The organism is Burkholderia sp. Ac-20353 (assembly GCF_017104785.1).
Lineage (GTDB): Bacteria > Pseudomonadota > Gammaproteobacteria > Burkholderiales > Burkholderiaceae > Burkholderia.
This window is the reverse complement of record NZ_JAAGPL010000070.1, coordinates 1-40,572: the sequence shown is the minus strand read 5'-3', so window position 1 is coordinate 40,572 and position 40,572 is coordinate 1. Positions and strand designations below refer to the sequence as shown.

Annotated in this window: 39 protein-coding genes and 1 other RNA gene; 19 read left to right on the top strand and 21 right to left on the bottom strand. The window is 67.2% G+C overall.

Annotation, left to right across the window (positions count from 1 at the left end; all coding sequences use genetic code 11):
• Window positions 1–17 precede the first annotated feature (17 nt).
• Window positions 18–1,388, bottom strand: coding sequence for an MFS transporter (locus G3N94_RS20710; protein WP_205794444.1), 1,371 nt, complete (start codon window positions 1,386–1,388; stop codon window positions 18–20).
• Between the two features lie 441 nt (window positions 1,389–1,829).
• Between G3N94_RS20710 and G3N94_RS20705 the strand changes: the two genes are divergently transcribed.
• From G3N94_RS20705 to G3N94_RS20680, 6 genes are all read left to right on the top strand, one after another.
• The gene (locus tag G3N94_RS20705) at window positions 1,830–2,783 is read left to right on the top strand and encodes a LysR substrate-binding domain-containing protein (RefSeq protein ID WP_205794443.1); all 954 of its coding nucleotides are present in this window, start codon (window positions 1,830–1,832) and stop codon (window positions 2,781–2,783) included.
• A gap of 217 nt (window positions 2,784–3,000) precedes the next feature.
• The gene (locus G3N94_RS20700; RefSeq protein ID WP_205794442.1) at window positions 3,001–4,287 is read left to right on the top strand and encodes a Glu/Leu/Phe/Val dehydrogenase; all 1,287 of its coding nucleotides are present in this window, start codon (window positions 3,001–3,003) and stop codon (window positions 4,285–4,287) included.
• 231 nt (window positions 4,288–4,518) lie between these two features.
• Window positions 4,519–5,412 carry a glutamate/aspartate ABC transporter substrate-binding protein gene (locus tag G3N94_RS20695; RefSeq protein ID WP_205794441.1) on the top strand — a complete coding sequence of 298 codons (894 nt, stop codon included), beginning with the start codon at window positions 4,519–4,521 and terminating at the stop codon, window positions 5,410–5,412.
• Between the two features lie 84 nt (window positions 5,413–5,496).
• A complete protein-coding gene (locus G3N94_RS20690; RefSeq protein ID WP_205794440.1) occupies window positions 5,497–6,237 on the top strand; it encodes an amino acid ABC transporter permease in 741 nt (246 codons plus the stop codon).
• Window positions 6,237–6,914: a glutamate/aspartate ABC transporter permease GltK gene (gltK, locus tag G3N94_RS20685; protein WP_205794439.1), complete on the top strand. Its 678-nt coding sequence runs from the start codon at window positions 6,237–6,239 to the stop codon at window positions 6,912–6,914. The genes G3N94_RS20690 and gltK overlap by 1 nt, the downstream gene beginning before the upstream one ends.
• A complete protein-coding gene (locus tag G3N94_RS20680; RefSeq protein ID WP_205794438.1) occupies window positions 6,911–7,636 on the top strand; it encodes an amino acid ABC transporter ATP-binding protein in 726 nt (241 codons plus the stop codon). The genes gltK and G3N94_RS20680 overlap by 4 nt, the downstream gene beginning before the upstream one ends.
• A gap of 118 nt (window positions 7,637–7,754) precedes the next feature.
• On the opposite strand, the gene G3N94_RS20675 is transcribed toward G3N94_RS20680, so the two are convergent.
• Window positions 7,755–8,657 (bottom strand): class II glutamine amidotransferase, encoded by a 903-nt coding sequence (locus tag G3N94_RS20675; RefSeq protein ID WP_205794437.1) that lies wholly within the window; start codon window positions 8,655–8,657, stop codon window positions 7,755–7,757.
• Between the two features lie 236 nt (window positions 8,658–8,893).
• Here G3N94_RS20675 and pyrC point away from each other — a divergent pair, with 236 nt between their 5' ends.
• The 3 genes from pyrC (at window position 8,894) to rnpB (ending at window position 11,297) form a co-directional block, all read left to right on the top strand.
• The gene (gene pyrC, locus G3N94_RS20670) at window positions 8,894–9,958 is read left to right on the top strand and encodes a dihydroorotase (protein WP_205794436.1); all 1,065 of its coding nucleotides are present in this window, start codon (window positions 8,894–8,896) and stop codon (window positions 9,956–9,958) included.
• Window positions 9,955–10,851, top strand: coding sequence for a DUF3025 domain-containing protein (locus G3N94_RS20665; RefSeq protein WP_205794435.1), 897 nt, complete (start codon window positions 9,955–9,957; stop codon window positions 10,849–10,851). The genes pyrC and G3N94_RS20665 overlap by 4 nt, the downstream gene beginning before the upstream one ends.
• 32 nt (window positions 10,852–10,883) lie before the next feature.
• An RNA gene (rnpB, locus tag G3N94_RS20660) (RNase P RNA component class A) lies at window positions 10,884–11,297 on the top strand.
• 75 nt (window positions 11,298–11,372) lie between these two features.
• Here the strand turns inward: rnpB and G3N94_RS20655 are convergent.
• A complete protein-coding gene (locus G3N94_RS20655) occupies window positions 11,373–11,837 on the bottom strand; it encodes an OsmC family protein (protein WP_205794434.1) in 465 nt (154 codons plus the stop codon).
• A 420-nt stretch (window positions 11,838–12,257) separates the two neighbouring features.
• Window positions 12,258–12,569 (bottom strand): DUF1090 family protein, encoded by a 312-nt coding sequence (locus tag G3N94_RS20650; protein ID WP_241021976.1) that lies wholly within the window; start codon window positions 12,567–12,569, stop codon window positions 12,258–12,260.
• A gap of 299 nt (window positions 12,570–12,868) precedes the next feature.
• On the opposite strand from G3N94_RS20650, the gene rplM reads away from it, so the two are divergent.
• The 3 genes from rplM to erpA all read left to right on the top strand — a co-directional run bounded on the left by rplM (window position 12,869) and on the right by erpA (window position 14,315).
• On the top strand, window positions 12,869–13,297 hold the full coding sequence (gene rplM / locus G3N94_RS20645) for a 50S ribosomal protein L13 (RefSeq protein WP_009687896.1): 429 nt from the start codon (window positions 12,869–12,871) through the stop codon (window positions 13,295–13,297).
• A gap of 11 nt (window positions 13,298–13,308) precedes the next feature.
• The gene (gene rpsI, locus G3N94_RS20640) at window positions 13,309–13,701 is read left to right on the top strand and encodes a 30S ribosomal protein S9 (RefSeq protein WP_017333375.1); all 393 of its coding nucleotides are present in this window, start codon (window positions 13,309–13,311) and stop codon (window positions 13,699–13,701) included.
• Window positions 13,702–13,946: 245 nt separating this feature from the next.
• Window positions 13,947–14,315: an iron-sulfur cluster insertion protein ErpA gene (gene erpA, locus G3N94_RS20635; RefSeq protein WP_132028018.1), complete on the top strand. Its 369-nt coding sequence runs from the start codon at window positions 13,947–13,949 to the stop codon at window positions 14,313–14,315.
• Between the two features lie 95 nt (window positions 14,316–14,410).
• On the opposite strand, the gene G3N94_RS20630 is transcribed toward erpA, so the two are convergent.
• Window positions 14,411–15,562 (bottom strand): anhydro-N-acetylmuramic acid kinase, encoded by a 1,152-nt coding sequence (locus G3N94_RS20630; protein ID WP_205794433.1) that lies wholly within the window; start codon window positions 15,560–15,562, stop codon window positions 14,411–14,413.
• 141 nt (window positions 15,563–15,703) lie between these two features.
• Between G3N94_RS20630 and tyrS the strand changes: the two genes are divergently transcribed.
• The 3 genes from tyrS (at window position 15,704) to G3N94_RS20615 (ending at window position 18,151) form a co-directional block, all read left to right on the top strand.
• A complete protein-coding gene (gene tyrS / locus G3N94_RS20625; protein WP_205794432.1) occupies window positions 15,704–16,945 on the top strand; it encodes a tyrosine--tRNA ligase in 1,242 nt (413 codons plus the stop codon).
• Entirely contained in the window at window positions 16,942–17,400 is a 459-nt protein-coding gene (gene dtd / locus G3N94_RS20620; RefSeq protein ID WP_205794431.1) for a D-aminoacyl-tRNA deacylase, read from the top strand. Before tyrS ends, dtd begins: the two co-directional genes overlap by 4 nt.
• Before the next feature lie 88 nt (window positions 17,401–17,488).
• Complete coding sequence (locus G3N94_RS20615) at window positions 17,489–18,151, top strand: histidine phosphatase family protein (RefSeq protein WP_205794430.1); 663 nt, start codon at window positions 17,489–17,491, stop codon at window positions 18,149–18,151.
• 156 nt (window positions 18,152–18,307) lie between these two features.
• Here the strand turns inward: G3N94_RS20615 and G3N94_RS20610 are convergent, their stop codons facing one another.
• The 9 genes from G3N94_RS20610 to G3N94_RS20570 all read right to left on the bottom strand — a co-directional run bounded on the left by G3N94_RS20610 (window position 18,308) and on the right by G3N94_RS20570 (window position 27,609).
• Window positions 18,308–19,264 carry an oxygenase MpaB family protein gene (locus G3N94_RS20610; protein ID WP_205794429.1) on the bottom strand — a complete coding sequence of 319 codons (957 nt, stop codon included), beginning with the start codon at window positions 19,262–19,264 and terminating at the stop codon, window positions 18,308–18,310.
• Window positions 19,265–19,303: 39 nt separating this feature from the next.
• Entirely contained in the window at window positions 19,304–20,368 is a 1,065-nt protein-coding gene (ruvB, locus tag G3N94_RS20605; RefSeq protein ID WP_205794428.1) for a Holliday junction branch migration DNA helicase RuvB, read from the bottom strand.
• 108 nt (window positions 20,369–20,476) lie between these two features.
• Window positions 20,477–21,058 (bottom strand): Holliday junction branch migration protein RuvA, encoded by a 582-nt coding sequence (gene ruvA, locus G3N94_RS20600; protein ID WP_205794427.1) that lies wholly within the window; start codon window positions 21,056–21,058, stop codon window positions 20,477–20,479.
• Between the two features lie 104 nt (window positions 21,059–21,162).
• Window positions 21,163–21,705 carry a crossover junction endodeoxyribonuclease RuvC gene (gene ruvC, locus G3N94_RS20595; protein WP_174974075.1) on the bottom strand — a complete coding sequence of 181 codons (543 nt, stop codon included), beginning with the start codon at window positions 21,703–21,705 and terminating at the stop codon, window positions 21,163–21,165.
• Window positions 21,706–21,856: 151 nt separating this feature from the next.
• Entirely contained in the window at window positions 21,857–23,422 is a 1,566-nt protein-coding gene (gene purH / locus G3N94_RS20590) for a bifunctional phosphoribosylaminoimidazolecarboxamide formyltransferase/IMP cyclohydrolase (RefSeq protein WP_205794426.1), read from the bottom strand.
• Window positions 23,423–23,466: 44 nt separating this feature from the next.
• Complete coding sequence (locus G3N94_RS20585; protein ID WP_006476892.1) at window positions 23,467–23,700, bottom strand: Fis family transcriptional regulator; 234 nt, start codon at window positions 23,698–23,700, stop codon at window positions 23,467–23,469.
• The gene (gene dusB / locus G3N94_RS20580; protein ID WP_205794425.1) at window positions 23,697–24,767 is read right to left on the bottom strand and encodes a tRNA dihydrouridine synthase DusB; all 1,071 of its coding nucleotides are present in this window, start codon (window positions 24,765–24,767) and stop codon (window positions 23,697–23,699) included. Before dusB ends, G3N94_RS20585 begins: the two co-directional genes overlap by 4 nt.
• 196 nt (window positions 24,768–24,963) lie before the next feature.
• Window positions 24,964–26,142 carry a UbiH/UbiF/VisC/COQ6 family ubiquinone biosynthesis hydroxylase gene (locus tag G3N94_RS20575; RefSeq protein ID WP_205794424.1) on the bottom strand — a complete coding sequence of 393 codons (1,179 nt, stop codon included), beginning with the start codon at window positions 26,140–26,142 and terminating at the stop codon, window positions 24,964–24,966.
• A 69-nt stretch (window positions 26,143–26,211) separates the two neighbouring features.
• Entirely contained in the window at window positions 26,212–27,609 is a 1,398-nt protein-coding gene (locus G3N94_RS20570; protein ID WP_205794423.1) for an aminopeptidase P N-terminal domain-containing protein, read from the bottom strand.
• Window positions 27,610–27,789: 180 nt separating this feature from the next.
• Here G3N94_RS20570 and G3N94_RS20565 point away from each other — a divergent pair, with 180 nt between their 5' ends.
• The gene (locus G3N94_RS20565) at window positions 27,790–28,416 is read left to right on the top strand and encodes a glutathione S-transferase N-terminal domain-containing protein (RefSeq protein ID WP_205794422.1); all 627 of its coding nucleotides are present in this window, start codon (window positions 27,790–27,792) and stop codon (window positions 28,414–28,416) included.
• 91 nt (window positions 28,417–28,507) lie between these two features.
• Here the strand turns inward: G3N94_RS20565 and G3N94_RS20560 are convergent, their stop codons facing one another.
• The 3 genes from G3N94_RS20560 to G3N94_RS20550 form a co-directional block, all read right to left on the bottom strand.
• A complete protein-coding gene (locus tag G3N94_RS20560; protein WP_205794421.1) occupies window positions 28,508–30,127 on the bottom strand; it encodes an FMN-binding glutamate synthase family protein in 1,620 nt (539 codons plus the stop codon).
• A gap of 118 nt (window positions 30,128–30,245) precedes the next feature.
• Complete coding sequence (gene mnmA / locus G3N94_RS20555) at window positions 30,246–31,391, bottom strand: tRNA 2-thiouridine(34) synthase MnmA (protein ID WP_205794420.1); 1,146 nt, start codon at window positions 31,389–31,391, stop codon at window positions 30,246–30,248.
• On the bottom strand, window positions 31,388–31,897 hold the full coding sequence (locus G3N94_RS20550) for an NUDIX hydrolase (RefSeq protein WP_205794419.1): 510 nt from the start codon (window positions 31,895–31,897) through the stop codon (window positions 31,388–31,390). Before G3N94_RS20550 ends, mnmA begins: the two co-directional genes overlap by 4 nt.
• Window positions 31,898–32,175: 278 nt before the next feature.
• On the opposite strand from G3N94_RS20550, the gene G3N94_RS20545 reads away from it, so the two are divergent.
• The 3 genes from G3N94_RS20545 to G3N94_RS20535 are packed head-to-tail and all read left to right on the top strand — an operon-like array spanning window position 32,176 to window position 35,095.
• Window positions 32,176–33,315 carry a Re/Si-specific NAD(P)(+) transhydrogenase subunit alpha gene (locus G3N94_RS20545; protein WP_205794418.1) on the top strand — a complete coding sequence of 380 codons (1,140 nt, stop codon included), beginning with the start codon at window positions 32,176–32,178 and terminating at the stop codon, window positions 33,313–33,315.
• Window positions 33,316–33,326: 11 nt separating this feature from the next.
• Window positions 33,327–33,644, top strand: a complete 318-nt coding sequence (locus G3N94_RS20540) for an NAD(P) transhydrogenase subunit alpha (RefSeq protein ID WP_124604336.1) — start codon at window positions 33,327–33,329, stop codon at window positions 33,642–33,644.
• The gene (locus G3N94_RS20535) at window positions 33,641–35,095 is read left to right on the top strand and encodes an NAD(P)(+) transhydrogenase (Re/Si-specific) subunit beta (RefSeq protein WP_205794417.1); all 1,455 of its coding nucleotides are present in this window, start codon (window positions 33,641–33,643) and stop codon (window positions 35,093–35,095) included. Before G3N94_RS20540 ends, G3N94_RS20535 begins: the two co-directional genes overlap by 4 nt.
• A 16-nt stretch (window positions 35,096–35,111) precedes the next feature.
• Here the strand turns inward: G3N94_RS20535 and G3N94_RS20530 are convergent, their stop codons facing one another.
• From G3N94_RS20530 to G3N94_RS20515, 4 genes are all read right to left on the bottom strand, one after another.
• A complete protein-coding gene (locus tag G3N94_RS20530; RefSeq protein ID WP_205794416.1) occupies window positions 35,112–35,798 on the bottom strand; it encodes a YafY family protein in 687 nt (228 codons plus the stop codon).
• A gap of 73 nt (window positions 35,799–35,871) precedes the next feature.
• Entirely contained in the window at window positions 35,872–36,267 is a 396-nt protein-coding gene (locus tag G3N94_RS20525; protein ID WP_205794415.1) for a VOC family protein, read from the bottom strand.
• Between the two features lie 413 nt (window positions 36,268–36,680).
• Window positions 36,681–37,979 carry a class I SAM-dependent RNA methyltransferase gene (locus G3N94_RS20520; RefSeq protein ID WP_205794414.1) on the bottom strand — a complete coding sequence of 433 codons (1,299 nt, stop codon included), beginning with the start codon at window positions 37,977–37,979 and terminating at the stop codon, window positions 36,681–36,683.
• Window positions 37,980–38,023: 44 nt separating this feature from the next.
• Window positions 38,024–40,147, bottom strand: coding sequence for a site-specific recombinase (locus G3N94_RS20515; protein ID WP_205794413.1), 2,124 nt, complete (start codon window positions 40,145–40,147; stop codon window positions 38,024–38,026).
• Between the last annotated feature and the right edge of the window lie 425 nt (window positions 40,148–40,572).

Here is a 40,572-nt window from a genome sequence, read left to right as displayed (position 1 = left end):
ACACCACCGCGATCTCCCTACGCACCGGCACCGCGCCCCCCCACGAGCGCGGCCGGTGCCGCCCAGCGCAGCCACTGCGCGCGCAGCAGCATGAGCGCGCCGCATGCGCACGCGGCCAGCGCGCCGAACGTCGCGAAGCCGAGCTGGTAGCTGCCCGTGCTTTCCTTCGCGATGCCCATCACGACCGGCAGGTAGAAGCCGCCGATCCCGCCCGCCGCGCCGACGATGCCGGACAGCAACCCCGTCCTGCCCTGCCAGCGGTGCGGCACGAGCTGGAACGTCGCGCCGTTGCCGAGCCCGAACGCGATGTACAGGCAGATCAGCAGCGCGATGCCGCCTTCGACCGGCGGCATCCACGCGGCGAACGCGAAGTCGGCGGCGGCGATCGCCGCGAGCAGCACGAGCAGCGCGCGCACGCCGGTGACGCGGTCGGCGAGATGCCCGCCGAGCGGCCGCACGATCGCGCCGAGGAACGCGAGCAGCGACATGAAGAGGCCGGCTTCGATCTTCGGCATCTGGTAGAGCGTCGTGAGCAGCAGCGTCACGTACGACGACATGCCGACGAACCCGCCGAACGTAATGCTGTAGATCAGCATGATGACCCACGTGTCGCGTTCCGCGAGCACGGTGCGATAGCGGGCGGGCAGCACCGCTATCGCGAGCAGCGCGCCCATGACAGGCAGCAGCAGCACGCCGGTCTTGCCGGCGCCGAACAGGCCGCCGTGCACCGCGAGCACGAGTGCGACGAGGCCCGCGAGCGTGACCGCGAACGCGCCGAGCGCGCGCGGCGCGCTGCCCGACTTTTCGCCGCGGTCGTCGGCCCACGCGAACAGCGCGAAGCCCGCGATCGCGAGCAGCGGCAGCGCGGCCGCCGTCGAGAACTTCCAGCCGAGCGCGGCCGCGATGTGCGGGAACATGAAGCCGTCGAGCACCGCGCCGATGTTGCCGGCGGCGGCGAGGCCGAGCACGAGGCCCTGTACCTTCGGCGGATAGCTGCTGCCCGCCATCGGCAGCGCGACCGCGAAGCTCGCGCCGCCGATCCCGAGGAACACGCCGAGCACGAGCAGCAGCGCGTACGACGGCGTGCCGGGCAGGCACGGCAGCACGACCGCGGGCAGCGCCGACAGCAGCACGCCCATCAACGCGACGCGGCGCCCGTTCGCGGACTGGTACAGGTTGCCGAGCGTCACGCGCAGGATCGCGGCGGCGAGCACCGGCACCGCGACGAGAAAGCCCTGCTGCGCGGCGGACATCGCGATGTCCTTGCCGATGAACGGTGCGAGCGGGCCGTACAGCACCCAGACGGTGAAGCCGGTGTCGAAATACAGGAAGCACGCGAGCAGCGAGCGCCAGTTGCCGCTCTGCAGGGAAGTACGCAAGGTCTTCATCGATTTAGCCTCTCCGGGATGCCGGCCGGGGGCCGGGCGAGGTCGGACGGAACGTCGGGCGGGCGCCGTGCGGCGGTGCCGGGTTCGTGTTCCGCAATGTCCATGCCAACGGTTGGCATGTTTTGTCTGAAGTAACCCCCCGGCCTTTTGTGGCAGGCATCGCGGCAAATTGCGACTGCCAGCGCGAAAGCGGCGAGGGCACCGTGCGCGTGCGTGCGGCGCGGCGCTGGTGCGGCGATGCACAACGAGTGCGATGCGCTGCGGGATGCACCTGTTTGGGGGCGTCGTGAAGGGCGTGCCCTGTTTGTATAGGGACCCGGCTCGAGGTACTCGGACAATGCGGGGCCGACATGCCGTCATGCCGTCATCGCGCGTCGCCGGCCCCATTGCGCCGGTAAAATGCCGGCTTCTTCCCGACTGCCGCCCGCCGCGCCCGCCCGCATGGAACTGAAATGGCTCGAAGACTTCGTCTCGCTCGCGGAGACGCGCAGCTTTAGCCGGTCCGCCGAATTGCGGCACGTGTCGCAGCCGGCATTCTCGCGCCGCATCCAGGCGCTCGAGGCTTGGCTCGCGACCGAACTGATCGATCGTTCGGTTTATCCGACGCGGCTCACGCAGGCCGGCCAGATCTTCTACGAACAGGCGCTGACGATGCTGTCGCAGGCGCACGAGGCGCGCACGCTGTTGCGCGGCCACGTCGGCGCGCCGGTGCCGACGATCGAGTTCGCGGTGCCGCACACGCTGTCGCTCACCTATTTTCCGCGCTGGCTGCAGCGGATCGAGGCGAAGATGGGGCCGGTTCACACCCGGCTGCGCGCGCTGAACGTGCACGACGCCGTGCTGTCGCTCGTCGAGGGCGGCTGCGATCTCGTGATGGGCTATCACCATCCGAGCCACCCCGTCGCGCTCGACCCCGCGCGCTACGACATGCTGGCGCTCGGCAGCGAGCCGATCAGCCCGTTCTCGGCGCCCGGCCGCGCGGGGCGGCCGCGCTACACGCTGCCGGGCACGGCGGACGCGCGCGTGCCGTACCTGTCGTACACGCCGAACGCGTACCTCGGCCGGATGACCGAGGTGATCATCGCGAACGCGCCGACCCCGCTGTTCCTCGATCGCGTGTACGAAACCGACATGGCCGAAGGGCTGAAGGCGATGGCGCTCGCGGGCCACGGCATCGCATTCCTGCCACACAGCGCGGTCGAGGACGCGGTCGCGGGCGGGCGGCTGATCCGGCTCGACCGCGCGGTGCGCGGCGGTGCGCATCCGTTCACGCTGACGATGGAAATCCGGCTCTACTGCGACAAGGTCACGCTGCAGGGCGACGAGCCGCGGCAAAAGCTCGTGCGCGCGCTGTGGGATGTGGTCAGCGACGAGTTGCGCGAGGCGGCCGGCTGACGCCGACCCCCGACCCACACCCGACTGACACCCGGCCGACACGATTTTTCGCGCACCGGATCGACGGCCGATCGCGACCGTTCTTGCGTAAATCGACCGCGTATTTGCGAAAAATCGCGATCATGCAAGAAACGCATAATCGAATAAGCAAACGGCATTGGATAAAAAAAACGGGTTTTTCGACAATGTGCGCCATCCGTTGACCGTTGGAGAATCCATGTCTTCGCAATTGCAGTCCATCCCGTCCTACCTGCACGCCGACGATCTCGGCCCGTGGGGCAACTATCTTCAGCAAGTCGATCGCGTCGCGCCGTACCTCGGCTCGCTGTCGCGCTGGCTCGAAACGCTGAAGCGCCCGAAGCGCATCCTGGTCGTCGACGTGCCGATCGAACTCGACAACGGCACCGTTGCGCACTTCGAAGGCTATCGCGTGCAGCACAACGTGTCGCGCGGTCCGGGCAAGGGTGGCGTGCGTTACCACCAGGACGTGACGCTGTCGGAAGTGATGGCGCTGTCCGCGTGGATGTCGGTGAAGAACGCAGCAGTGAACGTGCCGTACGGCGGCGCGAAGGGCGGCATCCGTGTCGACCCGCGCAAGCTGTCGCGTGGTGAGCTCGAGCGCGTGACGCGCCGCTACACCAGCGAAATCGGCATCATCATCGGGCCGAACACCGACATTCCGGCACCGGACGTCAACACCAACGAACAGGTGATGGCGTGGATGATGGACACGTACTCGATGAACCAGGGCCAGACGGCCACCGGCGTCGTGACCGGCAAGCCGATCTCGCTCGGCGGTTCGCTCGGCCGCAAGGAAGCAACGGGCCGCGGCGTGTTCGTCGTCGGCTGCGAAGCGGCGAAGAAGAAGGGCCTCGAAATCGCCGGCGCGCGCATCGCGGTGCAGGGCTTCGGCAACGTCGGCGGCATCGCGGCGAAGCTGTTCCAGGAAGCGGGCGCGAAGGTGATCGCAGTGCAGGATCACACCGGCACGATCTACCAGCCGGCCGGCCTCGATTCGAACAAGCTGCTCGACCACGTCGCACGCACGGGCGGCGTCGCGGGCTTCGAAGGCTCGGAGCCGATGCCGAACGACGAGTTCTGGACGGTCGAGACCGACATCCTGATCCCGGCTGCGCTGGAAAACCAGATCACCGAGAAGAACGCGTCGAAGATTCGTACGAAGATCATCGTCGAAGGCGCGAACGGCCCGACGACGACGGCGGCGGACGACATCCTGAGCGCGAACGGCGTGCTCGTGATCCCGGACGTGATCGCGAACGCGGGCGGCGTGACCGTGTCGTACTTCGAGTGGGTGCAGGATTTCTCGAGCTTCTTCTGGACCGAAGACGAGATCAACCACCGTCTCGAGCGCGTGATGCGCGAAGCGTTCGCCGGCGTGTGGGCGGTCGCGGAAGAGCACAAGGTGTCGGTGCGTACCGCGGCGTTCATCGTCGCGTGCAAGCGCATCCTGATGGCGCGCGAAATGCGCGGTCTGTACCCCTGATCGATTGACGTCGGGATTGACGTCGATCAAGCCATGACGCAATCCATCCGATTGCGTACATGAACCTCGCGCGGGCGGCACCGGATCCGGTGTCGCCCGCGCGCGCATTCGGGCGCCGGAGCCGGGAGGAAGGCTACTTGCAGCGCGCTCCGGAGTGCGGTAAACAACCAGTACTTTCAGAAATATTACTTTGATACACTGGCGCGGGTTTTAGCCAAGGAGATGAACAAAATGAAATTCAACAAGGCAGTCCTGATGGCAGCAGCGCTCTGCGCGTTTGCAGGCGGCGCGCACGCCCAGGAGACCGGCACGCTGAAGAAAATCAAGGACACGGGCGTGATCGCGCTGGGCCACCGCGAATCGTCGATCCCGTTCTCCTACTACGACGAAAAGCAGCAGGTCGTCGGCTACTCGCGCGAATTCCAGATGAAGGTGGTCGACGCGGTGAAGAAGAAGCTGAACCTGCCGAACCTGCAGGTGAAGAACCTCCCCGTCACGTCGCAGAACCGCATCCCGCTCGTGCAGAACGGCACGGTCGACATCGAGTGCGGCTCGACGACCAACAATGCGGAACGCCAGCAACAGGCTGCGTTCTCGGACACGATCTTCGTGATCGGCACGCGCCTGATGACGAACAAGAGCTCGGGCGTCAAGGATTTCGCGGACCTGAAGGGCAAGACCGTCGTGACGACGGCCGGCACGACGTCCGAGCGTCTGCTGCGCAAGATGAACAACGACAAGCAGATGGGCATGAACATCATCAGCGCGAAGGATCACGGCGATTCGTTCAATACGCTGGAATCGGGCCGCGCGGTTGCGTTCATGATGGACGACGCGCTGCTCGCGGGCGAGCGCGCGAAGGCGAAGAAGCCGGACGAGTGGGTGATCGTCGGCACGCCGCAGTCCGAAGAAGCGTACGGCTGCATGATGCGCAAGGACGATCCGGCGTTCAAGAAGGTCGTCGACGATGCGATCGCGCAGGTCGAGAAGTCCGGCGAAGCCGAGAAGATCTACTCGAAGTGGTTCGAGAATCCGATTCCGCCGAAGGGGCTCAACCTGAAGTTCCCGCTGTCCGACTCGATGAAGAAGCTGTACGCGAACCCGAACGACAAGGCGCTCGACTGACCGCGCGTCCGTTGAAGCAGAGTTGACGCTGACGAAACGGAAGAGGCCACGCTTCTTCCGTTTCTTTTTGCTGGAGTCTTGTCCATGTCATACCACTGGAACTGGGGCATCTTGCTGAGCCCCGTGTCGACCGGCGAGCCGACCACTTATTTCGGATGGCTGATGTCCGGGTTCTGGGTGACGATCAAGGTATCGCTCACCGCCTGGGTGATCGCGCTGATCGTCGGCTCGCTGTTCGGCGTACTGCGCACCGTGCCGAACAAATGGCTGTCGGCAATCGGCACCCTCTACGTGTCGATCTTCCGGAACATCCCGCTGATCGTGCAGTTCTTCGTCTGGTACCTCGTCGTGCCGGAACTGCTGCCGCCGTCGATCGGCACCTGGATCAAGCAGCTGCCGCCGAACACGCAGTTCTTCACCGCGTCGATCGTCTGTCTCGGGCTGTTCACGGGCGCGCGCGTGTGCGAGCAGGTGCGCTCGGGCATCAACGCGCTGCCGAAGGGCCAGCGCGCCGCGGGCCTCGCGATGGGCTTCACGCAGTGGCAGACCTATCGCTACGTGCTGCTGCCGGTCGCGTACCGGATCATCGTGCCGCCGCTCACGTCGGAATTCCTGAACATTTTCAAGAACTCCGCGGTCGCGTCGACGATCGGCCTGCTCGACCTGTCCGCGCAGGCGCGCCAGCTCGTCGACTACACCGCGCAGACGTATGAATCGTTCATCGCGGTCACGCTCGCTTACGTGATCATCAACCTCGTCGTGATGGCGTTCATGCGCTGGATCGAGAGCCGATCGCGGCTGCCCGGCTATATCGGAGGCAAGTGATGCATCAGTTCGACTGGAGTAGTATTCCCGGCGCGCTGCCGACGCTGTGGACGGGGGCGATCATCACGTTGCAGATCACGCTGATCGCGATCGTGGTCGGGATCGTCTGGGGCACGCTGCTTGCGCTGATGCGGCTGTCGGGCGTGAAGCCGCTCGCGTGGTTCGCGCAGGGCTACGTGACGGTGTTCCGTTCGATCCCGCTCGTGATGGTGCTGCTGTGGTTCTTCCTGATCGTGCCGCAGGTGCTGCAGGGCGTGCTCGGGCTGTCGCCGACGATCGACATCCGGCTCGCGTCGGCGATGGTCGCGTTCTCGCTGTTCGAAGCCGCGTATTATTCGGAGATCATCCGCGCCGGCATCCAGGCTGTGCCGCGCGGGCAGGTGAATGCCGCGTTCGCGCTCGGCATGAACTATTCGCTGGCGATGCGCCTCGTGATCCTGCCGCAGGCCTTCCGCGCGATGGTGCCGCTGCTGCTCACGCAGGCGATCGTGCTGTTCCAGGACACGTCGCTCGTCTATGTGATCAGTCTCGCGGACTTCTTCCGCACGGCCGCCAACATCGGCGATCGCGACGGCACGAGCGTCGAGATGATCCTGTTCGCGGGCGCATGCTATTTCGTGATTTGCTCGGTGGCATCCGCCCTCGTCAAAGGTCTCCAGAAAAAGGTCACAAGATGATTTCCATCAAGAACGTTTCGAAGTGGTACGGCCAGTTTCAGGTCCTCACCGATTGCACGACCGACGTGAAGAAGGGCGAGGTGGTGGTCGTCTGCGGGCCGTCGGGGTCGGGCAAGTCGACGCTGATCAAGACCGTGAACGGCCTCGAGCCGTTCCAGCAGGGCGAGATCCTCGTCAACGGCCAGTCGGTCGGCGACAAGAAGACGAACCTGTCGAAGCTGCGCTCGAAGGTCGGGATGGTGTTCCAGCATTTCGAGCTGTTCCCGCACCTGTCGATCACCGAGAACCTGACGCTCGCGCAGATCAAGGTGCTCGGCCGCGGCAAGGACGAAGCGAACGACAAGGGTTTGAAGCTGCTCGACCGCGTCGGCCTGAAGGCGCACGCGCACAAGTATCCGGGCCAGCTGTCGGGCGGCCAGCAGCAGCGGGTCGCGATTGCGCGCGCACTGTCGATGGACCCGATCGCGATGCTGTTCGACGAACCGACCTCCGCGCTCGATCCCGAGATGATCAACGAGGTGCTCGACGTAATGGTCGAACTCGCGAAGGAAGGGATGACGATGATGGTCGTCACGCACGAGATGGGCTTCGCGAAGAAGGTCGCGCACCGCGTGATCTTCATGGACAAGGGCGCGATCGTCGAGGACGACCGCAAGGAAGACTTCTTCGCGAATCCGCGCTCGGACCGCGCGAAGGACTTCCTCGCGAAGATCCTGCACTGAAGCGGGGAGGGCGGCGGGGCCGCCTTCCAGCCCTTCGCGTGCCGCCGCAAACGGAAACGCCTGGCGATGCCAGGCGTTTTTTTTCGTCCGTATCCGCGGTGCGCGCGCGGGCTCGCGTTCAGAAGTCGAACGCGTCCTCGCTGACATCCGCCTCGACGGCAGGCAGCGGCCGCGAGGGCGCGGACGCCGACGCATCGAGCGCCGGGTTGCGCAGCTTCTCGAGCACGGCGGCCGGCACCGGAATCTGCATCCGCGCGGCGACGTCGCCGCACTGGAACATGATCAGCTCGCCCGGCTCGAACGCGGTCCACACTTCGTTGTCGGTGAGCGGCTGCGTCGCGATCACCGCGACCCGATCCTCGGGCGTCGTGTACTTCGCGAAATCGATCGACAGGTCTTCGTCGACGAGGTGTGCGGTCGAGAACGGCCAGCGGCGCACGAGGTAGTGCAGCCGCGTCGAGCAGTGCGCGAAGAGCGCCTGTCCGTTCGACATCAGGAAGTTGAACACGCCGTGGTCGGTGATGCCGCGGGTCAGTTCGCCGACCCGCTCGAACAGCTCGGGCAGCGGCGGCTGTGCGCCGGGGAACGCTTCACGCAGCCCCTGCATCAGCACGCAGAACGCTTTTTCGCTATCGGTCGTGCCGACCGGGTGATAGACGCTGCCTTCCATGTCGGGCGCGTAGTCCTGCAGGTCGCCGTTGTGCGCGAAGATCCAGTGCCGGCCCCACAGCTCGCGCATGAACGGGTGGCTGTTCTCGAGCAGGATGCGGCCCTGCGTGGCCTTGCGGATGTGCGCGATCGTGTTCTTCGACTTGATCGGGTAGCGCTTGACCATCTCGGCGATCGGCGATGTGGCCGATGCCTGGTGATCGATGAACAGGCGGCAGGCCTTGTCTTCGAAGAACGCGATGCCCCAGCCGTCGGCATGGTGGTCGGTGAGCCCGCCCCGGGCCGCGAAGCCGGTGAATGAGAATGTGACGTCCGTCGGCGCGGCGCAGTTCATTCCTAGGAGTTGGCACATTTTACTTGGGGGCAGCAGGCTGAAGCGGGGTAATGAACCGGTCGAACGGGTTGAGCCGGTTGATGCATTCGGCACCGGGTGAACCCCGGTACAATGTCTGCTTCTAGCATATCACCGAGCCAACAGCGGTAAAAAGCGGATTCCGCCGACGAACGGCCCCGTGTTGCGGTTAGCCGTCAGTCGGCCCGCGCCGGCGTCTTCCGGCACCGTTTTCCCGTTCCTCACGACGCCCTCCTATGACTGCCTCGAACGCATCCTCCCCGGCGACGCTGACGCTCGCCCGTCCCGACGACTGGCACCTGCACGTTCGCGACGGCGACATGCTCGCCGCCGTGCTGCCGCACACCGCGCGCCAGTTCGGCCGCGCGATCATCATGCCGAACCTGAAGCCGCCCGTGACGACCACCGAGCAGGCGCACGCATACCGCGAGCGGATTCTCGCCGCAGTGCCCGCCGGCGTGACGTTCGAGCCGCTGATGACGCTGTACCTGACCGACAACACGCCGCCTGACGAGATCCGCCGCGCGCGCGAAAGCGGCTTCGTGCACGGCGTGAAGCTGTATCCGGCCGGCGCGACGACGAACTCGGACCACGGCGTGACCGATCTCGCGAAATGCGCGAAGACGCTCGAGGCGATGCAGGAAGCCGGCATGCCGCTGCTCGTGCACGGCGAGGTGACCGACGCGTCGATCGACCTGTTCGACCGCGAGAAAGTGTTCATCGACCGTGTGATGACGCCGCTGCGCCGCGACTTCCCGGGCCTGAAGGTCGTGTTCGAGCACATCACGACGAAGGACGCGGCCGACTATGTGCGTGACGCCGACGCAGCGCCGGGCCTGCTCGGCGCGACGATCACCGCGCATCACCTGCTGTACAACCGCAACGCGATCTTCGTCGGCGGGATCCGCCCGCATTACTACTGCCTGCCGGTGCTCAAGCGCGAGACGCACCGCATCGCGCTCGTCGAGGCGGCGACGTCGGGCAACCCGCGCTTCTTCCTCGGCACCGACAGCGCGCCGCACGCACGCAACGCGAAGGAGGCCGCGTGCGGCTGCGCGGGCTGCTACACGGCGCTGCATGCGCTCGAGCTGTATGCGGAGGCGTTCGACAACGCCGGCGCGCTCGACAAGCTCGAAGGATTCGCAAGCTTCTTCGGCGCGGATTTCTACGGCCTGCCGCGCAGCAGCGAGACGGTCACGCTGCGCCGCGAACCGTGGGAGCTGCCGCTCGAGATCCTCGCGGGCGACACGCCGGTCGTGCCGCTGCGCGCAGGCGAGTCGATCGGCTGGAAGCTCGCGTGAACGCTGCGCCGCCGCGCGAGGCCGGCCAGCCGGCCGGCGCTGATGCGGCGGCATTTGCGCGGATCGACTGGTCCGCGCCGTGGCTCGCGGGGGTCGCCGCAACGGGGCGCGTTGCGCAGGCGGGCGCGCTCGACGGTGAATCCGCGCTGCTCGCCGCGCTCAATGGCGCACTGCATGGCGCACGGAATGGTGTACTGAACGGCGCGACGGGCGGCACGCCACTCGTAAGCGGTCGCGGTGCGCCGCTGCGCTTCGTGCCGCAAGCCGACCTGCCGGCCGGCGTCGCGTACGAGACCCATATCGCCGCAACGGGCGGCGTGCCGACCCGGCACAATCTGCACGACCTCTTCAATGCGCTCGTCTGGTTCGCGTATCCGCGCATCAAGGCGGCGCTGAACGCGCGCCAGGCCGCGGCGATCGACACGGCAGGCGGCGTCGGGCCCGTGCGCGGCTCGTTGCGCGACGCGCTGACGCTGTTCGACGAGAATGCCGCGTTGTTCGTGACGGCCGATCCGGCACTCGCCGACGCGCTGCGCGGCTTCGACTGGCGCGCGCTGCTGGTGGCTGCGCGCGACGCGTGGGGCGCGCGTTGCGAGGTGCGGCTCGTCGGGCACGCGCTGCTCGAGAAACTCGTCGCACCGTACAAGTCCTGCACCGCGCACACATGGATCGTCGAAGTGAGCGACGACTATTTTTCGTGGCCGGCCGCGCGCCAGGCCGGGCACGTCGATGCGCAGGTCGCGCAGATGCTCGCGACGCGAGACCTGACAAGCCGCGACTTCTCGCCGCTGCCGGTGCTGGGCGTGCCGGGCTGGTGCGCGGCCAACGCCGATCCGTCGTTCTACGACGATCCAACGGTATTTCGCAGTGGGCGGCGTGCACGACCAGTGTGACGCGCGGCGCACAGTGCTAGAATGCGCGTCGCAAAGCAGGCCAGGCAGTCGCGGCCCCGCCGCCTTCGGGCAGGCGGGGGCGAGGAAAGTCCGGACTCCACAGGGCAGGGTGATGGCTAACGGCCATCCGTGGCGACACGCGGAACAGGGCAACAGAAAGCAAACCGCCGATGGCCCGGCGCAAGCCGGGATCAGGTAAGGGTGAAACGGTGCGGTAAGAGCGCACCGCGGCGACGGCGACGTTCGCCGGCACGGTAACCTCCACCCGGAGCAATTCCAAGTAGGCAGGCGCGCATTTTCGGATGCAGGACGGGGCCCCCGTCTCGTCTGCGGGTAGGAAGCTTGAGCGCGTCAGCAATGGCGCGCCTAGAGGAATGGCTGCCACGCGCCGTGCGCCTTCGGGCGCGCGGCGTGCACAGAATCCGGCTTATCGGCCTGCTTTGCCGCTCGAATGCAAAAAAGGGCCGGCGTCTCGTCGCGAGACGCCGGCCCTTTTTACGTCCGCGCGACGGAATGCCGGTTCAGGCCGCGACGATGTCGAACGAGTGCGTGAGCTCGGCCGTCTTCGCGATCATGATCGACGCGGAGCAGTACTTGTCGTGCGACAGGTTGATCGCGCGCTCGACCGTGGACGGGTTCAGGTTGCGGCCCGTGACGGTGAAGTGGAAGTGGATCTTCGTGAAGACCTTCGGATCTTCGCTTGCGCGCTCGGCCTTCAGCGTGACCGAGCAGCCGGTAACGTCCTGGCGGCTTTTCTTCAGGATCAGCACGACATCGTAGGCGGTGCAGCCGCCGGTGCCGACCAGTACCATCTCCATCGGACGCGCTGCCAGATTGTGGCCGCCGCCTTCCGGCGCGCCGTCCATCGCGACGAGGTGCCCGCTTCCGGTCTGGGCGGCAAATGCCATGCCGTCCTGTCCCAACCAGCTCACTTTGCATTCCATGCTTGCGCTCCAGCGTTGCCTGATTCGAATTCGAACCGGCATTGTAGCCCGCGACGCAACGGTCGGCTGATGCACTGCACGATGTCGACCGACGGGTGCCGTGGTATCGCATGGGGCGGACGGCAAGTTGCCAAAAACCCGTCGTTTTTTAGGGGTTTTACTCTATTGGCGAGCTGACTGGATTTACTGTTGATGCGTGCAACTTGCTGATTTTTCGAATGAAATCCGATACGTCACGCCGATTCTGATAATTTCGTATCGTGGTGTGAGATTTCGTAATGCAAATTTTCTTGTGCTGTCGGGCGCGGGTTCGTATAATCCGTCTCATTGGTTGTCGCGCTGCGACAACCTCCGAATGTCTCCTCCACCCTCCTCCAATGGTGGATTAAGCCCGAACCAGTCGTTCGGGCTTTTTTTCGTCCTGCGCAAGGATCGACGCGCGAAATGCGCGTCACATGACCGCTATGCAGGTTGCCGGCCGGCGGCCTGCGCGGTTGAGCCTGATGCCGCGCCGCGCGGACGCGGTGCCGGTGCGTGAACGGCGGATGCGTGGCCATGGCGCTGCGAGCAGAAACGCCGGACCCGTTCGCGCACGGCGCGCAGGCGGGTGATGCGGTCTTCGGCGTGGCTTTCGCGGGCGGCGGCGATCCGCGCGTCGAGCGTCTCGAGCTTCGCGTGGCAGTCAGCCGCGTCGGCCGCGCCGGGTGTGGCGGCGCCGATCAGCAGGGCGGCCGCGAAGAAGGGCGTGAGTCGTGGCTTCAGTGGCTTCATCATGTTTGTTGTTCTCCTGTCCGGTGCGCGCAGGTGATGAACTGCGCACCGATGCATGCCCCCGGGCGCTCGGATTCGTCCGGTTTTAACGGGGCACGACCGGATTTTCGCCTATTTCGCGCGCACCGCGCAGCGAGGCGCGGATTCTCTTTGACCGCGGTGTGTCATTTCCTTTATAATTCAGGGCTTTTCCGCATTCATGCCCACGGAAAAAGAACAGGGAGAGCCTGCACCGCGCCTCGAAGCGCACCTAGACAAGCAGGAAAGAACACATCGGGCAAAGCATTTTTTTTGGATCGATCATGAAGACGTTTTCCGCAAAAGCCCATGAGGTGACGCGCGAATGGTACGTGATTGACGCGACGGATAAGGTTCTCGGCCGTGTTGCCAGCGAAGTGGCACGCCGTCTGCGCGGCAAGCACAAGCCTGAGTTCACCCCGCACGTCGACACTGGTGATTTCATCATCATCATCAACGCGAGCAAGCTGAAGGTCACGGGCAACAAGACTCTGGACAAGAAGTACTACCGTCACTCGGGCTACCCGGGCGGTATCTATGAAACGACGTTCGGCAAGATGCAAGAACGCTTCCCGGGCCGTGCGCTCGAGAAGGCGGTCAAGGGCATGCTGCCGAAGGGCCCGCTCGGCTACGCGATGATCAAGAAGCTGAAGGTCTACGCTGAAGCGACGCATCCGCACTCGGCTCAACAGCCGAAGGCGCTCGAGATCTAAGGGGAGCCCACATGATCGGTAACTGGAATTACGGTACGGGCCGCCGCAAGAGCGCAGTCGCTCGTGTCTTCATCAAGGCTGGCAAGGGCGACATCATCGTCAACGGCAAGCCTATCGCTGACTACTTCTCGCGCGAAACGTCGCTGATGATCGTGCGTCAACCGCTGGAACTCACGAACCACGGCCAGACGTTCGACATCAAGGTGAACGTGACGGGCGGCGGCGAAACGGGTCAGGCAGGCGCAGTGCGTCACGGCATCACCCGCGCGCTGATCGACTACGACGCAACGCTGAAGCCGTCGCTGTCGAGCGCAGGCTTCGTCACGCGCGATGCACGTGAAGTCGAGCGTAAGAAGGTTGGTCTGCGCAAGGCACGCCGCGCAAAGCAGTTCTCGAAGCGTTAAGCGCTTCACGGTCGTGCGCCGCTTCTGGCGGCGCCTGCCGGAAAAAACCGCCAGCTTTCACGCTGGCGGTTTTTTTATGCGCGTCCGGTTCGCCGTTGCGCGTGTACAGGCGGTCGCAGGTGCTGGCTGGCCCACGCCGGGCACCCGGTTTGACGAAATCGACAAGAACCTGTTGATTTCATGGACATCAGCACGATATTGAGATCAGCCCTACAATAGCGGCTAAAGCCTTTTGGAGAGTTCGCATGAACGCTGTTACCGAATCCGCAGCCACGACCGAAATGCCGGCACCGTTCGTCTTTACCGATGCGGCGGCCGAGAAGGTCAAGCAATTGATCGACGAAGAAGGCAACCCCGACCTGAAGCTGCGCGTGTTCGTGCAGGGCGGCGGCTGCTCGGGCTTCCAGTATGGCTTCACGTTCGACGAGGAAGTCAACGAGGACGACACCGTGATGAACAAGAACGGCGTCCAGCTGTTGATCGACTCGATGAGCTACCAGTATCTGGTTGGCGCAGAAATCGACTACAAGGACGACCTGAACGGTGCGCAGTTCGTGATCAAGAATCCGAACGCGTCGACCACCTGCGGGTGCGGTTCGTCGTTCTCGGTCTGAGCGGGATGCTCGAATGAAAAACGGGGCTTCATGCCCCGTTTTTTATGCCTGTCTGTTCGCGGCGCATGCCGCGTGCACGCCTGTTGCACGCATTGTTAATGCGGATAGAGCGCGCCGAGCACGCGGTCGCCGGCTGCGCCCGTGACCGACGCGAGATTGCCGGGCTCGCGCGCGGTGAAGCGGCGCGCGAGCCACGCGAATGCCAGCGCTTCGACCTGCTGCGGCGGCACGCCGAGCGTGGTGGTGGTGTCGACCGCCGCGCGCACGCCGCGCTCGCGCAGCGCGTTGCCTAGCGCATCGAGCAGCACCGGGTTGCGGGCGCCGCCGCCGCATGCGTAGACCGCGCAGCAGTCGGGTGCGTGGCGCGCGATCTCGCGGGCGATCGATACGGCGGTGAGCGCCGTGAGCGTCGCCTGCACATCTTCCGGCGTCACCTGTGCGAATGCGGCGAGTTTCGCGTCGAGCCAAGCCGGGTTGAACAGGTCGCGCCCCGTGCTTTTCGGCGGCGGCGCATCGAAGTACGGCTCGTCGAGCAATGCGTCGAGAAGCGGGGCGACGACAGTGCCGCGCGCGGCGAACTTGCCGCCGTCGTCGTATGGCTTGCCGAGATGGCGGGCCGCCCACGCATCGATCAGCGCGTTGGCCGGACCGCAGTCGAAGCCGCGCACGGCGCTGCCGCCTTCGCCGGGCAGGATCGTGATGTTGCTGATGCCGCCGAGATTGCAGACGACGCGCGTCTCGCCCGGTGCGCCGAACACGGTTGCGTGGAATGCCGGCACGAGCGGCGCGCCCTGGCCACCCGCGGCGACGTCGCGGCTGCGGAAATCGGCAATCACGTCGATGTGCGTCAGCTCGGCGAGCAATGCCCCATTGTTGATCTGCCGCGTATAGCCACGCTCGGGGCGATGCCGCACCGTCTGGCCGTGCACGCCGATCGCGCGCACCTGGTCGGGCGCGAGCCCCGCCGCGCGCTGCAGTTCATGACAGCACACCGCATAGCGGGCCGCGAGCGCATTGGCCGCGAGCGCTTCGCGCTCGATCTCGTCATCGCCCGGCTGCTGCAGCGCGAACAGTGCGTCGCGCAGCGACTGCGCAAACCCGACGAACGCCTCGGCGAGCACCGCCGGCGGCTTGCCGGCCTCGAAGCGCACGGCGACGCCGTCGACGCCGTCCATGCTCGTTCCCGACATCAACCCGAAGTAAACGCCGTCGGCCGGATGGCCGGGTGGCGGGCGCTTTAGCGGCACGTGATCCCTCCCGAATCGTGCGGCGCCGGCTGTTGCCGCGCGCCTTGCGCCCGATTATCCGCGCAACCGTGGCCGCCGTTAAGCGACGCGCGCGCAAGTTATGGGAAAATCCTTCTTTTTGCGACATTCCTCCTGGCACCGATGAGCACCGAACCCAGTTCCAAGCCTGTTTTCCCGATCACCGACGAAGTCCGGCATGCGCTCGCCGTCACGAAGCGCGGCGTCGACGAACTGCTGATCGAGGAAGAGTTCGCGCAGAAGCTCGCGAAAAGCGCCGCCACGGGCACGCCGCTTCGCATCAAGCTCGGCCTCGACCCGACTGCGCCCGACATCCACATCGGCCACACGGTCGTGCTGAACAAGATGCGTCAGCTGCAGGACCTCGGCCACACGGTGATCTTCCTGATCGGCGATTTCACGTCGCTGATCGGCGACCCGTCCGGCCGCAACGCGACGCGCCCGCCGCTCACGCGCGAGCAGATCGAATCGAACGCGAAGACCTACTTCGAGCAGGCCGCGCTCGTGCTCGACCGCGACAAGACCGAGATCCGCTACAACAGCGAATGGTCGATGCCGCTCGGCGCGGACGGGATGATCAAGCTCGCGTCGCGCTACACGGTCGCGCGGATTCTCGAGCGCGAGGATTTCACGAAGCGCTTCCAGGGCGGCGTGCCGATCTCGATCCACGAATTCCTGTACCCGCTGATGCAGGGCTACGATTCGGTCGCGCTGAATGCCGATCTCGAACTGGGCGGCACCGACCAGAAGTTCAACCTGCTGGTCGGCCGCGAACTGCAGAAGCAGTACGGGCAGGAACAGCAGTGCATCCTGACGATGCCGCTGCTCGAAGGCCTCGACGGCGTCGAGAAGATGTCGAAGTCGAAGGGCAACTATGTCGGCATCAGCGAGAAGCCGACCGACATGTTCGGCAAGCTGATGAGCATCTCGGACACGCTGATGTGGCGTTACTTCGAGCTGCTGTCGTTCCGCAGCATGGACGAGATCGTCGGCTTCCGCCGCGAGGCCGAAGCGGGCCGCAACCCGCGTGATTTCAAGGTGCTGCTCGCGCAGGAAATCGTCGCGCGCTTCCATTCGCAGGCCGACGCCGAGCGCGCGCTCGAAGATTTCAACCACCGCGCGAAGGGCGGCGTGCCGGACGACATCCCGTCGGTGACGCTCGCGGGCGCGCCGCTCGCGATCGGCCAGCTGCTGAAGCAGGCGGGCCTCGTGCCGTCGACGAGCGAAGCGCTGCGCAATATCGAGCAGAGTGGCGTGAAGATCGACGGTGCGACCGTGTCGGACAAGGGCCTCAAGGTCGACGCGGGCGAGTATGTCGTGCAGGTCGGCAAGCGACGCTTCGCGCGCGTGACGCTGACCGCATGATCGCGCTGATCCAGCGCGTGAAGCGCGCCGACGTGCGCGTCGGCGAACGCGTGACGGGCGAGATCGGCGCGGGCCTGCTCGCGCTCGTCTGCGCGGAGCGCGGCGACACCGAAGCGGCGGCGGACAAACTGCTCGCGAAGATGCTCGGCTACCGCGTGTTCAGCGATGCGGCCGGCAAGATGAACCTGCCGGTGTCGAATATCGATGGTGAAGGGCGCGCGGGCGGTCTGCTGCTCGTGTCGCAGTTCACGCTGGCCGCCGACACGAACAGCGGCCTGCGGCCGAGCTTCACGCCGGCGGCGCCGCCCGACGAGGGCGAGCGCCTGTTCGATTACTTCGTCACCGCGGCGCGTACGCGCCATCCGGTCGTCGCGACGGGCGAATTCGGCGCCGACATGCAGGTCTCGCTCGTCAACGACGGGCCCGTGACATTCTGGCTGCAAGTGCGGCCGTGATTTTCAGCCCTGATTTTTGGCCCCGAATCAGGGTCCCGATCCTGGGCCCTGATTCCTGGCCCTGACTCTTTCCGGGAGCGCCGTCGCGATGGCTACCACGCAGATTCTCTTCATCCGTCATGGCGAGACGGCCTGGAACCGCATCAAGCGCATCCAGGGCCATATCGACATTCCGCTGGCCGATACGGGCGTCGCGCAGGCGCAGCGGCTGGCCGCGCGTCTCGCGCGCGACGTGCGTGACGGTGCGCGGATCGACGCGATCTATTCGAGCGACCTGATGCGCGCGCAGCAGACCGCGCAACCGGCCGCCGATGCGCTCGGCCTGTCGCTCGTGCTGAACCAGGGCCTGCGCGAGCGTGCATACGGCATCTTCCAGGGCCATGACAGCACCGAGATCGAGGAGCGCTTTCCGGACGCGTATGCCGCCTGGCAGACGCGCGATCCGGGCTTCGAACCCGAAGGCGGCGAATCGCAGCGCGCGTTCTATCACCGGGTGCTGCATGCGCTTGAACCGATCGTCGCCGCGCATTCGGGCGGCCGGATCGCGTGCGTCGCGCACGGCGGTGTGCTCGATTGCGTGTACCGGTTCGCGAACGGGCTCGATCTCGATGCGCCGCGCAACTATCAGCTGCTCAATACGAGCATCAATGTGGTCGACTACGTGGACGGGCGCGCGAACGTCGTGCACTGGGCCGACATCTCGCATCTGAACGAGGCGAGCGACGACGACGGCTACAGCAAGGTGTTGTAGGCGCAGGCGGCGGGCGTTGCTGACGCTGTCGTCGGAGGGCGCGGAGCATGCACTGCGGCGCGGAGCATGCGCTTGCCAGCCAGGTTGACGCGCGCCTGAGCCCGGGTCGTGCGTATCGTGCGGCAATGGTGGGCATCGTCGGCGGCGCACCGCGCGTCAGCTGCCTTTCTTTTCCGAATGCAATTGAACGTGCGCTGTCGCGCGGCGACGCGCACGCTTCGACGCGCCGTTGATGAGCGCCCAGCGCAACACCGGCGCGACCGCGCGCACGCCGGGCCGGACGACCGCGCGCCGCAATGGCGCGAACGCTGAAACGCCGAGCATGTCCTGCGCCCAGTGCGGCAGCAGATCGATGCCCGCGTGCATCACGAGCGTCGCGGCGGGCCGCATCGCGGGCCGTGCGACGGGCGCATTCAACAGGATCCGCATCACGTCGAACGTGCGCGGCCCGGCCTCGAGCTCGGGCCGCATGCGCATGAGATACGCGGCGATCTCGGCGCGCGAACGGGGTACGTGTTGTGCACCGAGCATCTCGGCGATCCGCGCCGTCTCTTCGTAATAGCGATCCTGCAGATCGCCCGGCAATGCCGGGTTCACGTAGCGCAGATGCGCGGCGAGAAAGCTCGATACCTCCGCGACGTGCACCCAGGTCAGCAGCGCAGGATCGTCGGCGCGGTACGGCCGCCCGTCGGGCGCGGTGCCGTGCACCTTCGCGTGAATCGCCTTCACGCGCTCGATCAGTGCGAGCGCGTCGGCGCGATTGCCGAACGTGGTGCCGGAAATGAATGTCGCGGTGCGCCGCAGCCGACCGAGGATGTCGGTGCGAAACGACGAATGATCCCACACGCCGGCAAGCGCGAGCGGATGCAGCGCCTGCAGCAGCAGCGCGGAAATGCCGCCCGTCATCATCGACGTGAAGTCCGCGTGCATGCGCCAGCAGACCGCGTCGGGGCCGAACAGGCCCGGATCGCCGGGCGGCGACGAGAAGTCGAGCGACGGGCCGCTGCCCGTCGTCAGATGCGTGACGGCGGCCACGAGCCGCTTGCGGATCGGTTCGAGCCAGCGCGGGTGTGACGCAGGCGCGCCGGGGGGCGGGTGAATGGGCGTCGTCATCGCTTCGTCGTCATCGCTTGCGTGGCGTCGAGCGGGCGGTCACGGCCCGTCGGGCAGCTCCCACGAGTTGCGTGCCGGGCCGGCGTCGGGCGCCGCGAGCCCAAAGTGGCGGTAGGTCAGCAGCGTCGCCACGCGCCCGCGTGGCGTGCGCTGCAGGAAGCCCTGCTGGATCAGATACGGTTCGAGGACGTCCTCGATCGTGTCGCGCTCCTCGCCGATTGCCGCGGCAAGGTTGTCGATGCCGACCGGGCCGCCATCGAACTTGTGCAGGATCGCTTCGAGCAGCTTGCGGTCCATCAGGTCGAAGCCGACCGGATCGACGTCGAGCATCGCGAGCGCCGCATCGGCGACGGCCGCCGTGATGTTGCCGTCCGCCTTCACCTCAGCGTAATCGCGCACGCGGCGCAACAGCCGGTTCGCAATCCGCGGCGTGCCGCGCGAGCGCTTCGCGATCTCGAGCGCACCGTTCGGATCGATCTGCGCGTTGAGCAGCGATGCCGAGCGTCGCACGATGCGCGACAGCTGCTCCGCGTTATAGAACTCGAGGCGCGCGACGATCCCGAAACGGTCGCGTAGCGGATTGGTCAGCATCCCGGCGCGGGTGGTCGCGCCGACGAGCGTGAACGGCTGCAGGTCGAGCTTCACGCTGCGCGCGGCCGGACCTTCGCCGATCATGATGTCGATCTGGTAATCCTCGAGTGCCGGATACAGGATTTCCTCGACGACTGGCGACAGCCGGTGGATTTCGTCGATGAACAGCACGTCGTTCGCTTCGAGGTTCGTCAGCAGCGCCGCGAGGTCGCCCGCGCGCTCGAGCACCGGGCCCGACGTCTGGCGCAGGTTGACGCCCATTTCGCGCGCGATGATGTGCGCGAGCGTGGTCTTGCCGAGACCGGGCGGGCCGAACAGCAGCACGTGGTCGAGCGGCTCGGAGCGACGCTTGGCGGCCTCGATGAAGATCTCGAGCTGCGCGCGCACCTTTTCCTGGCCGACGTATTCGTCGAGCTGGCGCGGCCGCAGCGCGCGTTCGAACACCTCCTCGTGCGACGAGGCGGGCGTGGCGGCGATGATCCGCTCGGTGGCGAGTTTGTCGGTTTCAATCATGCGGCCATTGTACCGCGTGGCGCTGCGCGGCAAACCTGGCCGAACGGCCGACTGGCGCGCCGCATGCGGCGGCGCGACACTGCGTCGGACACGTGGCCCGCGTGGACCTTAAGCCTTCGACAGCGCCTTGAGCGCGAGCTTGATGCCTTCGGATACACCGGTGCCGGCCGGCACGTTCTTGATCGCGGCGAGGCCTTCCTTCTCGGAATAGCCGAGCGCGAGCAGCGCGTTGAGGATGTCGGTCGCGTGGTCGGACGGCGATGCGGCGCCAGCGAGCGCGCCGAGGTCGGCGCCGAGCTTGCCCTTCAGTTCCAGCAGCAGGCGTTCGGCCGTTTTCTTGCCGATGCCGGGCAGGCGGGTGAGCCGGGCGGCGTCCTGCATCGTCACGGCCTGCGCGAGCTCCTGCACGCTCATGCCGGACAGCACGGCGAGCGCCATGCGCGCACCGATCCCGGTGATCTTCAGCAGCTCGCGGAAGGTCGTGCGCTCCTGCGCGGTCAGGAAGCCGTACAGCAGGTGCGCGTCCTCGCGGACGATCTGCTGCGTGAGCAGCACGACCCGTTCGCCGGATTGCGGCAGGTTGTAGAACGTGCTCATCGGCACGTCGATTTCGTAGCCGACGCCGCCGCAGTCGACGAGCAGGTGAGGCGGGTTCTTTTCGAGGAGGATGCCGGCGATGCGACCGATCATGGATTCAGCGAGGCGAGGAAGAAAGCGCGAGTGTAGCGCACGCGCGGTGGAAAGCCGATGGCCGGGCCGATCGGGCAGCGTGAAGCGGGCGGGGCACCGCGGCGTCAGCCGACGAGCCGGCCGCGCCGCACGCGCAGCCCTTTCTTCGCGAGTGCCGGCGCGAGGCCGCCGAGCGTGCTGAGCGTATTGCCGCTGTGCGCATGGCAGATCGCCATACCGAGCGCGTCGGCGGCGTCGCTGCCGGGCTGGCCGGACAGGTTGAGCAGCCGCGTGACCATCTCCTGCATCTGCGTCTTGGTCGCGCGGCCGTAGCCGACGACAGCCTGCTTGAGCTGCAGCGCCGTGTACTCGGCGACCGGCAGCCCGCCCGCGACGAGGCCGCAGATCGCGGCGCCGCGCGCCTGGCCGAGCAGCAGCGTCGATTGCGGGTTCACGTTGACGAACACCTTTTCGATCGCGGCCTGGTCGGGCGCATGTTCGCGCACGATCGTCGACACGCCCTGGAAGATGGTGCCGAGCCGGGTGGCCAGGTCGGCCGTCGGCGTGCGGATCACGCCGCTCGCCACGTAGGCGAGCCGGTGGCCGCTGACGTCGATGATGCCGAAGCCGGTGACGCGCAGGCCGGGGTCGATGCCGAGAATTCGCATGAGTCGGGAGAAATGCCGGATGCAGCGATACTACAACGAATGGTGCGGCGTGCCGGTTGCTCGGTGGCGTGCGACGGTGCCGCGCAATAAAAAACCCGGCGGGTTGAATGCCGCCGGGCTTGCGTACCGCGACCGCATGGGTCGCGTGCGATCAGTGACGGAAGTGGCGCACGCCCGTCAGGATCATCGCGATGTTGTGCTCGTCGGCCGCCGCGACCACTTCGTCGTCGCGCACCGAGCCGCCCGGCTGGATCACGCAGGTCGCGCCCGCTGCCACGACGACGTCGAGGCCGTCGCGGAACGGGAAGAACGCATCCGATGCGACCGCCGAACCGGCGAGCGTGAGGCCCGCGTTCTGCGCCTTGATGCTCGCGATGCGCGCGGAATCGACGCGGCTCATCTGGCCGGCGCCGACGCCGAGCGTCATGCCGTTGCCGCAGAACACGATCGCGTTCGACTTCACGTACTTCGCGACGCGCCATGCGAACAGCAGGTCGTCCATTTCCTTCGGCGTCGGGTGGCGCTTCGTGACGACGCGCAGCTCGTGCGGCTGCACGTTCTTCGCATCGAGCGACTGCACCAGCAGGCCGCCGCCCACGCGCTTCAGGTCGAATGCGTTATGGCCTTCGCCCAGCGCGATCTCGAGCAGGCGCACGTTCTGCTTCGCGGCGAACACCTGCTTCGCGGCGTCGCTGAACGACGGCGCGATCAGCACTTCGACGAACTGCTTCGCCACCGCCTGCGCGGCCGTTTCGTCGACTTCGCGGTTGAACGCGATGATGCCGCCGAATGCCGACGTCGGGTCGGTCTGGAACGCCTTCGCGTACGCGTCGGCCGAGTCGTTGCCGACCGCGACGCCGCACGGGTTCGCGTGCTTGATGATCACGCAGGCCGGCGCGTCGAACGTCTTCACGCATTCCCACGCTGCGTCCGAATCGGCGATGTTGTTGTACGACAGTTCCTTGCCCTGCAGCTGGCGGTAGTTCGCGAGCGCGCCGGCGGGCGTCGCGATGTCGCGGTAGAACGCGGCGCTCTGGTGCGGGTTCTCGCCGTAGCGCAGGTCCTGCACCTTGTCGAACGCGAGGTTCAGCGTGGCCGGGTACGGGTTGCGCGACGCGTGCTTCAGCTCGTCGGTCAGGCTCGTCAGGTAGTTCGTGATCGCGCCGTCGTACTGCGCGGTGTGCGCGAACACCTTCGTCGCGAGACGGAAGTTGGTCGGGTAGCCGACCGTGTTGCCGTTCGCCTTCATTTCGTCGAGCACGACCGCGTAGTCGGCCGGATCGACGACGACCGTCACGTCGCGGTGGTTCTTCGCGGCCGAGCGCAGCATCGTCGGGCCGCCGATGTCGATGTTCTCGATCGCGTCGGCGAGCGTGCAGTCGTCCTTCGCGATCGTCGCGACGAACGGATACAGGTTCACGACGAGCAGGTCGATCGTCGGGATGCCGTGCTGCTCGAGCGCCTGCATGTGCTCCGGCAGGTCGCGGCGGGCGAGGATGCCGCCGTGCACCTTCGGATGCAGCGTCTTCACGCGCCCATCGAGCATTTCCGGGAAGCCCGTGTAGTCGGCCACTTCGGTGACGGGCAGGCCCGCGTCGGCGAGCAGTTTCGCGGTGCCGCCGGTCGACAGCAGCTTGACGCCGAGGTCGGACAGCGACTTCGCGAAGTCGACGATGCCGGTCTTGTCGGAAACGGAAATGAGCGCTTGCTTGATCATGATGGAACCACCAATAGCCAGGGAAACGGGGACGGGACGGCCGCCTACAGCAGGCCGTGCTGCTGCAGCTTCTTGCGCAGCGTATTGCGGTTGATGCCGAGGTACTCCGCGGCGAGCGACTGGTTGCCGCCCGCCTGCACGAGCACGACCTCGAGCATCGGCTTTTCGACGCAGGACATCACCATTTCATAGACGTCGTGCGGATTGGAGCCGTCTAGATCCCGGAAATACACGTCCAGGCTCTCGCGGACACATTGTTCGATGTTGTGCTTGCTCATGCTGCTAACTGGTTATGGTCGTCCGCCTCGCGCTGGCCGTGCTCGTCTTCGTCCTCGTCGACGTAGACGAGGTGATCGGACAGCGCCTTTTGCGCCTCGAAGAACGCATTGACGGCGGCGAGCTGCTCGCGGGTGGAATCGAGCGTGTTCATCCGGTGCCGGAACCCGTTGGCTCCGGAAAGGCCGCGAGTGTACCAGCCGATGTGCTTGCGCGCAGTACGGACTCCCGTGAATTCTCCGTAGAACGCGTAGTGGTCCTCCAGATGCTCGTTCATCACCTGCTGGATCTCGTCGATCAGCGGCGGCGGCAGCAGCTCGCCAGTTTGCAGGAAATGATCGATTTCACGGAACAGCCACGGCCGACCTTGCGCGGCGCGACCGATCATCAGCGCGTCGGCGCCCGTCGCGTCGAGCACCGCCCTGGCTTTCTGCGGCGACGTGATGTCGCCGTTCGCGACGACCGGAATGCCGACTGCCGCCTTCACGGCCGCGATCGTGTCGTATTCGGCGTCGCCGCGGTACAGATCGGCGCGCGTGCGGCCGTGCACGGTGAGCATCGAGATGCCGGCGGCTTCGGCGAGGCGCGCGACGGTGATCGCGTTCTTGTGCTCGCGGTCCCAGCCGGTGCGGATCTTCAGCGTGACGGGCACGGCGTCCGGGCCGGTGCCGACCGCGCCGACGACGGCCTCGACGATCTGCTGCACGAGCGGCTCGTTCTGCAGCAGCGCGGAGCCGGCCGCGACGTTGCAGACTTTCTTTGCCGGGCAGCCCATGTTGATGTCGATGATCTGCGCGCCGTTGTCGACGTTGTAGCGGGCGGCCTCGGCCATCATCGCCGGATCGGCGCCGGCGATCTGCACGGCGATCGGCTCGACTTCGCCTTCGTGGTTCGCGCGCCGCATCGTCTTGGCGCTTTTCCACAATTGCGCGTTCGATGCCACCATTTCGGACACGGCGTAGCCGGCCCCCAGCCGTTTGCACAGCTGGCGGAACGGACGATCCGTCACGCCCGCCATCGGGGCGACGAACAGGTTGTTACGCAATACGTGAGAGCCGATAACGGGCATCGCAATGGCACCGCCCGCGACCAGCGCGGGCTCGAAAAGGGCGGAGGGAAAACGGGCATTTTACCGTATTCCCCCGTCATGCCGATTTGACCCGGTTTGTGTGGCGCGTCGTGCGTGTCGGCCGCCTTGCCTGTGCAGGCGGCGGCGACACGTGTCAGATGCGGTGTCAGGTGCGGCGGCGTCAACTGCGGCGGCGTCAGCCCCGCTGGCCGAACATCATCTGGCGCGCGATCGCCGTCTTGAGCGGCGGCACGAATTCGAGCGCGGTGAGCGCCGCGCCGCGCAGCAGCGCGAGCGGCGCCGATTCGATCGTGAACAGCCGCGCGAGCGTGTCGGTCGCGCCGATCGTGAGCCGGCGGTCGAGCGCGCGTCGCGCGTTGAAAGTCGCGAGCGCAGCCGGTTCGGCACCGTGCGTGGACAGCGCGTCGACGAGCGTATGCGCGTCGCGCAGGCCGAGGTTGAGCCCTTGGCCCGCGACCGGATGCAGCGTCTGCGCGGCGTTGCCGACGATCGCGGTGCGCCGGTCGACGAGGGTCTGTGCGGCGTTGAGCCCGAGCGGGAACGACGCGCGCCCGGCGATCGCGACGAAGCGGCCCATGCGTTCGCCGAACGCGGCGCCGAGCTCGCGCAGGAACGCGTCGTCGGCCAGCGCCGCGCGCCGCGCGGCATCGGCGGGCTCGCAGCACCACACGAGCGCGTAGTCGGCGCCGCCGAGCGGCAGTAGCGCGAGCGGCCCTTCGTGCGTGAAGCGTTCCCACGCGACGTTCGGACGCGGCGCGGCAACCGTCACGGTGCCGATGAGCGCGGTCTGGCCGTAGTCGCGTCGTTGCTTGCCGGTGTCGGCCTGCTGTTCGTGGAACAGCCCGCCTTCGGCATTGACGACGATGCGCGCACGCAGCGTGCGTTCGCCCTGCGGGCCGTCGAGCGTCAGCGTGACGCCGTCGGCGTGCTGCTGCGGCGCGCGCGCGGACGTCGACGTGAGCCATTCGACGCGCGTGCCGCGGACTGCGCCGGCGAGTGCCTGCACGAGCGAGCCATAGCGCACGACATAGCCGAGCGCGGCGAGGTCGTGTTCGTCGCGATCGATCAGCGTGCGGCCGAAATGGCCGCGCTGCGACACGTGAATGTGTTCGATCGGCGTCGCGTCGGCGGGCCACGCGAGCGTGTCGAGCAGCACGTGGCTGCCGTGCGACACCGCGATCGCGCGCGGATCGTTCGCGCTCGCGGCGGCGTCGCGCGCGTCGATCAGCGCGATCGACCACTGCTGCGTCGCGCTGCGTCGCGCGAGCCAGCCGGCCAGCGCGAGCCCGACGGGGCCCGCGCCGACGATGGCGATGTCATGGAGCGGCGTGGCCGGAGAGGAATCGGTCGTCATCGGAACTCGTGAAACGGATGAAACAGGCGGAACAGAGGCGGAACAGGCGGAACGAGCGACGCCGCACGCTCACGCGCCGTGCGCCGCGCCCGCACGCATCAGCGCCTCGATCTCGGCGGCCGCGACGGGCACGTCGCGCGTGATCAGCTCGCAGCCTTGCTCGCGCACGATCGCGTCGTCCTCGATACGGATGCCGATGTTCCAGTATTCGGGCGGCACGTCGTCGGCGGCGCGCACGTACAGGCCCGGCTCGACGGTCAGCGCCATGCCGGCCTGCAGCGTGCGCCACGGCAGCGCGCCGTTGCCGTCGCGCGCGGCGAGCCGTTCGCGGTAGTCGCCGCAGTCGTGCACGTCCATGCCGATCCAGTGGCCCGTACGGTGCATGTAGAAGCGCGCGTACGCCCGTTCGGCGATCACGTCGTCGACGTTCGAGAAGCGCGTTTTAGGGATGATGCCGGTGTCGAGCAGGCCCTGCGCGAGCACGCGCACCGCGGCGTCGTGCGGCGCCTCGAACGGCACGCCTGCGCGCGTCGTGTCGATCGCCGCCTGCTGCGCGGCGAGCACGATGTCGTACAGCGTGCGCTGCGGCGCCGAAAAGCGCCCGCTGGCCGGGAACGTGCGGGTGATGTCCGACGCGTAGCCGTCGAGTTCGCAGGCCGCGTCGATCAGGATCAGGTCGCCGTCCTGCGCGACCGCGTTGCCGGCCGGGTAGTGCAGCACGCACGCATTCGCGCCGGCCGCGACGATCGACCCGTACGCGGGCGCCTGCGCGCCATGCTTGCGGAACGTGTAGAGCAGCTCGGCCTCGAGTTCGTACTCGCGCACGCCGGGCCGGCACATCTGCATTGCGCGGCGATGCGCGAGTGCCGAGATGTGCGCGGCGCGCATCATGATCGCGAGTTCGTGTTCGTCCTTGACGAGCCGCATGTCGTCGAGCAGCGGCGTGAGGTCGAGCATCGCGTCCGGCGTGGCGACGCCCGTGCGCGCCTGCGCCCGCACCGCGTCGAGCCAGCGGTCGAGCTGGCGGTCGAACTCGGCGGACGCGCCGAACCGGTAATGCACGGTGCCGGCGTCGGCGAGGAGCCGCGGCATCTCGGTGTCGAGCACGTCGACGGCGAACGCCGCGTCGAAGCCGAACGCATCGCGTGCGGCCTCGGGGCCGTAGTGGAAGCCTTCCCAGATTTCGCGGTCGGCGTTCTTCGCGCGGCAGAACAGCAGCGATTGTGGCGCGCCGTGCGGCGCGGACGCGTTCAGCACGAGCACCGCGTCCGGCTCGGCGAAGCCCGTCAGGTAATGGAAGTAGCTGTCGTGGCGGTACGGGTAGCCCGTATCGCGGTTGCGCAGCACTTCGGGCGCGGTGGGGACGATGGCGACGCCGCCGCCCGCGGCGCGCAGTGCGGCAAGCACGCGTTCACGGCGCTGGCGGTAGACGTCGACGGTGATGGCGGTTTCGTGGGGCGCATTCATCGTGCGATTGTAGCGCCGCCGGACGCGGCGCGTGAGTGGAGGCCGAAAGGGGCGCGCAAGCAGGCCGGCGCGGCTGTTGCAAACCATCCACAGGCCGGGCGGGCGATTTTCTACCGACTGTCGGTCGCCGGTTATGATCGACGACAACGTATACTCCCGGCGGTTCCCCAACAAAGGCAGATGATGAAATTAATCGGTTCGCTCAGCAGCCCGTACGTCCGAAAGGCGCGAATCGTGCTTGCTGAAAAGAAAATCGACTACAAGCTGGAGCTCGAGAACGTCTGGGCGCCGGATACGAACATTCATGCCTCGAACCCGCTCGGCAAGGTGCCGTGCCTCGTGATGGAAGATGGCGCCGCGGTGTTCGACTCCCGCGTGATCTGCGAATACGTCGACACGCTGTCCCCGGTCGGCAAGCTGATTCCGCCGTCCGGCCGCGAGCGCGTCGAGGTGCGCTGCTGGGAAGCGCTGTGCGACGGCGCGCTCGACGCATCGGTCGTGATCCGCCTCGAGCACATGCTGCGCGAGGAACAGCACCGCAGCGCGAGCTGGATCGCGCGCCATCAGCGCAAGATCGACGACGCGCTCGTCGCGATGTCGCAGGGCCTCGGCGGCAAGACCTGGTGCGTCGGTAATCATTACACGCTCGCCGATATCGCGCTCGGCTGCACGCTCGGCTACTTCGACTTCCGGATGCCCGAGCTGAACTGGCGCGACCGCCACCCGAACCTCGACAAGCATTTCGCGAAGCTGATGCAACGGCAGTCGTTCGTCGACACGGTGCCGCAGGACGCCGCACCGCAGTGATCACGCGGGCGTCGCCCGCCGACGCATTCCGCAGATGAAAAACGCGCCCCGAAGGGCGCGTTTTTCATGGTGACTCGCAAGGCCAACGCCGTCACTCGATCGACGTGTAGACGGCGTCGCCGAGCGTGAACGAATCGCTGCGCGCGAGCGGCCACCATTTGTCGTACAGCGTGAAGCCGCAGGTATTGCCGCCGAGCAGCGAGCCCGGCTTCAGGTACTTCAGCAACTGCGACATCAGCCGGACCTCGTGTGGCGCGATGCGCTGCACGATGTGATGCGCGCGCAGCTCGGACGGATGCGACAGGCCGGCCGCCTGCACGAGCTCCTGCAGCGCGTGCAGCGTGTTGCGGTGGAAGTTGTACACGCGGTCGGCCTTGTCCGGCACGACGAGCGCGCGCTGGCGCACGGGGTCCTGCGTCGCGACGCCGGTCGGGCAGCGGCCCGTGTGGCAGGTCTGCGCCTGGATGCAGCCGACCGCGAACATGAAGCCGCGCGCCGAGTTCACCCAGTCCGCGCCAATCGCGAGCGTGCGCGCGACGTCGAACGCGGTGATGATCTTGCCGCTCGCGCCGAGCTTCACGCGGTCGCGCACGCCGATCCCGACGAGCGTGTTGTGCACGAGCAGCAGCCCTTCCTGCAGCGGCACGCCGACGTGGTCGGTGAATTCGAGCGGCGCCGCGCCCGTGCCGCCTTCCGCGCCGTCGACGACGATGAAGTCCGGCACGATGCCGGTCTCGAGCATCGCCTTCGCGATCCCGAAGAATTCCCACGGGTGGCCGACGCACAGCTTGAAGCCGGTCGGCTTGCCGCCCGACAGCGTGCGCAGCCGCTCGACGAATTCGAGCAGCCCGCGCGGCGTCGAGAATTCCGAGTGCGTCGCGGGCGAGATGCAGTCGCGGCCCATCGGCACGCCGCGCGTCTCGGCGATCTCGGGCGTGATCTTCGCGGCCGGCAGCACGCCGCCGTGGCCGGGCTTCGCGCCCTGCGACAGCTTGACCTCGATCATCTTCACCTGCGGATCGGCGGCCTGCTTCGCGAACTTGTCGGGGCTGAACGTGCCGTCGTCGTTGCGGCAGCCGAAGTAGCCGGACGCGATTTCCCAGATGATGTCGCCACCGTTCTCACGGTGGTATTTCGACAGCGAGCCTTCGCCCGTGTCGTGCGCGAAACCGCCTTTCTTCGCGCCGAGGTTCAGCGAGCGGATCGCGTTCGCGGACAGCGAGCCGAAGCTCATCGCCGAGATGTTGAAGATCGAGATGTCGTACGGCTGCGCGCGGTTCGCACCGACGCGGACGCGGAAATCGTGGTTCGGCAGCTTGGTCGGCGCGAGCGAATGGCTGATCCATTCGTGCGCGAGCGCCTTCACGTTCAGCTCGGTGCCGTACGGGCGGTTGTCGCCGACGTTCTTCGCGCGCTGGTACACGAGGCTGCGCTGCGCGCGCGAAAACGGTTTTTCGTCGGTGTCGTCCTCGACGAAGTACTGGCGGATTTCAGGTCGGATGAATTCGAACAGGAAGCGCAGGTGGCCCCACAGCGGGTAATTGCGCAGGATCGCGTGACGATCCTGGTTGAGGTCGTAGAGGCCGAGCGCGACGAGCGCGGCGGGGATCGCAAGCCACAGCCAGGAGAGGGCATGTTGTGACGCGAATGCGGCTGTCGCGACGAGCAGCAGGACGGCGCACCACATTGCGATGTAGCGTCTGGAAAGCATGGGGACTCCGTAAGGATCTTGAAATGCCGCCATGCGTTCGCTGCGCGGCGGCGCGCCGTCCGCGGCGGAATCGTGTCCCGCCGGGTGCGGCGTGCCGCAAGTCTAAACCGAATGCGTGTCAGCGTGCTTCGGCGAGCGCCGGTGCGCCGGCTGCGCTCGCCGCATGACCGGGCTGGCCGGTCGCCGCGAATTCGATGATGCCGCCGCCGACGCAGATCTCGCCGTCGTACAGCACGGCCGACTGACCGGGCGTGACTGCCCATTGCGCGTCGTCGAAGGCGAGCGAGAAGCGCTCGCCGTCCACCCGTGCAAACGTGCAGCCCGCGTCGGCCTGCCGGTAGCGGGTCTTCGCGCCGCACGCGAAGCCGTCGGCCGGCGGCTCGCCGGCGGTCCAGCTGACGTTGCCGGCGACGAGCTGCCGCGACAGCAGCCACGGATGATCGTGGCCCTGCACGACATACAGCGTGTTCGACGGGATGTCCTTCGCGGCGACGAACCACGGGTCGCCGTTGCCGTCCTTGCTGCCGCCGAGGCCGATCCCCTTGCGCTGGCCGAACGTATAGAACGCGAGACCGATGTGCTCGCCGACCGTCTTGCCGTCGGGCGTCTTCATCGGGCCGGGTTTGGTCGGCAGATAACGGTTCAGGAAGTCGCGGAACGGCCGCTCGCCGATGAAGCAGATGCCCGTCGAATCCTTCTTCTTCGCGTTCGGCAGGCCGATCTGCGCGGCGATCTCGCGCACCTTCGTCTTCGGGATCTCGCCGAGCGGGAACATCGTCTTCGACAACTGCGCCTGGTTCAGCCGGTGCAGGAAATACGACTGGTCTTTCGTATGATCGAATGCCTTCAGCAGTTCGAAGCGACCGTCGCGCTCGCGCACGCGCGCGTAGTGGCCGGTCGCGATCGTATCCGCGCCGAGCGTCATCGCGTGATCGAGGAACGCCTTGAACTTGATCTCGGCGTTGCACAGCACGTCCGGGTTCGGCGTGCGGCCTGCAGAATATTCGCGCAGGAACTCGGCGAACACGCGGTCCTTGTATTCGGCGGCGAAGTTGACGGCCTCGACGTCGATGCCGATCAGGTCGGCGACCGACACGACGTCGATCCAGTCCTGGCGCGTCGAGCAGTATTCGCCGTCGTCGTCATCTTCCCAGTTCTTCATGAACAGGCCGACGACGTCGTAGCCCTGTTCCTTCAGCAGCCACGCGGTCACCGACGAATCGACGCCGCCCGACATGCCCACTACCACACGGCGCTTGCTCATTTGTCCACCGCCTGACGATCGAAGACATCCGGCCGCGGCGCGACCGAATGCGTATGTACGAAATCGAGCGGAATGCGCCGCCCGGCGAGATAGTCGTCGACGCCGCGCATCACCGCCGGCGAACGGTGGCGCTCGCTGCACGCGCGCAACTCGTCGGCCGTCATCCACAGCGTGCGGACGATGCCGTCGTCGAGCGGCTGCCCGGCGAGCGGCTCGCCGGCCGTGCCGCAGAACGTGAAGCGCAGGTAGGTCGCACCGGCGTTGCCGGGGCGTTCGTAGTGCGCGAGATACACGCCGACGAGCGCGGCGGGTTCGAACGGATGCGCGGTTTCCTCGAGCGTTTCGCGAATCACCGCGTCGGCGAGCGATTCGCCCGCTTCGAGATGGCCGGCCGGCTGATTGATGCGCAGGCCCGTCGACGTTTCTTCCTCGATCATGAGGAAGCGGCCGGCGCGCTCGACGAGCGCCGCGACGGTCACATGCGGGGTCCAGATTTCGGGTTTCATGGGTGGGCATTTTACCGGTTGCGCCCGGACGCTGCCCGCCATAGCGCAATGATCGTTCCGACCCCGTATGTTGTCAGGGCTGGCGACGCGCGCGCGTGTGAAACGCTGCGCTGCAACAGTGCAGCACGATCGTGCGTCAAGCGCTGGCGCGGCCGCGGCTTTCGGCTAAAGTGGAACGTAACCGCCGTTGCTCGTGAGCCGGTATGTCAGCGTGTCCGGTTCGCCGTTGCAGTAAGAATCGAAGAAAGAAATACTGACAATGACTGGAGGAACCGACGATGCATATCGGAGTGCCTGCTGAAACGCGCGCGAACGAGACGCGCGTGGCCGCGACGCCGGAGACCGTCAGGAAATACGCGACCGCCGGCCACCGCGTGAGCGTCGCGAAGGGGGCCGGCACCGCGGCCAGTTATCCCGACGATGCGTATGCGGCCGCCGGTGCCGAATTGACCGGCCAGCCGGCTGCTTTCGACGCCGACATCGTGCTGAAGGTCCAGGCGCCCACCGACGCCGAACTCCCGTTGCTCAAGCGCGGCACCGTGCTGATCGGCATGCTCGATCCGTTCAACGGCGAACAGGCCGCGCAGCTCGCGGCGGCCGGCGTGACGGGCTTCGCGCTCGAGGCCGCGCCGCGCACCACGCGCGCGCAGAGCCTCGACGTGCTGTCGTCGCAGGCCAACATCGCCGGCTACAAGGCCGTGCTCGTCGCCGCCGCGCTGTATCCGCGCTTCCTGCCGATGCTGATGACCGCCGCGGGCACCGTAAAGGCCGCGCGCGTGCTGATCCTCGGCGCGGGTGTCGCCGGGCTGCAGGCAATCGCGACCGCGAAGCGCCTGGGTGCCGTGATCGAGGCATCCGACGTGCGTCCGGCCGTGAAGGAGCAGATCGAGTCGCTCGGCGCAAAATTCCTCGACGTCCCGTACGAAACCGACGAAGAGCGCGACGCCGCGCAAGGCGTCGGCGGCTACGCGCGGCCGATGCCGCCGTCGTGGCTCGGCCGCCAGGCCGCGCTCGTGCACGAGCGCGCGAAGCAGGCCGACATCATCATCACCACCGCGCTGATCCCGGGCCGCCCCGCGCCGACGCTGATCTCGGTCGAGACCGTGCAGTCGATGAAGCCCGGTTCGGTGCTGATCGACCTCGCGGCGGGCCGCGGGCCCGAGTTCGACGGCAGGAAGAGTGGCAACTGCCCGCTGACCGTCGCCGACCAGGTGATCGTCCACCAAGGCGTGACGATCGCGGGCCACACCAACCTCGCGTCGATGGTCGCGTCGGATGCGTCGGCACTGTACGCGCGCAACCTGCTCGACTTCATGAAGCTGATCGTCACGAAGGAAGGCACGCTGAACATCGACCTGACCGACGACATCATCGCCGCGACGCTGTTGTGCCGCGACGGCGAAGTCACGCGCAAATAACGGAGGAGACCATGGAAGTCATCAATCACACGGTGATCAACGTGATCATCTTCGTGCTGGCGGTGTACGTCGGCTATCACGTGGTGTGGAACGTGACGCCCGCGCTGCACACGCCGCTGATGGCCGTGACGAACGCGATCTCGGCAATCGTGATCGTCGGCGCGATGCTCGCGGCCGCGCTGACGGTCGGCGCAACGGGCAAGATCTTCGGCACGCTCGCGGTCGCGCTCGCGGCCGTCAACGTGTTTGGCGGGTTCCTCGTGACGAGGCGAATGCTCGAGATGTTCCGCAAGAAGGAGCCGAAGGCAGCGAAGGAGGGCGCGCGATGAGCATGGACGTCGTTTCGCTGCTGTACCTCGTCGCGTCGGTGTGCTTCATCCAGGCGCTGAAGGGGCTGTCGAACCCGAAGAGCGCGCGGCGCGGCAACCTGTTCGGGATGGTCGGGATGGCGATCGCGATCCTCACGACGCTCGCGCTGATCGTCAAGCAGGCCGGCACGCTCGGCGCGAACCTGCCGCTCGGGATCGCGCTCGTGCTCGGCGCGCTGGTCGTCGGCGGCGGGGTCGGCGCGTTCGTCGCCGCGCGCGTCGAGATGACGAAGATGCCGGAACTGGTCGCGGCGATGCACTCGCTGATCGGTCTTGCGGCGGTCTGCATCGCGTATGCGGTCGTGTCGGAGCCGGACGCGTTCGGGCTCGTGCCGCCGGACGCGACGTCGTCGACCTTCATCCCGTACGGCAACCGGATCGAGCTGTTCATCGGTACGTTCGTCGGCGCGATCACGTTCTCGGGTTCGGTGATCGCATTCGGCAAGCTGTCGGGCAAGTACAAGTTCCGGCTGTTCCAGGGCGCGCCGGTCGTCTATGCGGGCCAGCACCTGATCAACCTGATGCTCGCGCTCGGGATGCTCGGCTTCGGCGTGATCTTCTTCGTCACGCAGTCGTGGCTGCCGTTCATCATCATGACGGCGATCGCGTTCGTGCTCGGCGTGCTGATCATCATCCCGATCGGCGGCGCGGACATGCCGGTGGTCGTGTCGATGCTGAACTCGTATTCGGGCTGGGCGGCGGCGGGCATCGGCTTCTCGCTGAACAACGCGATGCTGATCATCGCGGGGTCGCTGGTCGGCTCGTCGGGCGCGATCCTGTCGTACATCATGTGCCACGCGATGAACCGCTCGTTCTTCAACGTGATCCTCGGCGGCTTCGGCGGCGAGGCGTCAGCCGGCGGGCCGGCCGGGGCGCAGGAGCAGCGCCCGGTGAAGTCGGGCTCGGCGGAAGATGCGTCGTTCATGCTCGGCAACGCGGAAACGGTCGTGATCGTGCCGGGCTACGGCCTTGCGGTGGCGCGCGCGCAGCACGCGCTGAAGGAGCTGACCGACAAGCTGGTCGAGAAGGGGATCGACGTGAAGTACGCGATCCACCCGGTTGCCGGGCGGATGCCGGGGCACATGAACGTGCTGCTCGCGGAAGCCGAGGTGCCGTACGAGATCGTGTACGAGATGGACGACATCAACGGCGAGTTCGGGCAGGTTGACGTGGTGCTGGTGCTCGGCGCGAACGACGTGGTGAACCCGGCCGCGAAGAACGACCCGACGTCGCCGATCGCGGGGATGCCGATCATCGAGGCGTACAAGGCGCGCACCGTGATCGTGAACAAGCGGTCGATGGCGGCGGGTTACGCGGGGCTCGACAACGACCTGTTCTACATGGACAAGACGATGATGGTGTTCGGGGATGCGAAGAAAGTCATCGAGGACATGGTGAAGTCGGTCGACTGATGCGCTTGCTTCCGAGTCAGCGCATCGGCGCTTCCGCAATCCGCATGTAGTCGGCGATCCGGCGCCCTTCCATGTCGGGAAACTGCTCGAGCACGGTGATGTCGCCCATCCGCGCGATGTCGAACGTGCGAAAGTCGTCGCGCAGCTCGCACCACGCGCCGATCGTCCAGCGCCCGCCCCAGTACACGAGCCCGAGCGGCCATACGCGGCGCTGCGTGTGTGCGCCGAGCCGGTCGCGGTACGCGAAGCTGACGATGTGCCGCGTGTCCACCGCCTGGTGGATCGCGTCGACCTTCGCGGGGAACGCCTCGTCGATGTGGAACGACGGCGCGAACACCGGCAGGCGGTCGAGCGCGGTGCGCTTGTCGGCCGGCATCGCCGACGCGATCTTCGCGAGCGCCGAACGTGCGCCGCCCGCGAAGCGCGCGCCGCCCCAGGTCTCGAGCATCCGCGCGCCCGCGGCGAGCGCCGCAAGCTCCTCGGCGGTGAACGTGAGCGGCGGCAGGCTCGCATTGCGGTTCAGCCGGTAGCCGATCCCGGCCTCGCCTTCGATCGGCACGCCCGACAGCTGCAGGTCGCGCACGTCGCGGTACACGGTGCGCGGCGACACCGACAGCCAGTCCGCCAGTTGCTGCGCGGTCGTCAGGCGCCGGCCGCGCAGCAGTTCGGCGATCTGGAACAGGCGGTCGGCACGGCGCGTCATTTCTGGTCCTCGATTCCGTCGAAGGCGGCGATTCCGCGATGATAGCGCTGCACCCGCTGCATCGCAGACCGGCTCAGTGGCATTTCGGCGCGTGCAGGCCGACGCGGTTGCCTTCGGTATCGATCAGGTACCCGATGTAACCGTAGTTGTTCGGCAGCTCGACGACCGAGCCCTGCACGACGCCGCCCGCGCGCTTCGCGCGGTCGAGCGCCGCGACGACCGATTCGCCCGCATTCAGGTAGACGAGCACGCCGGTCGCGCTCGGCTTCATCTGCTGCGGGTCGTAGACGATGCTGCCGCCGGTGGCCGACGCCTCGTGGCCGAACACGGCCATCGGTACGCCGCCGATCACTTCGCGCTGCAGCGTCGTCTGCAGCACGGTTTCGTAAAAGCGGATCGCGCGGTCGAAATCGAGGGACGGAATGTCGAACCATGCGATTGCGCGTTGTTCCTGGATTGCGGACGTCATGACCTGCTCCTTGTTTCGTTTGATTTCGTCTGGGAAACCGGCGTTGCATTGCGCCGGGATTGCAGTGTGATCGAGGGCTGCTGACAGCGTGCTGTCAGTAGCTTCGTCGGTCATGACACGCGGCCGTCCGGATGTGTCAGTGGCGAGCCATGTCGGCAGATGCGCGGATCGGCCGGGGATGTCTGGGCTACGACGATCCGTCAAGGGCGACGGTCTCGCGTCCAGTTCGGAGAGGGAGGGGGATGGTGGCTGGTCGAGCGCGCTGTCGAGCCTGAAGACGCGGCCTGAAGCGGGCCAAGCGGGGCCAGATGAGGTCACGCGGGGCCGTTTGGCCGTGCGGCCAGCCCCGGCGGCGGGCGACGGCAGCCGCCGCCCGCTGCGTGCGCGTTCGCGTGGCCGCGAACGCGCGATGCTTACGCGTCGCCGTCCGGCGCGGCCGGGCGTGCCTTCACGCTGCCCGCGATCAGGTCGAAGCGGAACAGCCGGCATTCGAGCGCGCCGTTGAAGAGCGGCGTCTTTGCCGACTCGCGCAGCCGGAGCTGGCCCGGCAGCGAACGGTCGGACGTCAGCAGGAACGCCTGCCAGCCCGTGAAGCGCTGCTTCAGCGCATCGCCGAACGAGTTGAAGAACTCGGCATCGGGCGCATCGGTGTGCGTGCGGCGGAACGCGTCGTCGTTGCCGCGGTTGCGGCCCGTCTCGCGCACCTCGCCGCGCGCGCTGCGGCCGCGCACCTCGATCCGCTCGCCGTACGGCGGGTTCGCGACGATGATCCCCGGCGCGTCGCACGGCAGCGCCACCACGCGCGCGTCGACCTGCTTGAGCCACACCGACGGCACGCCCGCCCGCTCGAGGTTCGTGCGCGCCTTGTCGAGCATGTCGCCCGAAATGTCGCTGCCGTAGACCGCGAGATCGTCGCGCTTGCCGCGCGCCGCGCGTTTCACGTCCAGCGCCGCGACCTTCAGGCCCTGCCACGCGGTGATGTCGTACTGCTTGAGCTTCTCGAAACCGAAGCGCCGCTCGACGCCAGGCGCCACGCCGAGCACGATCTGCGCGGCTTCCGCGAGGAACGTGCCGCTGCCGCACATCGGGTCGTACAGCGGCGTGCCGGGCGTCCAGCCGGTCAGGCGCAGGATGCCGGCCGCGAGGTTCTCGCGCAGCGGCGCCGCGCCCTTGTCGAGGCGCCAGCCGCGCTTGAACAGCGGCTCGCCGGACGTGTCGAGATACAGCGTGCAGTCGGTGGCGGTCAGGAACGCGAACACGCGCACGTCGGGCGCACCGGTGTCGATGCTCGGGCGCGCGCCGGTCTTGTCGCGCAGCCGGTCGCAGATCGCATCCTTCACGCGCAGCGTCGCGAACTCGAGGCTCTTCAGCGGCGACTTGATCGCGGTGATGTCGACGCGCAGCGTCTGCGTCGCCGCGAACCAGCGCTCCCACGGCTGCTCGAGCGCGAGCGCGTACACGTCCTGCTCGTTGCGGTACGGGCGGTGCGCAATCTTCAGCAGAATGCGGCTTGCGATTCGCGAATGCAGGTTTGCGGCCATGCCGGCGGCCCAGCCGCCCCGGAAATGGACGCCGCCCGGCACCTGCGCGCCCGCGGCGAACGGCGCGCCGTCCAGGTGGCGGCCGGCGATCTCGGCCAGCTCGGCGGCGAGCGCCGCTTCGAGGCCGCGCGGGCAGGGAGCGAAGAATTCGAACAGGGTGGGCGAGGACATAAGACGGGTGAGGGCGGACAAAAGTCCAGTATTGTACGCGCGTGTCAGTGCGACCCGTGCTGGCTCGTGTGGGCCTTCCGGTCGTCGGCCGGCCAGACGAGCACGACCGGATTCGCGGCGACCGCGCGGCCGATCGCGGCAACCAGCGCGCGCACCTTGGTCGGCCGCAGGCTGCGCGAGCGCACGGCCATCGTGAACGCGAGCGCGAAGCTCACCAGCACGTTGAGGATCGCCATGCTGAGCACACCCGCCGCAGCCCACCACAGCTCGGGCGTGTGCAGCGTCTCCTTGCCGAGCACGCCGAGCGCGATGCCGATCGACCCCGCGGACAGCGTCACGTGCCGCACTTCGAACGAGAACAGGAACACGCTGACGATCGCGGGCACGAGGCCGAGCATCAGGCCGAGGCCGACGTTGGCGACCACGCCGGCGACGTTCGACCGGCAGAAATGCGCGAGCTTCGCCGCGCCGGCCGCACCGAGCGTGAGGCGCAGCCGGCGGTTGTACGTGAGCGCGTCGCCGACGCGATGCAGCACGAACCAGTTGTCGGCCCAGCCGGCGAGCAGGCTCGACGACCACAGCAGCACGCCCGTGAGCGCCGCGTACAGCGGCGTCGGGCCGAGCAGCGAAAACGACTGCAGCGTCGCATGCGCCTTTTGTGGCGAGATCAGGTTCGCGTGCAGCACGCCGCTCGCGAACATCTGCACGAGGAAGCACACCGGCAGCACGACCAGCACGTTGCCGGCGATGGCCGCGGCCTGCGTGCGGATCAGCGCGATCACCGACGCGACGAACTGCTTCACGCCGTCGTCGTGCGTGGTGCCGTCGAGCTCGCGCGCGAGCGTCGGCGCGGTCATCGCCGGCTGCTTGGTCGCGAGCGTGAAGTGCAGGAAGTGCATCAGCATGAAGCTCGCCGCGTAGTTGACGCCGGCGAGCAGCCCTTCGAGCATCGACTGCAGGTGTGCACCGGTGATCGCGAACTTCGCGCAGACCGTCACGACGGTGACGAGCCCGCCGCCCGCGGCCATCCGCAGCATCTTCAGGTACTCGGCGCGGCCGCGCGTGATGTAGTGCTCGCCGGTGTCCGCGTTGTTCTCGACGAGCTTGCGCGCGAACAGCGAGAAATTGCTGCGCACGAGGTGCGACACGCTCTGGCTGTTCTGGTTTGCATCGACGAGCTCGGCGCTCAGGTGCGCGATCCCGCGCAGGTCGTCACGCGCCATCCACGCGTTGAGCAGCATTTCGGCGCGCTGGATGCGCATGCGCATCCGCTCGACCTGGAACACGATGTCGACCGACACGCCGTTGCGGTACAGGTGCGAGAACACGTCGTCGACCGACACCCGGCATTCGTCGAGCAGCATGCGCAGGTAGTTGACCTCGTGCAGCAGCTTGCTCGCGTCGCCGCCGTCCTCGACCGCCGCATGCGCGGTCTCGACGGCGAGCATTGCGCGCGTGAGCCGGTAGAACGGCTGCGACTCGAGCGGCTGGTGCGCGTCGTCGTCGGACAGGCGGCTGCGCACGGTCTGCGACAGGCCGGTCGAGCTGATCTGGCAGGTCAGGTTGTGCAGCGCGGCCAGCAGGTCGCGCGAGAACGAGCCGGGCTCGTGGCGCTCGTCGTCGGTCACGTCGAACGAGAACAGCGCGGCGAGTCGCGCGAGCAGATCGTCGGGCAGCGCGTCGATCCACTTCACGTCTTCCGGCGCCGGGAACATCAGCGTGAACAGCGCGGACAGCTCACGGCGGTTCGGCGCGGGCGGGATCAGCGACGAGTCGAGCCGTTCAAACAGCGCGCCGAAGAAGCCGGAGTGCACGGGCATGCCCGCGTCGCACAGCAGCGAGATGCCGTCGCACTCGCGCAGGATGCTGCGCAGGATCCGCGCAGCGTGCGATTTCCACGCGGGATTGCGGTCGAGCACGTGGAACAGGTAGCGCAGCCGCGCGTGCGCGGGATACGTGCGGATGTCGTCGTCGCGCTCGGCCGCGGCGTCCTGTGCGGACTGCATCGCACCGCTGCGGCGCAGCCAGTGCGCGAGCTCGATCAGCCATTCGCAGCGCTCGGCGTAGGGCGCGTCGGCGTCGGCATGCGCGAGCAGCGCGTCGAGCTGGTGGCTCGCACTGCGCGACGCGCGCCACTTCTTGATCAGGGTCGTCAGGGAACGAAACATAGAACGGAATAGCGATGGCCCTGGACGGGCGGGTTTCGGATGCGGCGAGGCGCCGGCCGGGAGGCGGCGCCTGGAATACCGGTGAGGCAGGCCGGGCACGGCGGCAACGCCGCGGCCCGTTCGATGCGGCCCGCGCGGCGTCACGGGCGCGGGTGCCGGTCTGTGCAGGCCTGAACGTGCGTAGGATCGTCAATCGGACGCAAAAACGCAAGCCGACCGGAAAGCCAGTCGGCGGTTCCGGCGGATTTTGACAAACAATGCAAGTTCGGGCCGTGACGGTCCGCGCGCAGCCGCTGCCGGTTACGTCCCCGGCTTGCCGGTCGCGCCGGCCGCATCGCCAGCCGAACCGCCGGCCGTTGCGTTCGCGGGGCACGGGACGAGCGGCGCGGCGGCAGTCTTTCCGCCGGACGTCGTCGCGGCCGCTG

Coding starts and splice junctions, on each gene's coding strand:
- G3N94_RS20710 (WP_205794444.1), bottom strand. CDS start 1,388: ATGAAGACCTTGCGTACTTCCCTGCAGAGCGGCAACTGGCGCTCGCTG.
- G3N94_RS20705 (WP_205794443.1), top strand. CDS start 1,830: ATGGAACTGAAATGGCTCGAAGACTTCGTCTCGCTCGCGGAGACGCGC.
- G3N94_RS20700 (WP_205794442.1), top strand. CDS start 3,001: ATGTCTTCGCAATTGCAGTCCATCCCGTCCTACCTGCACGCCGACGAT.
- G3N94_RS20695 (WP_205794441.1), top strand. CDS start 4,519: ATGAAATTCAACAAGGCAGTCCTGATGGCAGCAGCGCTCTGCGCGTTT.
- G3N94_RS20690 (WP_205794440.1), top strand. CDS start 5,497: ATGTCATACCACTGGAACTGGGGCATCTTGCTGAGCCCCGTGTCGACC.
- gltK (WP_205794439.1), top strand. CDS start 6,237: ATGCATCAGTTCGACTGGAGTAGTATTCCCGGCGCGCTGCCGACGCTG.
- G3N94_RS20680 (WP_205794438.1), top strand. CDS start 6,911: ATGATTTCCATCAAGAACGTTTCGAAGTGGTACGGCCAGTTTCAGGTC.
- G3N94_RS20675 (WP_205794437.1), bottom strand. CDS start 8,657: ATGTGCCAACTCCTAGGAATGAACTGCGCCGCGCCGACGGACGTCACA.
- pyrC (WP_205794436.1), top strand. CDS start 8,894: ATGACTGCCTCGAACGCATCCTCCCCGGCGACGCTGACGCTCGCCCGT.
- G3N94_RS20655 (WP_205794434.1), bottom strand. CDS start 11,837: ATGCCGGTTCGAATTCGAATCAGGCAACGCTGGAGCGCAAGCATGGAA.
- G3N94_RS20650 (WP_241021976.1), bottom strand. CDS start 12,569: ATGATGAAGCCACTGAAGCCACGACTCACGCCCTTCTTCGCGGCCGCC.
- rplM (WP_009687896.1), top strand. CDS start 12,869: ATGAAGACGTTTTCCGCAAAAGCCCATGAGGTGACGCGCGAATGGTAC.
- rpsI (WP_017333375.1), top strand. CDS start 13,309: ATGATCGGTAACTGGAATTACGGTACGGGCCGCCGCAAGAGCGCAGTC.
- erpA (WP_132028018.1), top strand. CDS start 13,947: ATGAACGCTGTTACCGAATCCGCAGCCACGACCGAAATGCCGGCACCG.
- tyrS (WP_205794432.1), top strand. CDS start 15,704: ATGAGCACCGAACCCAGTTCCAAGCCTGTTTTCCCGATCACCGACGAA.
- dtd (WP_205794431.1), top strand. CDS start 16,942: ATGATCGCGCTGATCCAGCGCGTGAAGCGCGCCGACGTGCGCGTCGGC.
- G3N94_RS20615 (WP_205794430.1), top strand. CDS start 17,489: ATGGCTACCACGCAGATTCTCTTCATCCGTCATGGCGAGACGGCCTGG.
- G3N94_RS20610 (WP_205794429.1), bottom strand. CDS start 19,264: ATGACGACGCCCATTCACCCGCCCCCCGGCGCGCCTGCGTCACACCCG.
- ruvB (WP_205794428.1), bottom strand. CDS start 20,368: ATGATTGAAACCGACAAACTCGCCACCGAGCGGATCATCGCCGCCACG.
- ruvA (WP_205794427.1), bottom strand. CDS start 21,058: ATGATCGGTCGCATCGCCGGCATCCTCCTCGAAAAGAACCCGCCTCAC.
- ruvC (WP_174974075.1), bottom strand. CDS start 21,705: ATGCGAATTCTCGGCATCGACCCCGGCCTGCGCGTCACCGGCTTCGGC.
- purH (WP_205794426.1), bottom strand. CDS start 23,422: ATGATCAAGCAAGCGCTCATTTCCGTTTCCGACAAGACCGGCATCGTC.
- G3N94_RS20585 (WP_006476892.1), bottom strand. CDS start 23,700: ATGAGCAAGCACAACATCGAACAATGTGTCCGCGAGAGCCTGGACGTG.
- dusB (WP_205794425.1), bottom strand. CDS start 24,767: ATGCCCGTTATCGGCTCTCACGTATTGCGTAACAACCTGTTCGTCGCC.
- G3N94_RS20575 (WP_205794424.1), bottom strand. CDS start 26,142: ATGACGACCGATTCCTCTCCGGCCACGCCGCTCCATGACATCGCCATC.
- G3N94_RS20570 (WP_205794423.1), bottom strand. CDS start 27,609: ATGAATGCGCCCCACGAAACCGCCATCACCGTCGACGTCTACCGCCAG.
- G3N94_RS20565 (WP_205794422.1), top strand. CDS start 27,790: ATGATGAAATTAATCGGTTCGCTCAGCAGCCCGTACGTCCGAAAGGCG.
- G3N94_RS20560 (WP_205794421.1), bottom strand. CDS start 30,127: ATGCTTTCCAGACGCTACATCGCAATGTGGTGCGCCGTCCTGCTGCTC.
- mnmA (WP_205794420.1), bottom strand. CDS start 31,391: ATGAGCAAGCGCCGTGTGGTAGTGGGCATGTCGGGCGGCGTCGATTCG.
- G3N94_RS20550 (WP_205794419.1), bottom strand. CDS start 31,897: ATGAAACCCGAAATCTGGACCCCGCATGTGACCGTCGCGGCGCTCGTC.
- G3N94_RS20545 (WP_205794418.1), top strand. CDS start 32,176: ATGCATATCGGAGTGCCTGCTGAAACGCGCGCGAACGAGACGCGCGTG.
- G3N94_RS20540 (WP_124604336.1), top strand. CDS start 33,327: ATGGAAGTCATCAATCACACGGTGATCAACGTGATCATCTTCGTGCTG.
- G3N94_RS20535 (WP_205794417.1), top strand. CDS start 33,641: ATGAGCATGGACGTCGTTTCGCTGCTGTACCTCGTCGCGTCGGTGTGC.
- G3N94_RS20530 (WP_205794416.1), bottom strand. CDS start 35,798: ATGACGCGCCGTGCCGACCGCCTGTTCCAGATCGCCGAACTGCTGCGC.
- G3N94_RS20525 (WP_205794415.1), bottom strand. CDS start 36,267: ATGACGTCCGCAATCCAGGAACAACGCGCAATCGCATGGTTCGACATT.
- G3N94_RS20520 (WP_205794414.1), bottom strand. CDS start 37,979: ATGTCCTCGCCCACCCTGTTCGAATTCTTCGCTCCCTGCCCGCGCGGC.
- G3N94_RS20515 (WP_205794413.1), bottom strand. CDS start 40,147: ATGTTTCGTTCCCTGACGACCCTGATCAAGAAGTGGCGCGCGTCGCGC.